Source organism: Pseudonocardia sp. NPDC049635 (assembly GCF_040659795.1).
In the GTDB taxonomy this organism is placed as follows: Bacteria; Actinomycetota; Actinomycetes; order Mycobacteriales; family Pseudonocardiaceae; genus Pseudonocardia.
In genome coordinates, this window is record NZ_JBFAON010000008.1 from 169,556 (window position 1) to 226,161 (window position 56,606).

The following is a 56,606-nucleotide window of genomic DNA, read 5'->3' on the forward strand; positions in this document are numbered from 1 at the left end:
TCCCGGCGATCTTGCCGTCGCGCACCATGGTCGCGATCGACTCGATGAGGTTGTCCGGGTTCACCACGTAGGGCAGCTCGGTGACCACCAGCGTGGTCCGGCCCTTGGTGTCCTCCTCGACCTCGACGACGGCGCGCATCCGGATGGAACCGCGACCGGTCCGGTAGGCCGACTCGATGCCGTCCCGCCCGACGATCAGGCCGTGGGTCGGGAAGTCCGGGCCCTTGATGCGCTCCATGAGCGCGTCGAGCAGCTCGTCGTCGGTGGCGTCCGGGTTCTCCAGGCACCAGACGATGCCGTCCCCGACCTCACGCAGGTTGTGCGGCGGGATGTTGGTCGCCATCCCGACCGCGATGCCGGAGCTGCCGTTGATCAGCAGGTTCGGCACCCGGGACGGCAGGACGACCGGTTCCTGGGTCTTGCCGTCGTAGTTGTCGAGGAAGTCGACCGTGTCTTCCTCGATGTCGCGCAGCATCGCCATCGCCAGCGGCGACAGCCGGCACTCCGTGTAACGCATCGCGGCCGCGGGGTCGTTGCCCCGGGAACCGAAGTTGCCCTGCCCGTCGATCAGCGGGTAACGCATCGACCAGGGCTGGGCGAGCCGCACGAGGGCGTCGTAGATCGCCGAGTCGCCGTGCGGGTGGTAGTTGCCCATCACGTCGCCGACGACACGGGCGCACTTGACGTACGACCGTTCGGGCCGGAAGCCGTTCTCCCCCATCGAGTAGAGGACGCGCCGGTGGACCGGCTTCAGACCGTCCTCCACCAGCGGCAGCGCCCGCCCGACGATCACGCTCATCGCGTAGTCGATGTAGGAGCGCTGCATCTCCTGCTGGATGTCGACCGGTTCGACCCGGCCACCACCCTCGCCGCCGCCCGAAGCCGGGGCCGCCGGGTCGATCGTGTCCGTCACGAAGTCTCCTGTGAATTCATACGTGCGTCTTGATCAGACGTGTGGAGCGGAAGTCACTCGTCGGCCCTCGACCGCCGGGCCTCAGCACCGAGCTTCGGCCCTCGACCGCCGGGCCTCAGCACCGAGCCTCGGCCCTCGACCGCCGGGCCTCAGACGTCCAGGAAGCGCACGTCCTTGGCGTTACGGGTGATGAAGGACCGGCGGGACTCGACGTCCTCCCCCATCAGCACCGAGAAGAGCTCGTCAGCGGTGGCGGCGTCGTCCAGGCTGACCTGGTAGAGCAGCCGGTTCGCCGGGTCCATCGTGGTCTCCCACAGCTCCTTGGCGTTCATCTCGCCGAGACCCTTGTACCGCTGGACGCCCTCGTCCTTCGGCAGCTTCTTGCCGGCCGCGCGGCCCGCCTCGATCAGACCGTCCCGCTCGCGGTCGGAGTAGGCGTACTCCGGCTCGCTGCCCCGGCCACCCCACTTGATCTTGTAGAGCGGCGGCGCGGCCAGGAAGACGTGCCCGTTCTCGATCAGCGGACGCATGAACCGGAACAGCAGCGTGAGCAGCAGCGTCCGGATGTGCTGGCCGTCGACGTCGGCGTCGGCCATCAGCACGAGCTTGTGGTACCGCAGCTTCGAGAGGTCGAAGTCGTCGTGGATCCCGGTGCCCATCGCGGTGATGATCGACTGGACCTCGGTGTTCTTGAGGACCCGGTCGATCCGCGCCTTCTCGACGTTGATGATCTTGCCGCGGATCGGCAGGATCGCCTGGTGCATCGAGTCGCGGCCGGCCTTCGCCGAGCCGCCGGCGGAGTCACCCTCCACGATGTAGAGCTCGCAGCTCTCCGGGTCGCGGGAGCGGCAGTCGGACAGCTTGCCGGGCAGGCCGCCGATGTCACCGGCGCTCTTGCGGCGGACCAGCTCCCGGGCCCGGCGCGCGGCGAGCCGGGCCTGGGCCGAGGAGACCGCCTTGTTGACGATCGTCTTCGCCTCGGTGGGGTTGCGCTCGAACCAGTCGGCGAGCCACTCGTTGGACACCCGCTGGACGAACGACTTGACCTCGGTGTTGCCCAGCTTGGTCTTCGTCTGGCCCTCGAACTGCGGCTCGGAGATCTTGACCGAGACGATCGCCGCCAGGCCCTCGCGGATGTCGTCGCCGGACAGCGCCGGGTCCTTCTCCTTGATCAGTTTCTTGTCGCGGGCGTAACGGTTGACGGTGGCCGTCAGCGCGTGCCGGAAGCCCTCCTCGTGCGTCCCGCCCTCGTGCGTGTTGATCGTGTTCGCGAAGGTGTAGACGGACTCGGAGTAACCCGAGTTCCACTGCATCGCGACCTCGACCTGGTGGCCGGGGCCCTCGCCGGTGTAGGCGACGATCTTGCGGTGGATCGGGTCCTTGGACTTGTTCAGGTGCGCGACGAAGTCCTCCAGCCCGTTCGGGTAGTGGAAGACGTACTCCTTGGGCTTGGCGACGTAGCCCTCGGCGTCCGGCTCGGTGTCCACGTCGACCTGGGCGACCGGCTCGGCCGGGTCGCCGTCCTCGTCGAGGGCCTCGCTCGAGGGCAGCAGCTCCGCCGGCTTCTCCGGCCTGCGCTCGTCGCGCAGGACCATGGTCAGGCCCTTGTTCAGGAACGTCTGCTCCTGCAGCCGGCGCCGGATCGTCTCCAGCGTGAAGCTGGTCGTCTCGAAGATCGTCGGGTCCGGCCAGAAGACGATCGTGGTCCCGGTGTCGGACTTCTTCGTGGTGCCGGCCTCGATCAGCTCACCGGGCTTGGCGTGGTCGTAGTGCTGCTTCCAGATCTTGCCGTCCTTGCGGACCTCGACGTCGAGCGCGGTGGACAGCGCGTTCACGACCGACACGCCCACGCCGTGCAGACCGCCGGAGACCGCGTACGACTTGTCGTCGAACTTGCCACCGGCGTGCAGGCTGGTGAGGACGACCTCGAGGGTCGGCTTCTTCTCCACCGGGTGCATCTCGACCGGGATGCCGCGGCCGTCGTCCTCGACCCGGACGCCGCCGTCGGCCTGCAGTGTCACGACGACCTTCGTGGCGTGACCGGCCATGGCCTCGTCGACGGAGTTGTCCACCACCTCCCAGATCAGGTGGTGCAGGCCCCGCTCACCGGTGGAGCCGATGTACATGCCGGGCCGCTTGCGGACCGCCTCCAGCCCCTTGAGGACCGTGATGGACGACGCGCCGTAGGCGTTGTTCGCTGCCTTGTCCTGAGCCACGAGTAGCTGGTTCTCCTCGCCACGTGAACCGACGACGGCCTGCGGACGCCACGGGGCGCGACGACCGTCGAACCGGTTCCACCGACCGGGCACTCTGTCATGTCAGGGGAGCCACCCGGGAACACCCCACGAGTCTACCCGCCGGGCACGACAGAAAGGTGGCCAGGACCCGCCTAGAACCGTCACAGACGGGCGAACGACTCCCGCCGCGTGGTCGTTCGTGCGTACCCGGGGCTCAGCCGTGCGGCGAGCGTGTCATCTCGCGCTGACCGGCGACGTGAGCTCCGCGCCTCACCGAACATAGCCCCGCACCCGATCCGGGCCCTCACGACCGGCACGGCGCCGTCACGCGCTCGGGGCCTGTCCGCGGCCGCCTCGCACCGGCCGATCGGTGGATGCCGCCGCCCCCGGTCAGCCGTAGGTATCGCGGGGGCCCCGCCCACGCACGTGCCGGGGCCCGTGCCGCCAGCTCGGGCCGCTCGGACCGACCACCCGGATCCGCCGGACGACGTCCGGCCCGACGGCCGCCGACAGCCTGGTGAGCAGCTGGCGCTGCAGCGTCCGGAGCTGCGTGGCCCAGGCGGTCGACTCGGCCTGCAGGGTCAGCTCGCCGTCGCGCAGCGACACCGGGACGCAGTGGTCGGCGACGTCCGGGCCGACCAGCTGCGGCCAGCGCCCGAGGACGGTGGCGTCGGTGAGCCGCGACGACCAGCCGCGGTCCATCGACACCCGGGACACCACCCGGCCGAACGGCTGCGGGTCCCGGTCGTCCGGACCCGAACCGGACCAGCGCCTGCGCCGGCCCCTCCCGGACACCACCCGCAGCTTCGGGCGAGCCTCCTCGGCCCGCTCGTCCGCCTTGCGCGCGGTCGCCTCCCGCGCCGCACGCAGGGCGTCCCTGGCCAGATCCGCGCCGCGCAGACCGGCTCGCTCGCCGGCGAGGAGATCACCCTGCTCGCCCGGGACCCCACCGCCCGTGACCGGGCCGTGATCGGCGTCCGGCGCGTCACCGGTCCGTCTATCCCCAGGACGGGGACCGTTCGCTCCGCCGTCACGACGCCGTGTCCGGGGGTTCCCGGTGCCTCGGCGGTGCCCGCGCCCCGCCCCTCCGGAGTTATCCACAGAATCCACAGGCTTGTCCCCAGGTCGCCGTGATGCGGTCGAGATATCCGTGACGGGAAGTCGCTGCAACGGTCACGCCGCTCCCCCGTCCTGTGCCGCGTCGCTCACCGGCCCGCTCGGCCCGGCACCCTCCCGGACGACCCGGCGGTCGCCGACCCGGAACCGGGTGCCGTCCAGCTCACGCGGGACGTCCTCGGCGACGGCGGCCGTCACCAGTACCTGCTCGGCCCCCGAGACCAGCTCGGCCAGTGCACGCCTGCGCGCGGAGTCGAGCTCGGCGAACACGTCGTCGAGCACCAGGACCGGTTCGACGTCGTCGGCGTGCAACAGGCGATAGGACGCCAGCCGCAACGCCAGTGCGAACGCCCACGACTCGCCGTGGCTGGCGTATCCCTTCGCCGGCCCCTCGCCGAGCGCGAGCTCCAGTTCGTCGCGGTGCGGCCCCACGAGGCACACGCCGCGCTCGATCTCCTGACGCCGGACCTCGGCGAGGCGGGCGAGCAACAGGGCCTCCAGCTCCTCGGTCGACGACGGCAGGTCGACCACCCCGTCGGTGCCGAGACTGGACCGGTAGTCCAGCCCGATCGGGTCCGACGACGGCGCGATCCGGGCGAAGGCCTCCCGCGCGTACGGGGCGAGTGCGACGACCAGTTCCCGGCGACCGGCCAGCAGCGCGGCCCCGGTGCGGGCGAGATGACCGTCCCAGACCTCGAGCGTGGTCAGGTCGTCGGGCAGGTCCTCGGCCGGAGGTGCCTCGGGCCGCGGACGCGTTCTCCCGCGGGGCCCGGCGCGCAGTGCGGGCTTCGCCGACTTGAGCAGTGCGGAGCGCTGGCGGAGCACCTTGTCGTAGTCCGAGCGGACGCCTGCGTAGCGCGGGAACCGGGCGACCAGCAGCTCGTCGAGGAACCGGCGTCGTTCCGCGGGGTCGCCGCGGACCAGTGCGAGGTCCTCCGGCGCGAAGAGCACACTGCGCAGGATCCCGAGGACGTCACGCGGACGGGAGACCGGGGACCGGTTCACCCTGGCCCGGTTCTGCCTCCCGGAGTTGATCTCCAGCTCGACGCCGAGCTTGCGGCCGTGATGGTGTACCTCACCGCGGACGACGGCCTGCTCGGTGCCACGCCGGATCAGCGGTACGTCGGAGCTGACCCGGTGCGACCCGAGCGAGGCCAGGTATCCGACGCCCTCGACGAGGTTCGTCTTGCCCGCACCGTTCGACCCGACCAGCACGGTGACGCCGGGGTCGAGCTCCAGCTCGGCCTCCGGCCATGACCGGAAGTCGGTGACCGAGAACCGCCTGAGGTACACCGAGCGGTCAGCCTCCCGTCCCGGACGCCGGCCCCGCCTTGTCGCCCGGCGCCCCGGCCGGGCCGGACCTCTTCACGGCGTGCCCGCCGAACTGCTGACGCAGCGCGGCCACCGCCTTCATCGCCGGGGACTCGTCCTGCCGGGAGGAGAACCGGGCGAACAGGGCCGCCGAGATCACCGGCAGGGGGACGGCGTGGTCGATGGCCTCCTCGATCGTCCACCGGCCCTCACCGGAGTCGTCGACCCATGCCTCGAGCCCGTCCAGGTCGGGGTCGTCCTTCAGCGCGGCGACCAGCAGGTCCAGCAGCCAGGACCGGACCACGGTCCCGCGCGACCACGCCTGGACCACCCCGGGCACGTCGGTGATCAGCTCGCTGGCCTGCATGAGCTCGAAGCCCTCGGCGTAGGCCTGCATCAGCCCGTACTCGATGCCGTTGTGCACCATCTTGGCGAAATGGCCGGCGCCCACCGGGCCGGCGTGCGCGAAGCCCTCTTCCCGCGCACCCTCCGGCCGGAGCGCGTCGAAGACCGGCATCGCGCGGGTGATGTGCTCCTCCTCGCCACCGGCCATCAGGCCGTAACCGTTGTCCTTGCCCCAGATCCCGCCGGACACCCCGCAGTCCACGTATCCGATGCCGTGCTCGGCGAGCAGCGCGGCGTTCGGCTTGTCGTCGGTGTAACGAGAATTGCCGCCCTCGATGACCATGTCGCCGGACTCCAGCACGGTGGCCAGGGTGGCGATCGTGTTCCGGGTGGGCTCGCCCGAGGGCACCATGACCCACACCGTCCGCGGCGCCTCGAGCGCGGCCGCGAGATCGGGCAGCGAGCCGACGTCGCTCACCTCGGGCCGGGGGTCGAAACCGACGACCTCGTGGCCTGCGGCGCGCAGCCGCTCCCGCATGTTACCGCCCATGCGTCCGAGTCCGATCAGGCCGATCTGCACAGCGAATGCCCCCTCAGTCGGTGCCGCCGGCCGCGTTGCGGACCGGCGGCGTCGATCACGCCGGTGCCGAGTGTTCCCTCCCCGCCTCGACGCCGGCACGGCGGGGAGTCGGTGCCGCCGCCGGCGGTACTGCAGGTTCCGGCGGTACTGCTGCTCAGCCGGGCAGCCGGACCGGCATCAGCAGGTGCAGGTAGCCGGCCTTCTCCGGCGACGGTGCCTCCTCGGCGTCGTCGGTGGCGGGCTTGGGAACCGGCCGGACGAGAGCGGGCCGGTTCGGGGTGGTGAAGGTCAGCTGTGCGCGGTCGGTGTGCAACGCGCCGAGCGCGTCGAGCAGGTACCCCGGGTTGAACGCGATGGTCAGCGGGTTGCCGTCCAGTGCGCAGGGCAGCTCCTCCTCGGCGGAGCCGACATCGTCCCCTCCGGCGGCCAGGCGCAAACCGTCCTCGCCGAACTCGAGCCGGATCTGGGCGACCCGGTCGGCGACCAGCGACACCCGCTTGATCGCCTCGACCAGCAGTGCGACGTCCAGCTCGACGGCGGTGGTGTGCTCGGCCGGGATCAACTGACGGAAGCGGGGGAACTCGGCGTCGAGCAGTCGGCTGGTGGAGCGACGGCCGCCGCCGGTCAGGCCGAGCATGCCGTCACCGGCGGACAGCGAGATCTCGACGGTGCCGGAGCCCGCGAGCGTCTTGGCGACCTCGGCCAGGGTCTTCGCCGGGATGAGCACCGCCGTCGAGATCGACGCGTCCTCAGGCACCCACTCGAGCTCGCGGACGGCGAGCCGGAACCGGTCGGTGGCGGCCAGCGTGAGCTGGGGGCCCTCGATCTCGAGCCGGACGCCGGTCAGCATCGGCAGCGTGTCGTCCCGGCCGGACGCGACCGCCACCTGCGCGACCGCAGCGGCGAGCGCATCGGCGGCGACGGAGCCCGCCTTCTGCGGCATCTCCGGCAGCTGCGGGTAGTCCTCCACGGGCATGGTCGGCAGGCTGAACCGGCTGTTGCCGCAGTTGATCGTGGCGCGCGCACCGTCGACCACCAGGTCCACCGGTTTGGACGGCAACGCCCGGGTGATGTCGGCGAGCAACCGCCCGGACACCAGCACGCGCCCGGGCTCGCCGACGGTCGCGTCGAGCTCGACCCGGGCGGAGGTCTCGTAGTCGAATCCGGAGACCGTGAGCCGCTCGGCCGCCTCGCCGTCGGACTGGATGAGGACCCCGCCGAGGACCGGTACGGGCGGACGTGCCGGAAGGCTGCGCGCCACCCAGGCAGCTGCGTCCGCAAGGACGTCGCGTTCGACCCGGAACTTCATCAAGGACCTTCCCCGGTAGCGCCTCGGCTCGCTGCCCGTACGGGGCCTCGGGCCGCCGGCGGGACGGCGGTGCTGCGACGAGCCGGTGCCCTCCCCGCAGCGGCTGTGCGATGCCACCGGTAGGCGGCTGCTGCGAGATCGGGACCCGGGTTCGCCGGGACGCTCACGGTAGAGCCTTCCCCCGACAGTTTCCACGCCACCCCGCCGGTCACCGAGCCCGCGGCGGCGACGGGTCGTGCCGGTGGAGTGACCACGTCCGGGTCGGTCCACACGCCTCTTCTTGGGTAGTAGAGAAGAAGAAGAGAAGACCCGTCGTAGTAGTAAGTCCTGTGCACAGTGTGGATGGACGGCATCCGTGCTGGTCAGCAGGCCGCGTCGACTGGGGACGTGAGGGTGGGGGCACCCGTTGACAGGTCGCCGCGGCGGTGGACGGGTGGCCCGCTCCCCCAGCAGTCCCCGATCCATCCCGGGTTCCGGGGTGAGTTGTCCACGGATCGCGGCCCGTCCGTCCACGGGCCCGGCGCGGTCCATCCACAGAGTTGTCCCCAGATGTGGGTGGAAACGTGGTGGATCGTGGACCGAGGGTGATGGAGACCGCACGTCGAGCGGCACCGTTGCATTGCGTCGTGAACCCACATTCGCCTCACCTGTCACATTCCGGTCGACAGAGGGTGACGAGCCGGTCGGCGTGGATGATCACCTGCTCGGGTGGCGGTGCGCCGAGTGCCCTTTACCGGCCGACGAACGGAACCTGCGGGAGCGACACGCCGGGCCCGGCACGCCGAACCCGATCGGGATCGCCGTGCCGCCGGAGGCGGCCCCGGAGCGGACCGTCGCCGGGGTACCCGATCACGCCGGGGCGGCCGGGCCCGCGCCGTACGGCGTCGCTGGGGGCCGGTGACCGTGTGGGTGCGACGGAATCGGTCCCGGCGCGGCCGGTGACCGGCGCCACCGGGCCTGCGGGCCGGCCGCCGCGCTGTGGATCGACGGCCCGGACGGTGGACAACTCTTCTTCCGGCGCGGGTGGGGCGGGACGAGAGAACACAGTGCGGGTGGGGCGGGACGAGAGAGCACGGTGCGGGTGGGGCGGGACGAGAGAGCACGACGCCGGCGAGGTGAGTCGGGAGCGTCGGCGCGGCGCGGCCGCGTCCGACGGCCCGGCCTCGTGGGCGGGCGCTCCCGTCCGGCCGGCGCGGACGGGAGCGGCGCGGGGTCAGTGCCGGGCGCGCAGCTTGATCCGCGCGGTCAGCTCCTGCACCTGCTCGAAGGTCTTCCGCCGGAGCGAGATCTCGTTCCGGATCTTCTTGTCGGCGTGCATGACGGTCGTGTGGTCCCGGCCGCCGAAGGTCTGCCCGATCCGGGGCAGCGACAGGTCGGTCAGCTCACGGCAGAGGTACATGGCGATCTGCCGGGCCTGGGCGAGCGCCTTCGTCTTGCCGGGGCCGGAGAGGTCGTCGAGCGTCACGCTGAAGAACTCGGCGGTCACCGCCATGATCGTCGGTGCGGTGATCTCGGAGGCCGCCGAGTCCGGTATGAGGTCGCGCAGCACGATCTCGGCGAGCTGGGTGTCGACCGCCTGCCGGTTCAGCGAGGCGAAAGCGGTCACCCGGATCAGCGCCCCCTCGAGCTCGCGGATGTTGCGCTCGATCCGCTCGGCGATGAACTCCAGCACCTCGCCGGGGACGGCGAGCCGGTCCTGGGCGGCCTTCTTGCGCAGGATCGCGATCCGGGTCTCCAGCTCGGGCGGCTGGATGTCGGTGATCAGCCCCCACTCGAAGCGGGTGCGCATCCGGTCCTCGAGGGTCTCCAGGCGCTTCGGCGGCCGGTCGGAGGAGACGACGATCTGCTTGTTCGCGTTGTGGAGGGTGTTGAAGGTGTGGAAGAACTCCTCCTGCGTCCCCTCCTTGCCCTCCAGGAACTGGATGTCGTCGACCAGCAGCACATCGACGTCGCGGTAGCGGCGCTGGAACGCGACCTTGCGGTCGTCCCGCAGGGAGTTGATGAAGTCGTTGGTGAACTCCTCGGTACTGACGTACCGGACCCGCATCCCGGGGAACAACCGCTGGGCGTAGTGCCCGACGGCGTGCAACAGGTGGGTCTTGCCCAGCCCGGACTCGCCCCAGATGAACAGCGGGTTGTAGGCGCGCGCCGGCGCCTCCGAGACGGCCACCGCGGCCGCGTGGCTGAACCGGTTCGACGCGCCGATGACGAACGTGTCGAAGGTGTATCGCTCGTTGAGCCGGGTCTGCGAGCGCGGCGCGACCGGGTCGCCGGCCTGCGGCGCGGTGTAGGCGGGCCAGGCGGTGCCGCCGCCGGAGTCACGGGCCGGCGGGTCCGGCTGGGTGGCCTGCGGGGCCCAGCCACCGGGCGAGACCGGCGCCGGCTCGGCGGGGTACGAGCGGTCGGGCTCGGCGGCCTCGCCGGGGACCGGCTCGTCGATCTGCACGGAGCGGTCGTGCGCGGGCTGGGGCCGGGGGTCGTCCGACCGACCGGGGTGGGACTGACCGGCGTGCGAGGGGGCGGCATCGGCGTACGGGGGCCGGGGCTCGCCGAGCCGGGGGCCGTCGCCGTCGCCGGTGTCCCGGGCGCTGTCCCCGGCCGATCCGCTGCGTGCGAGGCCGAACCCCGGCGGGTCGGGCACCTCGGTGCCACCGGAGGCCGCGGAGGCGTCGACGACGACGGCGAGATTGACCGAGACCCCCAGATGCCTGCCCAGTGCGTCGCTGATCGGCCGGCGCAGGATGCGCTCGATCGCGTCCTTGGCGAACTCGGAGGGCGCGGCGAGCAGCGCCGTGCCGTCGAGCAACCCGAGTGGCCGGGTCAGCCGCAGGAAAGCGCGCTGCTGGGGGGACAGGGCGGGGGCGCCGGATTCCGCCGAGGAACCCGAGAGATCGGCGATGACCCGGTTCCAGACCCGGCCGAGATCGCCCGGCTGGTCGGTCATCCGCGGTTCCCCTTCCCGCTCGGCCGCCGTCGGCGGCTGCTCCCCCCGGACCAACCTGCCCTCTCCACCCTCGGACACTCCGCCCTCGGACACGTCCTCCGCGTCGGTACGCAGATGTATCCCCAGAGTTGTCCACACTTGTGTGTAAAGGTACGCAGCACGTCCCGCCCGGCTCGCGGCGGGGCCGCCGGACGGGTCGCGTGTGGGGCTCGCTCCTGGCACGGACGATCGTTACCCCCGCCGCGGAGCAGCGGGAAAGGGGACGCTACCAGCAGCGGCGCGCCCACCGTCCCCGGGGCGGACGCCCGAGGGGGTGGTTTGACCCCCTCGAAACGCGCTGCGTACCCTTGACTCTCGGACACTGGTCAGGACGTGCATGCCGCCCGTCCACCGACGCGCCTCGTTCGCACGCGAGGAGCGTGGCGACCGGTGGCCCACGAACCAGTGCCAGTGACCGTAGAGATCATCGGCGTCGCAGGGCGCCTGCGAGCCGCCGACCAGGAGAGCCGACCGTGAGCAAGCGTACTTTCCAGCCGAACAACCGCCGCCGGGCCAAGACGCACGGTTTCCGGCTGCGCATGCGCACCCGTGCCGGCCGCGCGATCCTCGCCGCGCGCCGCCGCAAGGGGCGCACCAACGTCTCGGCCTGACGGCCGGCGCCCCGACCGGCCAGCGCCGTGTTGCCGGCACACGCCCGGCTCACCCGCCGGCCAGACTTCGCCTCGACGATCCGGAACGGCCGACGTGCCGGACGCTCGAGGCTCGTGGTGCATCTCGACCCGACCCGCCCCGGCGACGTGCCCGAGCACGTCTCGCCGCGGGCGGGTTTCGTCGTGAGCAAGGCGGTCGGCAACGCGGTCGTCCGGCACCGGGTGACCCGGCGCCTGCGGCACCTGGTGGCCGACCGGCTGAGCGCGCTCCCGCCCGGTTCGGCACTCGTCGTACGGGCCCTGCCGCCGGCCGCCACCGCCACCTCCGCCGAGCTCGGTGCGGACCTGGACTCGGCACTGCGGGCGGCGAGCCGCCCGCGACGGCCGAGGTCCGCACCGGACGGCGCCCGGACCGCGCCCACGGCGCATCCGTAGCCGAGGAGGACGTGGTGAGCGAGGAACGCGACGCCGCCCCCCGGGCCGGCCCCGGCGCCCGGGCGGCGATGGCGGCGGTCCGCTGGTACCAGGTCTGGATCTCACCGAACCTGTTGCCGAGCTGCCGCTTCCACCCCAGCTGCAGCGCCTACGCCGTCGACGCGCTCGGGACCCACGGCCTCGTCCGCGGCCTCGGGCTCACCGTGTGGCGGCTGCTGCGCTGTGGCCCGTGGCACCCTGGCGGGTGGGACCCGGTGCCACCCCGCCGGCCGCGCGGAGCGCCGCGGGCCGGCGACCCCGGCCGGGCGTCCACCGATCCGTCCTGAACCGAAGGCCTCCAGACGGCGCGGCCCGCCGCACAGCGTGCCCGACCCGAGACCCCGAGGAGCAACACACCCGTGCTGGACTTCATCTACTACCCCGTCAGCTTCATCATGTGGGTCTGGCACAAGGTGTTCGGCTTCGTGCTGGGCGACGACAGCGGCACCGCGTGGGCGCTGTCGGTGGTCTTCCTCGTCTTCACCCTGCGGCTGATCCTCTACAAGCCGTTCGTCAGCCAGGTCCGCTCCATGCGCAAGATGCAGGAGATGGCGCCGGAGATGCAGAAGCTCCGGAAGAAGTACGCCAACGACCGGCAGAAGCTCGCCACGGAGATGCAGAAGCTCCAGCAGCAGAACGGCGCCAACCCGATCATGGGCTGCCTGCCGATCCTGGTGCAGATCCCGGTGTTCATCGGCCTGTTCCACGTGCTGCGCGAGTTCAAGCCGGGCAAGACCGAGAACTACGTGTTCAACGCCGAGGAGAACGCGTCGTTCGTCGACTCGGACTTCTTCGGCTCCAAGCTCGGCGCCGCGATCTGGCCGCTGCAGAACACCTCCTCGGTCGCCGAGCTCGGCGGCAACCTGGTCTCCCAGTGGGTCGTGATGATCCCGCTGATGATCATGGCTGGTGTCTTCACGCACATCACGGCGCGGCACTCGGTCGCGCGCCAGCAGGCACAGATCGCCGCCGGCACGGTCGCGGCGAACCCGCAGGCCGAGATCATGCAGAAGCTGATGCTCTACGTGTTCCCGATCGGTGTCGTCGTCGGTGCGCCCTTCCTGCCGCTCGCGGTCCTCTTCTACTGGGTCGCGAACAACCTCTGGACGCTCGGTCAGCAGTGGGTCGTGTACAAGCGGATCGACGCCGAGGAAGCGGAGAAGGAGCAGAAGGCCACCGAGTCGGCGAAGGCCCTCGCGCCGCGTCCCGGTCAGAAGCCGGTCCGCAAGGGCGAGAAGGGCACCGCGAAGGACGTTCGTGCGATCGCCGATGAGCCGCTGGACTCCGACGCGGCCAAGGGCACGGACGGTGCTTCCGCCCAGGGCGGGACGTCGAACACCCCAAACGGGTCGGCAGGGCACGGTTCGGCCGCCAACGGATCGGGCAACCGCACGAACGGCGCCGCGAAGAACGGTGCCGGGGCAGGCGGCAAGAAGCCCGGGGCGAAACCCGTGCAGCGGCGCCAGGGAACGAAGTCCAAGCGCGGCAAGCGCCGCTGACCCCCCAGCCGCGGCGCCCGACGGCCCCGGCGGACCCCACCGCCGCGCGGGCCCGACGCCGCGAACCTGCTTACCCCAGCGAGAGGAGATCCCGTGTCCACCACTGCTCAGGACGGCGGCGTCCAGGACAAGCCGTCCGGTGACGACCTGCTGATCCAGGAGGGCGACGTCGCAGGTGACTACCTGGAGCGTCTGCTCGACATCCTGGACTACGACGGTGACATCGATCTCGACGTGGACGGTGGCCGGGCCATCGTCAGCATCGAGGGCAGCGAGGGCGACACCGACCTGGAGAAGTTGGTCGGCGACAAGGGTGCGGTGCTGGAGAGCCTCCAGGAGCTCGCCCGGCTCGCGGTGCAGCAACAGCTCGGCAGCCGCAGCCGGTTGATGCTCGACGTGGCCGGCTGGCGCAAGCGCCGCCGCGACGAGCTCACCGATCTGGGACTGGAGACCGCCCGGGAGGTCAAGCAGTCGGGGCAGTCGGTCCGGCTCCGCCCCATGACCCCGTTCGAGCGCAAGGTCGTCCACGACGCGGTCGCGACGGTGAAGGGCGTCATCAGCGAGAGCGAGGGCGAGGAGCCGCGCCGGCAGGTCGTCGTCCACGCGAAGTGAGCGTCGACGGGGTGGCGACCCCGGACGTCGCCGCGGCGGTGTTCGGTGGGCGGCTGCCGTCAGCGGTCCGCTACGTCGATCACCTGGCGACGTCCGGGATCGAGCGCGGTCTGATCGGACCGCGCGAGCGGGACCGGCTGTGGGACCGGCACGTGCTCAACTGCGCGGTGCTCGCAGAGGTGGTACCGCCGGACGCGAAGGTCGTCGACGTCGGCTCCGGTGCGGGCCTGCCCGGGATACCGTTGGCGCTGGCCCGCCCGGACCTGCGGATCGTGCTCGTGGAGCCGCTGGCCCGCCGGGTCGACTGGCTGGACGAGGTGATCTCGGACCTCGGGCTCGACGTCGCCGTCGAGCGCGGGCGTGCCGAGGAGCCCTCCGTTCTGCGACGATGGGAGGGCGCCGACGTGGTCACCGCCCGGGCGGTCGGGCCGCTGGCCAGGCTCGCGGGGCTGTGCCTTCCGCTGCTGCGGACCGGTGGTGCGATGCTGGTGCTGAAGGGTGCCTCCGCCCCGGAGGAGATCGCGCGCGACGTGGACGCGGTCCGGGCACTGGGGGGCGGCGACGCCCGGATCCACGAGTGCGGTGCCGGTGTCGTCGATCCGCTGACCACGGTGGTCGAGATTCCGCGTATCGGCGCGCCCCGCCGCAACCGGAGGAAACAACGGCGATGATGAGCAGGACACCGTTCTCGGCTGTTCCACGTGAAACATCACCAGGGGAATCGACGGAGAGAGGGCTGCGCGTGAGTCTCGGTTGGACCCCCATCGCGGACGAGGCCGAACGTGCCGCCCGCGTGCTGCATCCCGATCGGCACAGCATGCCCCGGCCGGCCGAGAGACGTGTCCTGACCGTCGCCAACCAGAAGGGTGGCGTCGGCAAGACGACCAGCACCGTGAACCTGGCCGCCGCGCTGGCGATGCACGGGATCCGGGTCCTGGTGATCGACCTCGACCCGCAGGGCAACGCGAGTACGGCGCTCGGCGTCGAGCACCGCACCGGGACCCCCTCGGTGTACGAGCTGATGCTCGGCGAGATCTCCCTCGAGGAGGCCGCGGTGACCAGCACCGCGTCGCCGAACCTGCTCTGTGTCCCGGCGACCATCGACCTGGCCGGCGCCGAGATCGAGCTGGTCAGCATGGTGGCCCGGGAGTCGCGACTGTCCCAGGCGCTGGCCGACGAGCACCTCGACGCACTCGACGTCGACTACGTGCTGATCGACTGCCCGCCCTCGCTCGGCCTGCTGACGGTGAACGCGCTCGTCGCGGCGTCCGAGGTGCTCATCCCGATCCAGTGCGAGTACTACGCGCTGGAAGGGCTGGGGCAGCTGCTCAGCAACATCGACCTGGTCCGGTCGCACCTCAACACGGCGTTGCACGTCTCGACCATCCTCCTGACCATGTACGACGGCCGGACGAAGCTGGCCGACCAGGTCACCTCCGAGGTGCGCCAACACTTCGGCCCGACGGCGCTGCGGACCGTCATCCCGCGCAGTGTGAAGGTGTCCGAGGCGCCCGGCTACAGCCAGACCGTGCTGGAGTACGACCCCGGTTCGCGGGGCGCGATGAGCTATGTCGACGCCGCCCGCGAGATCGCCGAACACGGTGCATCCGGCGCCTACCGTTCGGGCGGGCGCTGAGATGGCCGAACGCAAGGGTGGCCTCGGGCGTGGCCTGGCGGCGCTGATCCCCACCGCACCGGTCGAGGACGGCCCCGGGCCGGGACGCGGATCGGTGGCCCCGATGCACCGGCCGGACCGGCCGGTACGCCGGGACGGTCACGAACCGGAGACAGCGGTCGTCGACGGTGGAGCGGAGTACCGGGAGATCCCGCTGAAGCGGATCGTCCCGAACCCGAAGCAGCCCCGGACCCAGTTCGACGAGGAGCAGCTCGCCGAACTGGAGCACTCGATCCGCGAGTTCGGCCTGTTGCAACCGATCGTCGTCCGCCGGTCCGGCCCCGACTTCGAACTGATCATGGGCGAGCGGCGCTGGCGCGCCGCGCAGCGGGCGGGCCTGGAGACGCTGCCCGCGATCGTCCGGCACACCGGCGACGACGTGATGCTGCGCGACGCGCTGCTGGAGAACATCCACCGCGTGCAGCTCAACCCGCTCGAGGAGGCGGCCGCCTACGAGCAGCTCCTCGCCGAGTTCGGGGTCACCCACGGCGAGCTCGCCGACCGGCTCGGCCGCAGCCGCCCGGTGGTCACCAACATGATCCGTCTGCTGAAGCTCCCGGTGTCTGTGCAGCGGCGGGTGGCGGCCGGTGTGCTGTCGGCCGGGCATGCCCGCGCCCTGCTCGGCCTGGAGGACGCCGGCCGGCAGGAGGAGCTCGCGAGCCGGATCGTCGCGGAGGGCATGTCGGTCCGCGCGACCGAGGAGGCCGTCGTGCTGGCCCGGCAGGAGGGGCCGGCACGTGAACCGCGCCCCCGCAGGCAGGGTGTGCAGCGGCCCGAGTTCACCGACATGGCCGATCGGCTCTCCGACACCTTCGACACCCGGGTGAAGGTCGAGATGGGTCAGCGGAAGGGCCGGATCGTCGTCGAGTTCGGTTCGGTGGAGGACCTGGAACGGATCACCGGAATGATGGGTCTGCGGGACAAGGGTTGAGTCGCCTCCCCCGCGCCCGGCAGCGGGGATCTGAGGGCGCCCCAGATCGGCCGCTGGGCGCCCGGCACCGGGGAGGCCGCAGGAATCCCCCGGCAGGGCGCCGGGGGCGGACAGGGGCGGACTGAGCCGTTGTTCCGGGCGGTGGGGCGCTGATCCCATCGGCGCCACGGTCGGGGTCGGCGGATGCCGGCCGTCTGGCGGGCAACCGGGCGGTCAGGTCGGTGCGCGGGGGCACGGTCGGCCCGAACACCGACGGACTACGGGGTGCGTGGCCGAGGCGTGTCCGGGTACAGCGCTCGGTGGTCGTGCGCGGATGGCAGAGGCGGGGCGCCGGCAGAGGTCGCTCGCGCCTTTCATGATCCCTGTCTTGGGAGTGCCGGCGCGCCTTCAGAGGTCCGGCACTCCCAAGACAGGGATCATGGTGTGCGCTCCGGGCGGGCGCCACGGCGTTGCTGTTCCCGAGGCACCTGGCGTCCCCCTCCCCCGGGTCGTGCGTGCTCATCCCGGACGGGTGCGCGCGATCCTGGGCCTGGGTGCGTAGGCCGGAGGTCGCCGGCGGAGCGGGCCGGACCTCGTCCGCTCAGTGGCTCGGGTCGCGCACCTGTCGGGCGGCGAGACGTCGGTCGCCTCGGCTGCGCGGGGTGGGTGTCCTGACGGCCCCTCGGGGTGCTGGGTCTCCGCTCCGGCAGTCCGGGCTCGGCCTCCGTGGGGCGGGCTTCGCCTCGGCTTCGGGGGTCCGTCCTGGCGTCCCCCGATCCCGCCCCGGCGCGCCGATTCCGGTGCCGCACCCGGGCTACCCGTGCGCGGCCCTCGCCTCCCGCGGCTCCGGGGTCAGCCCGGTGGGCCCGTCGACCGGTGGTCACAGCGCGAACCTCGGCTGCCTGCGCACGTGCCGTGTCTGCGCCGGCCCGACGCGCCTGCGGACCGCACCGACACGGACCGGTGATCGGTCCGGTCCGCCGAGAACTCACCGGTAAGGGACGGGGGGCGCGGCGCCGCCCGACTCCGGCCTACCCGAGTACCGGCAGGGGTCGCGCTCCCCTGCCTCCCCTGGTCCCGGCGTCGACGGATGCACGATCGACGTCCGGACCGCCCGCTGCTCCCCGGCCCTGGCCCGACAGATCGCAGCTCGGTCCGGAATCCGACCATCCTGCACGAGTTCCGGCGGCGCGCGGGGTTTCACGTGAAACCGGCGCGCCCACATCCACCGGTTTCACGTGGAACATCTCAGCCCGGGCGGGACGCGGCGCGCTCGACGAGTGCGCGGTAGACCGTCGCGAGGTCCGAGTCAGCCGCCGTGACCGCGGTCGGGAGCAACGACGTGTCGGTCAGGCCGGGTGACACGTTCATCTCCAGCACGTGCACGCGCCCCTCGTCGTCGACGATCGCGTCGGTGCGCGAGAGGTCCCGCATGCCGAGCAGGCGATGCGCGGTCAACGCGGTGTCGGCGAGGGTCGCCAGGACCTCGTCGGGCAACCGCGCCGGACAGTGGAAGGTCGCCGCCCCTGGCGTGTAGCGGCACGTGTAGTCGTAGAAGCCGGACGGGACCTCGACCTCGACGGCAGGCAGTGCCCGTGGCTCGGCTCCGTCGTGCACGACCGAGATCGCGACCTCGGTCCCACTCACGTAGCGCTCGGCGAGCACGGTGTCGGCGTAGGCGAACGAGCTCACCATCGCGGCCGGCAGTTCGGCAGCCTCCCGCACCACCTGAACGCCGAGCGCGGAGCCGCCCTGGTCCGGCTTGAGGACGAGTGGGAGCCCGAGCCGTTCGACGATCGCGGCCAGCACGCCCTGGGCGCCGAGCTCCCGGAACGTGGAATGTGGAAGCGCGACCCAGTCCGGCGTCGTCAGCCCGGCACGCACCAGCTCGGCCTTCACGCTCGGCTTGTCCCACGCCCGTCGACACGCACCGGACGGCGTACCCACGAACGGGATGTGCAGCAGCTCCAGGATCTGCTGGACGGCTCCGTTCTCCCCTTCACCGCCGTGCAGTGCCACGACGACGACATCGGGACGTTCCTCGGTCAGGCGACCCAGCAGGGCGCCGTCGACGTCCCACTCGCGCACGTCCATGCCGTTCGCCCGCAGCGCGCCGGCGAGCCTGCGGCCGGATCGCAGGGACACCTCGCGCTCGTGGGACAGGCCTCCGGCCAGCACGGCCACCGTTCGATCGCTCACCCGGGCATTCTGCTGCATGGCCCGGAGACGGGAACGCCCCGGACCACCGGCCCGGGGCGTTTCACGTGAAACCGCGATCAGGTCGTGTCGGGGGCAGGGTTGTCCGAGCCGCGCTTGAGCTCCGGACGGTCCGGAGTGCCGAAGGTCCGCACCACGTCGAGCTCCGCCTCCAGCACCGCCGCCAGGCGGCGGACGCCCTCGGTGATCCGCTCCGGCGTGGGGTAGCAGAAGGACAGTCGCAGCTGACGGCTGCCGAAACCGTCCGCGTAGAAACCGGTCCCGGACGCGTAGGCGACCCGCGCCGTCACCGCGCGCGGCAGCATCGCCTTCGTGTCGACGCCCGCCGGGACGGTGAGCCAGACGAAGAAGCCGCCGTCCGGCACGGTCCAGCTGCAGCCTTCCGGAAGGTAGGTCTCGAGCGCAGCGATCATCGCGTCCCGCCGCTCCCGGTAGTTCTCGCTGAACGTCTTGATCTGGCTGCGCCAGTCGTGGTGCGACAGGTACCGGGACACGAGCATCTGGGTGAAGCTCGGCGGGCACAGGGTCGCCGACTCCGCGGCGAGGACGAGCCGGTCCCGGACCAGCGGTGGCACGAGCGCCCAGCCGACCCGTAGGCCGGAGGCGAACGTCTTCGAGAACGATCCGAGGTAGATCACGTCCGGGTCGAACGATCGCAGCGCAGGATGCACCTGCCCGGTGAAGCCGAGCATCCCGTACGGGTTGTCCTCGATCACCATCACGCCGTAGCGGCGGCACAGGTCCAGGATCTGCGGCCGCCGCTCGTGGGCGAGGGTCACGCCGGCCGGGTTGTGGAAGTTCGGGATCGTGTACAGGAACTTCGGTGTGGTCCCCTCTCGCGACAACGACTCCAGCGCCTCGTGCAACCGTGCCGGGACGAGCCCGTGCTCGTCCATCGCGACGTGCACGACCCGCGCCTGGTAGGCGGCGAAGCTGCCCAGGGCGCCGACGTAGGAGGGCCCTTCAGCCAGGACGACGTCGCCCGGATCGATGAAGATCCGGGTCAGCAGGTCGAGAGCCATCTGCGAGCCGACGGTCACCACGACGTCGTTCGGATCGCCCTCGATCCCCTCCTCCCGCATGACCTCGCAGATCTGCTCGCGCAGCTGCGGCACGCCCTGCGCCGAGCCGTACTGCAGCGCGGTCATCCCGTCGACGTCGACCAGCTCGGCGACCTCGGAGGCGAGGGACTGCAGGGGCAGCGCAGCCAGATTCGGCATGCCGCCGGCCAGCGACACGACCTCGGGCCGGCTCGCGACCGCGAACAGCGCACGGATCTCCGAGGCCGTCATCCCGGCGGTGCGTTGCGCGAAACGCTCGGTGGGTGGGAGCAACACCGGGCTCTCCCCTGCCGCTGCGGCCGCCGCCGCTGCCGCGGTGCGGCGGGCGTCGGGCTGCTGCGGGTGATCGGGCGAGGGCATCGAGGTGCTCCCCTTCGACGAGACGAAATGGTCGTCCGAGTGTAACCGCGACGGGTGACGGCCCTGCCCTTCGTCGTCACGAAGGGACCGGTGGGCCTTTCCGGGGTGACGGTGGCACTGAAATCCGCTTACCCTCGGGGTAGGCGGATCGCCGGATCCATTGCGGGGGCCGGGTACAGCGACGGGGGCTGTTGCGCCGGTTCGGGGGGATGATCTCCGGGGCCGATCGTTCCGCGGATGTGCGCGAGTCCCGCGCGACGACGACAGGCGGAGGTTCGATCCGTGTCCTGGCATGTGGCCGCGCTCAACCTGGACAACCTGGTTGATCTTCCTAAACGCTGCCGAAATTGTGTCTACTGGGAACTCTCCCCCAAACTCGCCGAGCAGGCCGACGGTTACGGCACCACCGATCTGGAGAAGGAGGCCTGGCTGTCCGAGATCCTCCTGGAGTGGGGGTCGTGCGGCCGGGTCGTTTATGTCGGGGGTGTCCCCGCCGGTTACGTGTTGTTCGCGCCGCCTGCCTCGGTGCCCCGCGCCGCCGAGATGCCCACCGGTCCGGTCAGCGCGGATGCGGTGCTGCTCACCACGATGCAGGTCCTACCGGAGTTCTCCGGTGAGGGACTGGGCCGGGCACTCGCCCAGGCCGTCGTCAAGGAGCTGGTCCGCCGCGGCGTCCGCGCCGTCGAGGCGTTCGGTGACGCCCGCCCCGGCACCGAGGCGGACTGCGTCGTGCCGGCCGACTTCCTCCGCTCGGTCGGGTTCAAGACGGTCCGTCCGCACCACCGCTGGCCGCGCCTGCGGATGGAGCTCCGATCCGGGATCGAATGGAAGTCCGATGTCGAGGCCGCCCTTGAACAGCTGTTCAACACGGTGACGATCCCGATGCAGACTCCGGCACCGATCGCGACCAAGACGCCTGTTCGCGCCGGGCAGTGTCGGGTACCGGATCAGTCATGACAGACGTCAGCGGCGATCTCAGGGCTTCCTGAGATCGCCGCTGATCGACTTTCGGTTCCCTCCCGGTGTCACGGGCCCGCGAACCCGGGAATGCGTCTAAACGGCCCTGATCTGGTCTCTGCCGTACTCGCGAGCCAGCACATCGTTGAAGGTGAAGGTGCCGGTGGGCTGATCGTCCTGCCCGAGCAGATAGAGCCGCTTCACGGCGACCAGGATGCCCTCGGCCACGACATCCCGGAATCCGGGATCGAGCAGCTTGCGACGGTCCCCCGGATGCGTCAGGTAACCCGTCTCGACCCGGACGGCGGGCATCCGGGTCCGGCGGACCAGCTCCCAGGTGCAGGTCTGGCTCCGGCAGTCGAGCATCGAGGTCCGGGTGAGCAGCTCACGCTGGATCAACCCGGCGAGCGCCTCCCCCACGTTCGACGTGGTGCCGGAGCCGTTGCCGAAGTAGTAGGTAGCCAGTCCCTGGGCCTTCGGGCTGAAGCTCGCGTCGGTGTGCAGCGAGACGACGAGATCGGCACCGACCTCGTTGGCGAACTCCGCGCGCTCGGCGTCCGGCGGGTTGCCGTTCTCCGGGCGGGAGAGCAGCGCCTCCATACCGGTCGCGGACATCCGCCCCACGAGTCGGTGGGCGAGATCCCACATGAGGTCGGCCTCGGTCACGCCTGCGACCTCGACGCCGCGGTCGTCCCCCCCGTGCCCAGGATCGATCACGATGCGCTTGCCACGCATGCGGGGCCCGGCGCGGCGCAGCAGCTCCTGCTCGCGAAGCAGGTGCGGCCGGCCCCCGGTGACCTTGCGGCCCAGCTGGCGCAGCGCCCGCAGCGTCTCCGGGCCGCACACACCGTCCGGGACCATCCCGTAGTCGCGCTGGAAGCGCATCAGCGCCTGCTCGGTCTGCTGGTCGAACAGACCACTCGGGCGGCCCGGGTTGTATCCGAGCTCCAGCAGACGTTCCTGCAGCGTCGCGACGTCGTCACCGGTGGTCGGCGTGGAGAGGGTGAAGGAGAGCATCCGGTCGCCCAGCGTCCAACCGGCCTCGCGCAGGGCGCGAGCGGTGTCCGGGCCGACGATGCCGTCGGTGATCAAGCCGCGCCCCTGCTGGAACACCCGCACGGCGTGGTCCACGGCATCGTCGAACTGATGCCGGGACGCGTGGTCCGCCGGTGGATCGGGCAGCAGACCGAGCTGCTGCAGCGTTACCCGGACCTCGTGAACAGCAGGACCGGAGTCCCCGCGCCGGAGCAGCTGCATGCACCCCTCGCTCGCAGTCGATGGCGCCGTGCGGCGCCCGTTGTTCGGTTGGTCGCACCCGGTGACCCGGGCGACGGCCGACGACCATTGTGCCCTGCCCGGGCCGCGGGGTAGTGCAGCGGGGCGTACACGGGCGTGTCCCGGTTGTGATCAACCGGGACACGCAGCGTGATATCGATGTGCTAGAAGCACATGGGCGATCGTCAGAGGTGGTCGGAGAGATCCGCGAGCAGTGCCGCCTTAGGCTTCGCACCCACGATCTGCTTCACCGGCTTGCCGCCGCTGAACAGGATCATCGTCGGGACCGACATGACCTGGTAGTCGCGGGCGACCTCCGGGTTGGCGTCGATGTCGAGCTTGGCGACGGTCAGCTTCTCGGAGTGCTCGCCGGCGATCTCGTCGAGCACCGGGGCCACCATCTTGCACGGACCGCACCAGGTCGCCCAGAAGTCGACCAGGACGGCCTTGTCGCTCTTGAGGACGTCCTGGTCGAACGAACTGGTGGTGACGTCGATCGTGTTGGCCATGGTTTCTCCTTCGGTCGGAACAGGTCGGGGTGGTCGGTGGGGTCGATCGTGCCGGGCGTCAGTGCGCTGCCCGGGCGACCTCCTCGGCAGGCGCATCGCCGTAACCGCCGCCGGCCAGCTCCGGCGAGACGGGGCGCCCGGCCAGCCAGCGCTCGGCGTCGATGGCGGCGGAGCAGCCGGACCCGGCCGCAGTGACGGCCTGCCGGTACGTGTGGTCCACCAGGTCACCACAGGCGAAGACGCCGGGCACGTCGGTGTAGGTGGAGCGGGCGAGGACCTTCACATAGCCCTCGTCGTCGAGCGGGACCTGCCCGCGGACCAGGTCGCTGCGCGGGTCGTGCCCGATCGCGACGAACATGCCGGTCACGTCGAGCGCGTCGCTCTCACCGGTCACCGTGTCGCGCAGCTTCAGCTGCTTCACCGAGCCGTCCCCGACCACCTCGGTGACCTCGGCGTTGGTGCGCCAGCGCATCTTCGGGTCGTTCCGGGCACGCTCGAGCATGATCTTCGACGCCCGGAACTCGTCGCGCCGGTGGACGACGGTGACGGTCTCGGCGAACCGGCTGAGGAAGGTGGCCTCCTCCATGGCGGAGTCGCCGCCGCCGATCACCGCGATGTTCTGGTCCCGGAAGAAGAACCCGTCACAGGTGGCGCAGGAGCTGACGCCGCGGCCGAGCAACTCCTGCTCACCGGGGACGTGCAGGTAACGCGGTGCGGCGCCCATCGCCAGGATGACGGCTCGGGCGCGGAAGGTCTCCCTCCCGACCCGGACCTCCTTGATCTCACCCGCGAGCGAGACCTCGTCGACGTCCTGGGCGCGCAGGTCGGCGCCGAAGCGCTGTGCCTGGCCACGCATCTGCTCCATGAGCTCGGGGCCCATGATCCCGTCGGTGAAGCCGGGGTAGTTCTCGACCTCGGTGGTCGTCATCAGCGCGCCGCCGAACTGGCTGCCCTCGAAGACGAGCGGCGCCAGCTGGGCCCGTGCGGCATACACCGCGGCGGTGTAACCGGCCGGGCCGGAGCCGATGATGATCAGATTGTGCACGGTGTCGTGGGTGGTCACCGGTACCGATCCCTCCTGGCGCTCCCCGTCCGGGGCGCGCGATGACGGGGCTCGCGGGGTCCGCCCCGCGTCGTAGCTCTCTGTTCTCTCGAACCAGATCCTAGACAGGAGCATTCCCGGTGCTCCGAGAGCGAACCGGGGCACGGATGCCCGGTCGGGTCAGGGCGCGCTGCCCTCCAGGAGTACCCGGCCGGTTCCCGGCCCGCAGTCCGGCGGGACGACGAGCAACCGCAGCCGGCCGAGCTCGGCCGTGCCCAGCACGAGCAGGACGCCCGGCTGCCCGGCGACCGGGTACGGCCGGGTGGCGAGCAGCGGGGCATCGGGATCCGCGGCGCCGGCGGCGATCAGGCAGGCCTGTACCCGGGCCGGATCGGCGAAGGGACCGTCCGGCAGCCCTGCCCCCGGCGCGGCGTTGCGGAGCGCCTCCGGGGTGTCGGCGGCGACCGGCCGGGGGCCCTCGGCCGGCCGGTCGCCACCCGGCCGGAACACGCCCGGCACGATCGCGAGAGCGGCGATCGCGGCGGCTGCACCGGCTGCGGCGAGCAGACGGACGGGGCGGCGCGATGCCGCGGACGCCCACGGGCCGGTCCGTGATCCGGTCGGCGTCGTCGGCCCGGCCCCTGCCCGAGGCCGTGTCCTCCACCCGGTCCCGCGCCCGGTCGCCTGCCGGGTCCTCGGGCCGGCCCCTCGCCCGGGTCTCGGCTCGGCAGGTGCCCGTGTGTGCGACCGGAGGGCCCCGGACGGTGGTCCGGAGAGTTCGGAGAGTTCGGAACGCAGGCGTGCACGGATCCGGTCGGCGACCTCGTCGGGCATCGGCACCGGCCGGAGGGCGTCCTCGAGCCGGCCCCGGGCGGCCGCATCCCGTTTATCGTCAGAGTCACGAGTGTAAGCGGCCCAGCTGGCTGTTTCCCCAGTTGAACCTGGGTTCTCGTCAGATCGACGATCAGACGGAAAGGTGTTCTCGTCAGAATGCCGAGAAAAATTCCGGGGTGCGTTCATCGGTCCCCCTCGTGCAGGCTCCCGAGCTGCGCGGCCAGTCGCGCCCGGCCGCGTGCGCACCGGCTCTTCACCGTCCCACCGGCGACACCGGTGATCTCCGCAACCTCGGCGACCGGGTAGCCGAGCCCGTCCACCAGCACCACCGCCACCCGCTGCTCGGTGGGCAGCATCGCGAGCGCCTCGTCGAGCGTCAGCCTGGTCACGAGCGGGCCGGCCGGATCCCGGACCACCGGTGGCCCGGCGTCGCCCCCGCCCCGGCCGTGATCGTGGGGCCGGGTTCGGTCGCGGCGACGGGCACCCAGCCGGATGCGGTCGATGCAGCCGTTCACCAGAATCCGGTGCAGCCAGGTCCCGGGCGCGGCCTCGCCCCGGAATCGCGGCGAGCGCAGAGCCGAGAGGAACGCCTCCTGCACCGCGTCCTCCGCCTCGGCCGGGTCGCCCAGGATGCGCAGTGCCACCGACCAGAGCCGGTCGGCATGTGCCCGGAACACCTCGTCGAGATCGGGCCCGGCGGGCCGCGGGGACCGGTCGACGGTGGTCACCGGGGCACGGTAGGTCCGGTCGGGGGGCGACCACCGGTGTCCGGGCGGAACGGTTCGCAGCAGCGAACGCCGGGCCGACGGGGCCTACTGAACGGCTCGCTCGAAGGAGATCTCGCCGATCTCGCTCTGGTTGCCCGGGCCGAGCGAGGTGATCCACAGCAGGACGTGACCGGTCGGTTCGGCGTCGTCCAGCGACACGACCGTCTCCCCCTCCTGCAAGGTGACCGTGTCGACGAGGTCGGTCTGCCCGAGCGTCGCGTCCGCGGACGGCGCCGTGCGGACCTCGACCACGGTTCCCGGGCTCGCCGACTCGATCGTCAACCGGCTCACCGGCTCCGGCGAGCCGAACGAGGCCATGATCCCGATGCCGGGCTTGAGCGCGGGGAACTGCTGGAAGTACCGGCTGGTGCTCCACGACGTCGCCGGGTCGCCGTCGACCACCCGGCCCACGGAGCCGGCGTTGTCCCCGTCCCCGACCGGGTCGAAGACCTGGACCGTGACGTCGCCCACCGGCGCGGAGAGGGCGGCCGGCTGCGGCTGCACCGGCGCGGACGCCGCCGGCGGTATGACGACCGGCGGCGTACCCGAGCCGCCGAACAGTGCACCCACCTGGATCCCCAGGTAACCGAGCACGACCAGCACGCCGACCGCCAGCACGGCCAGGCCGACCCGTAGGTTCCGGCGGCGCTGCGGATCGTCGCGGGTGTCGGCGAGCCGGTCGGAGTCCTGCCAGACATCGTCCGGATCGGACGGCGCTCCGTCGTGCACCGGCGGGAAGAACGCCTGGTCGGCGTGCTCGGCGACGACATCGGCCAGCATCCGGTGCATCGCGGCCGCGGTGTGCACCCGGCCGAGCCCGCCTTCACCGGCCTGACCGAGCGCCCCCATGCAGAGCGTGTCGAGTTCCACCGGGACGCCCGGACGCAGCTGTGCGGGCGAGCGCAGCCGGCCCGTCGGCGTCCGCTCCGCGGCGACCAGCCCGGCCCGGGCCGCGTCGGCGACCGACAGCGGCCACCGGCGGGTGAGCAGCGTGTACAGCAGCCCGCCGAGACCGCGCACGTCGTCGGCGGCCGACACGGACGGGCGGGGAAGCAGGAAAGCGAGGATCGCGCGGCCGTCCGGAGTGATCCGGATCCGCTGCGGATGGTCGCAGCCGAGCACCAGGCCCTGCTGGTGGGCCTGGGTCGCGGCGGCCGCGAGCGTCTCGACGGCCTTGGCGGCGCGCGGGGCCCGCAGCGGCCCCTCGGCGACGGTCTCCGCCAGCGACCTGCCCGGCACCCACTCGGCCACGGCGGCGCCCAGCACGTCGGCGGGGAGGCCGTGTGTCCCCGGGGCCAGCACGTCGAGCAGCCGGGCGCTCCCCGGGTGCTCGAAGCAGCCCGACCGCAGTGCGCGGACGATCATCTCACCGGCCCGCGCCGAGCCCTCCGGGTCGTCCGAACGGTCGTCGGCGGGCAACCTGCGGAGCAGGGTGACGGCAACCGGACGGCGCAGCACGGTGTCCTCGGCGCGCCAGAACTCGGCACCGGCGGACGGGTCCGATCCGGTGCGCTGGCGCAGCACGTAGCGGTCGGTGAGGGGCGATCCCGCGGCGGTGCCGACCGCGTCGCGGGCCGGGTGGACCCGCTCGGCCGGCCGGGTCTGCGCGGGAACCCGGGCGGTGGCCTGCGTGTCGGCCCCGCTGGGCAGATCGGGTTCACCGGGGGTGACGGCGGTGGCCGGCTCGGCGGCATCCACCGGATCGAGCGAGGGATGCCGGTCCGCGGCCGGGGTCGCCGTCCGGGCAGCGCGCTCGTCGATCTGCCCGTTCAACGGCTTCGCCTCCCCCTGGCGCGCTGGTGTCTCGTCCGCCCTCAGCCTACGGCACCCCGTCCCGTGCGGACGAGCTGAGGACGGTTTTCGCGACCCGCTCGACCAGTCATCGAACGGGGTTTGGGAAAGGTTTGCTGCACCGACGTTGTTTCTCGCCAAAAGGTCGCTTCGATGCGACGAACGGTAGATGTGGGGCCGTGGGCGAGTGGGGCGAACCGTGCGGAGTCGTGGTCAGCGCGGTGGCGCCGAGTCCGGGGCGGGCCTGTGGCCGGACGGGCCGGGCGCGGTGGGACCGCCCGGGGACGGGTCGGTCGCGCCGTCCGCCGCACCGCCGGCACGTGCTCCCGGCGCGCCGCCGCCGGTCCGGATCCGCCTGACGATCCGGCGGACCACGAGCACCACCAGCAAGGCGCCGGCGATGCCGGTCAGCCAGACCGTGACGGTGCCGTAGACGGTCGACCGGACCCGCAGCCGGGTGTCCGGGCCGAGCTCGGCCCCGTCGGGGGTGCGCAGGCCCGCGTTCACCCCGAACTGGCCCGAACGCGTCACCTGCGCGCTCACCCTGACCTGCACCCGGCCCAGCGGCGGGACGGTCTGGACCGGGATCGGGGCCACCCGCAGGCCGGTGGTGCTGGACAGCACGACCCTGACGTTCATCGTGACGGGCAACCCGTTGGCGACGGTGATGAGCAGCGGCGCGTCACTGGTCCCGAGCGAGTACGGGCTGGGCGGCTGGACGACCCGTACCGACGCCCGGATCTGCTCGATCCGCCCGGCCACGATCGCCGCCTCCCGCTCGGCCCGTGCCGGGTCGGTCCGCCACCAGGACGACGCCGCCCGCAGCGTCCCGCGGACCAGCGGGTCGAACACCTCGGCCGGGCTCGCTCCGACCCCGGTCCGGGCTTCGGCGGCACCGCGCAGGCCCTCGATCGAACGAACCTGGGCGGCCACCGTGTCGATCACCGCACCCGGGATCTCCGCCCCGCCGGCCTGTACCGGGTAGAACAACCGGGCGGGCTCCGCGGCGGGATCGTCCCGGGCTGCGACGCCGGACACCCCGGCCGGTGTGAGCCTGCCGTCCTGGATCAGTGCGGCCAGCGCGGAGAGCACCCCGGCGGCGGCCTGTCCGCCGCCCGGCCAGCTGTGCGGGGGTGCGACGAGCAGGGACTCCGGCGGATCGGTCGGACCCGCCGCGGCCCGGAAGGTCAGGGCCCCGGCCAGCTCCTGGCCGGCCAGGCCGCCCGCACCGCCCTCCTGCAGTTCGACGACGGCCGGGCCGGTCGCCGCCCGGGCGAGCAGCGGGTCGGCCAGCACAGCGCGGTCACCACCACCCGGCCCCTCCAACCGGACCACCCCCGAGGTCCGGCCGGAGGAGACGCCGTCGGCGGAGAGGACGAACCGCGTGTCACCGCCGAGCGCCTCCAGGGTCGGTTCGTCCAGCACGCCGTCGGCCGGCCACACGACGTCGTCGAGAACGGCCGTGTCCAGCTGCTCGGCGAGCGCGGCGCGGCCCTGACCGAGGGTGGTGCGGGCCAGCTCGGCCTGGCCGGCGCGGACCAGCGCGACCAGATCGGCGTCCGACGGGGGCAGCGACAGCACACAGGCGCCCGCCGCCGCGTCCCGGAGCGACTCGAGCCACTCGCCTGCCGTCGCGGCCCCGCGACCGGGGGCGGTCTCACCGTCCGGTCCGACGGTGACCTCGTAACCACCGCTCATCGCGACCGCCGTGGCGACCAGCTCGGGATCGATCGCGAGACAGAGCGCGGCACGCACCGGTGAGCCGGGCGGCGCACCGGTGGCGAGCCCGTCGACCAGGTCGTGCAGGCGCCCGCCGGGCGCCATCGAGACGGCGAGATCGTCGTCGGTGAGCACCGGGACCTGCCCGGGCACCGGCGGGATCCGACGGGGCGCGTCGGTGATCGGGTAGAGCATCGAGACCGGTGTCGGCGCCCCGGGCGGTGTCGTTCCCGGCGTGTTTCCCGGAGGGATCGATCCGGGCGCCGGCCCGGGGAGCGACGGGGCGGGGAGCGAGGAGACCGGGAGCACCGTGCGGATCCCGGCGATCCGGGACGGCGTGCCGTCGACCGTGCCGTTGAGATTCACCAGCAGGGGGTAGGTGCCCGGCCCGGGCAGCGCGAGCGAGACCGTCCGGTCACCGGTCAGCGGGACCGAGTAGCGGAACGGGACCGAGGCGCCGGGGCCCACCGGTCCGAGCGCGGCGAACGCCGGTGTCGCGTCGTCCACCGGGGCCTCGCCGGCGAACGCGCTGCGCAGCGCGGGCTCGCCGTCGACCGCCGGGCCGCGCTGCACCCGCAGCGACAGGTCCTCGACCGGGTCCGACCCGGTGTTGACCACCGAACCGGTGACGACGAGCTCGGGTGGTCCGGCCGAGGTGACCACCCGCGGCGCCATCGCGTCGACCTCGAGCCGGACCGGAGCCACGTCCGGCGGTGGCTGGGCGCGTGCCGGGGCGGGGACCGCCACCGACCCGGTCAGCAGGGCGACGAGCAGGATCGCGACCAGGGCCGCGACCCGGCTCACGCGGTCTCTTCCAGAAGGTTGGACGCGTGCCGGATCAACCGGCGTTCGTCGGCGTAGGCGAGTCGGCCCTCCAGCTCGCCGAGCGGCACCCAGGCCACCTCGGAGACCTCGACGTCGGCATCGGAGAGCTCACCGCCCAGCGCGCGCATCAGGTAGTGGTGCACGGTCTTGTGCACGCGTCGGTCTTCGGCTACGAACCAGAAGTCGATGGTGCCCAGGGGTGCCAGCACCTCACCGATGATGCCGGTCTCCTCCCGGACCTCGCGCACGGCCGCCTGTTCCGCGGTCTCACCGGCCTCGATGTGCCCCTTGGGCAGCGACCACAGCAACCGGCCGCGCCGGTCCAGACGCCCGATCAGTGCCGCCGCACCGGACCGCTGGTCGACCACGAGCCCACCCGCGGACGTCTCGTCCACCGTGCGGAGGCGGCGGCGCCGGTCGGACGAGCGTCCCGCGCGACGCCCCCCGGAGCGGCCGCGGGAGGTGGACATGTGGCGATGGTAACGAGACGGTGGCATCTCGGTGGGCCGGCGAGCCGTCGCGTCCCGTCCCGTCCACGGTCGGGTGCCGTTGATCAGCGGGCCCGCCCGGCCGGACCCGTACCCGCGGGCCCGGCCCGGGCGCGTTGCCTACACTGGCCGGTCGTGTCCACGCCGTCCGTCACCTCGCGCCCCGTGAGCCCCGCCCAGCCCCCGCGTACGAGCGCGCGGGACGGTCGGGGGTCCGGCCCCGGGCCGGACCCGGACGAGCTGCAGCGCTCGCAGGAGAACGCCGTCATGCAGATGCTCGACGTGCCGGCCGTCGCCGACGAGCTGGCCGCCCGGTTCACCGAGCGTGGGCACCGGATCTACCTGGTCGGGGGGAGCGTCCGGGACGCGCTGCTGCGCGGCACGGGTGCCTCGGACCGGGACTCCGGGGACCTCGACTTCACCACCGACGCCCGGCCGGAGCAGATCCTGGAGGCGGTCCGCGGCTGGGCCGATGCGGTCTGGGACACCGGGATCGCGTTCGGCACGGTCGGCCTGCGCCGCCGTGACCAGGTGATCGAGGTGACCACGTTCCGCGCCGACACCTACGACGGCCGGTCCCGCAATCCCGAGGTCCGTTTCGGTGACGACATCGAGGGTGACCTGGTCCGGCGCGACTTCACGGTCAACGCGATGGCCGTCGAGCTCGGCGAGCGCCGGTTCGTCGACCCGCACGGCGGGTTCGCCGCACTCGCCCAGGGCGTCCTCGACACCCCGGACCTGCCGGAGCGATCGTTCACCGACGACCCGCTGCGGATGCTGCGGGCCGCCCGGTTCGTGTCCCAGCTCGGCTTCACGCCGGCCGAGCGGGTCACCGCGGCGATGACGTCGATGGCCGACGAACTGTCCCGGATCACCGCCGAGCGGGTGCAGGCGGAGTTCACCAAGCTGATCCTCGGCGCGCACCCGCGGCGCGGGATCGAGCTGCTCTGCGACACCGGGCTGGCCCGCCACGTCGTGCCCGAGGTACCGGCGATGCAGCTGGAGACCGACGAGCACATGCAGCACAAGGACGTCTACACCCACTCGCTGGTCGTGATGGAGCAGGCGATCGAGCGGGAGACCGACGGCCCGGACCTCACGTTGCGCCTGGCCGCGCTGTTCCACGACATCGGCAAGCCGGCCACTCGGCGCAAGGAGCCGGACGGGCGGGTCAGCTTCCACCACCACGAGGTGGTGGGCGCGAAGATGACCCGCAGGCGGATGCGTGCGCTGAAGTACCCGAAGGCGCTGATCGACGACGTCTCCCAGCTCGTCTACCTGCACCTGCGGTTCCACGGATACGGCAAGGGCGAGTGGAGCGACTCCGCGGTGCGCCGCTACGTCACCGATGCCGGCCCGCTGCTCGACCGGTTGCACCAGCTGGTCCGGTCGGACTGCACCACCCGCAACCGGCGGCGGGCGGCGGCGCTGCAGCGCAACTACGACGGCCTGGAGCGGCGGATCGCGGAGCTGCGCAAGCAGGAGGAGCTGGACGCGATCCGGCCCGACCTGGACGGCAACCAGATCATGCGGTTGCTCGACATACCGCCCGGCCCGGCCGTGGGACGCGCCTACCAGCATCTGCTGGCGCTCCGGATGGAGCAGGGTCCGCTCGGGCCGGAGGAGGCCGAGGCAGCTCTGCGGGCCTGGGCGGCGGAGAACCTCTGAGCTGTACGTACGTCATAGACGTACGTACAGGACGTACGTGTGACGGTGGACGCCCGTCCGGGTGACGGGCGATCAGACGTCCGTACGTGTCGGTCGTCCGAGCGGCCCGCTACGAGCCTCGTCGCCGCACCGGGCCGGTCCGGTCCGGCGTCGGTCGATCGGGTGACGTCGCCCCGCACGGGTGCCGCGACCGGCCCGCGGGGCGGGTGCGAAAATGACGCCGTGCGGGAACACCGCGCCACCCGAGGCGCCGCCCTTCCCCCGGTCACGCCGGGCAGCCTGCTCGTAGCCGCACCCGGTCTGGGTGACCCGAACTTCGCGCGGACCGTCATCTACATGATCGAACACCGCGCGCACGGCAGCCTCGGCGTGGTGCTGAACCGGCCCGGCCGCTCCGCCGTCCGCGACGTGCTGCCCCGGTGGGCCGGGTTGACCAGTGACCCCGGCTCGATGTTCGTCGGCGGCCCGGTCGAGGCGCAGACCGCCCTCTGCCTGGCGGCGCTGCGCACCGGTCAGTCGGCGCGCGGACTGACCGGTCTGATGCCCGTCCGGCCCCCGGTCCAGCTGGTCGACCTCGACTCCGACCCGGCCCCGCTGGCGCCCCGGCTCCGCGGTCTGCGGATCTTCGCCGGCTACTCGGGCTGGGACAGCGGCCAGCTGCACGGCGAGATCGCCCGCGGGGACTGGTTCGTCGTGCCCGGGCTGCCGGACGACCTGCTGACCACCTCCTACGACCGGTTGTGGGAGCGGGTGCTGCGCCGGCAGGGGATCCCGCTCGCGCTGCTGGCCACCTTCCCGCCGGACCCGGCCCTGAACTGAGCGGTGCCTCCGCGGGTGTCACCGGCCCCTGCGGGCCGCCCGTGCAGGTGGGGCACCGGCCGGTCGCGGTGACTACGCTGCAGCCGGTGGCCACCGTCTCGCACTACGTGCCGCTCGGCGCCGGGCACGTCAACCCGACGGTCGGGATCGTCGCCGAGCTGGTGCGCCGCGGCCACCAGGTCAGCTGCTTCGTCCCGGAGCGGTTCGCCGAGCAGCTCGCGGTGACCGGCGCCCGGATCGTGCCGGTTCCCTCGACCTGGGAGGCCGTCGGGCTCGCCGATCCGCCACAGATGCACGGCAGGCACCTGGTCCGCGCGATGGGCTACCTGCTCGACGAGACGCAGGCGCTGGTCCCGCTGCTCGCCCGGCATCCGGCCCCCGACCTGGTGCTGCACGACGGCCCGCTGGCGGTCTGGGGCCGGGTGCTCGCCCATCGCTGGAAGGTGCCGTCGGTCGAGGTCTGGCCGAACCTGGTGAGCAACCGGCACTGGTCGATGAACCGCTACACGAAGCTGAACCCGCTCGACCCACGCTTTCTCGTCATGATGATGAAGTATGGCGCCTACCTGCGTCGAGAGGGGATCGGAAACGTCCGGGAGTTCTTCGAGGGCGGAGCGGCCGCGCAGCGGGTGGTGACCGTCCCCCGCGCGTTCCAGTACGCCGGCGAGACCTTCGAGGGATTCCGGTTCGTCGGCCCGGTGCTCGGGGACCGGGCCACCGAGACCGGATGGACCCCGCCCGAGGGCGGCCGGCCGGTGCTGCTGGTGTCGCTGGGCAGCGCCTACAACCGGCGTCCCGCCCTCTACCGGACGATCCTCTCGGGCGTCGCCGGGCGGGGCTGGCACGTGGTGCTGTCGATCGGCGACGTCGATCCGGCGGAGCTGGGTCCGCTGCCCGCGGGCGTCGAGGTGCACCGCCGGGTACCGCAGCTGGGAGTGCTCCGGCACGCCACGGTCTTCGTGACGCACGCCGGGATGGGCGGCACCATGGAGGGCCTCGCGGCCGGAGTCCCGCTGGTGGCGCTGCCGCAGATGGCCGAACAGCGGGCGAACGCCGACCGGATCGCCGAGCTCGGGCTCGGGCGGACCCTCGACCCGGTCTCGGTGACGCCGGACCGGCTGTGGGCGGCGGTGCAGGAGACCGCCGCCGATCCCGCCGTGCGCGAACGGCTCACCTGGATGGCCGGGGAGATCGCGGCCGCCGGTGGCGCGGCCGCGGCGGCCGACGAGATCGAGCGGGCGCTCGCCCGGCGGGACCGGCCCCGGGCGTGATCTCTCAGCGGCCGGAGCCGGAGCTGCGCTCCCCGGCCGGCCGGTCGGCGTCCGCCGTGCCTCCGCAGCCCGCCACCAGGTCGCACCCGGCGCAGGCGCCGGCGCAGGAGGGCGGCGGGGCCTGCCGGGCGATCGCGAGCTCCGCGGCCCGGGCCCCGAACGACCCGCCCAGGCCGGCCATGACCAGCATCCCGGCCGCCGCGATCACGGCGAGCACCCACGGCGCTGCGCCGCCGCGCTCGGTCAGCAGCAACGCGGGGCCGCCGACCAGGCCGATCAGTCCGGCGGCTCCCACCGGCCGGGCGGCCACCCGGTTCGCGAAGGCGAACGCGTCCGCGGTGCGCAGGCTGCTCGGCGTCCGGACACCGACGAACCTGTTGCGCGGCAACCGCCCGGTCGCACCGAGCACGGCGAGCACGACGAGCGCAGCTCCGGCCAGCAGGAGCAGGGCGGCGAGGACCAGGCGCAGCGTGGGGGGCACGTGACCAGGGTAGAACCCGGCTGAACCGGCATGCCCGCCCCCGCTACCCTGGTCACATGTGCGCGGCCCGACGCCGGCTGCCCCACCGGCGGCACCGACTTCCCGGCGCCGCGCCGGGCTGAGGTCGGCAGCGAGACCGCCGTCACGACACGGCCGGCGCGGCGACGACCCCTCCTGCCCGGGCGCGGAGGGGTCGCAGCGTGTTCCGGGCCCCGGTACGGGCCGTCACGACATGTTTCCCGAGGTGAAACGGACATGACCACCGAGACCAGCGCGGCACCGTCGACCGGTGACCGCGCCGACCGGCCGGCGTTCCGGTACGACGCCGAGATGGCGGGCCGGATCGAGCGCAAGTGGCAGGACTTCTGGGAGGCCGAGCAGACCTTCCACGCCCCGGGCCCCGGCGAACCGGGCTCGGAGAAGCCGAAGTTCTACCTGATGGACATGTTCCCCTACCCGTCGGGCGCCGGGCTGCACGTCGGGCATCCGCTGGGATTCATCGGCACCGACGTGCTGGGCCGCTACCTGCGGATGAACGGCTACAACGTGCTGCACCCGATGGGGTTCGACGCGTTCGGCCTGCCCGCCGAGCAGTACGCCGTGCAGACCGGGACGCACCCGCGGACCACGACCGAGGCCAACATCGCCCGGTACCGGCGCCAGCTGCGCCAGCTGGGCCTGGGCCACGACCCGCGCCGGTCGGTGTCGACCACCGACATCTCGTTCTACCGCTGGACGCAGTGGATCTTCCGGGAGATCTTCGAGGCGTGGTACGACACCGAGGCCGGCCGGGCCCGTCCGATCGCCGAGCTGCGCGCGGCGTACCAGAGCGGTGAGCGGGCCACCCCGGACGGCCGCGCCTGGGCCGAGCTGTCCGAGGGCGAACGCCGGCGGCTGATCGACTCGCACCGGCTGGCCTACATCTCGGAGGCCCCGGTCAACTGGTGCCCGGGCCTGGGCACGGTGCTGGCGAACGAGGAGGTCACCGCCGACGGACGGTCCGAGCGCGGCAACTTCCCGGTCTTCCGGCGCAACCTGAAGCAGTGGATGATGCGGATCACCGCCTACTCCGACCGGCTGATCGCCGATCTGGACCGGGTCGACTGGCCGGAGTCGGTCAAGGCGATGCAGCGCAACTGGATCGGTCGATCCGAGGGTGCGCGTGTGAGTTTCGGGGTGTGCGACGCGGACGCCGCCATCGAGGTGTTCACCACCCGTCCGGACACCCTGTTCGGCGCCACCTACATGGTGCTGGCTCCGGAACACCCGCTGGTCGACGGGATCACCCCGGCGGCCTGGCCCGCCGGCACCGACGAGCGGTGGACCGCCGGCGCCGCGACCCCGGCGGAGGCGGTGGCGGCCTACCGGGCCGAGGCGTCGCGCAAGTCCGAGCTGGACCGGCAGGAGAACCGGGACAAGACCGGCGTCTTCACCGGCGCGTACGCGATCAACCCGGTGAACGGGGCCGAGATCCCGGTCTTCGTCGCCGACTACGTGCTGATGGGCTACGGCACCGGAGCGATCATGGCCGTCCCCGCCCAGGACCAGCGGGACTGGGACTTCGCCACCGCGTTCGGCCTGCCGATCGTGCGCACCGTCGATCCCGGGCCCGACTGGGACGGCGAGGCCTTCACCGGCGACGGGCCGGCCGTCAACTCGGCGAACGACGAGATCAGCCTGAACGGCCTGGGTGTCGCCGAGGCGAAGCGGACGATCATCGACTGGTTGTCGGCCAAGGGTCACGGCGAGGGCGTCGTGCAGTACAAGCTGCGCGACTGGCTGTTCTCCCGGCAGCGCTACTGGGGCGAGCCGTTCCCCGTCGTGTGGGACGAGCACGGACCGATCGCGTTGCCCGCCGACCAGCTGCCGGTGGAGCTGCCCGACGTCGACGACTACGCACCCAAGACCTACGCACCCGACGACGCGGACAGCGAGCCGGAGCCGCCGTTGTCCCGGGCCGCCGAGTGGGTGGACGTCGAGCTGGACCTGGGCCCCGCCGGTGGAGATCAAGGCCCGAAGCGCTACCGGCGTGAGACGAACACGATGCCGCAGTGGGCCGGTTCCTGCTGGTACTACCTGCGCTACCTGGACCCGGAGAACACCGAGCGGTTCGTCTCGCCGGAGGCGGAGCGCTACTGGATCGGCAAGGACCCGGCGCAGGCGCGGCCCGGCACGGAGGACCCGGGCGGTGTCGACCTGTACGTCGGCGGCGTCGAGCACGCGGTGCTGCACCTGTTGTACTCCCGGTTCTGGCACAAGGTGCTGTTCGACCTGGGTCACGTGTCGAGCGAGGAGCCGTTCCGCAGGCTGTTCAACCAGGGCTACATCCAGGCGTGGGCCTACACCGACGCCCGGGGCAGCTACGTTCCCGCCGAGGAGGTCGTCGAGGAGACGGCGCAGGACGGCACGTCACGTTTCACGTGGAACGGTGAGCCCGTCACCCGGGAGTACGGGAAGATGGGCAAGTCGCTGAAGAACGTCGTGACGCCGGACGAGATGTGCGACCGCTACGGTGCGGACACCTTCCGGCTCTACGAGATGTACACCGGCCCGATGGACGCGTCCCGCCCGTGGTCGACGCGCGACGTCGTCGGGCCGCAGCGGTTCCTGCAGCGGGTGTGGCGCAACCTGGTCGACGAACGGACCGGGGAGGTGACCGTCGTCGACGCGGAGCCGGACGAGGACGTGCTGCGCGCGTTGCACAAGGCGATCGCCGGGGTGCGCGAGGACGTGCCCGCGTTGCACTACAACACCGCGGCGGCCAAGCTGATCGAGCTGAACAACGTGCTGACCAAGCGGGGCGCTCCGGTCGAACGGTCGGTCGCCGAACCGCTGGTGCTGATGCTGGCGCCGCTGGCCCCGCACATCGCCGAGGAGCTGTGGCAGAAGCTGGGCCACGACGGTTCGCTGGCCTACGCACCGTTCCCGCAGGCCGACGAGCGGTACCTGGTCGCCGACACCGTCGAGTACCCGATCCAGGTGAACGGCAAGGTCCGGTCCCGGATCACGGTGCCGGCCGACGCCGGCCAGGACGAGATCCGCGCAGCGGCGCTGGCCGACGACAAGATCGTGGCCGCGCTGGAGGGCGCCCAGCCGCGGAAGGTGATCGTCGTGCCCGGGCGGTTGGTCAACGTCGTGCGGTGACCGGCCGCCAGGAACGCGGCGGGCCGGTCGCGCGTTGACCGGAGCAGGAGGTCCGATATGACCGGAGCATTGGTCACACTGATCGTCGCGCTGGCAGTGGTCGCCGCCGTGGTCTGGCTGGTCCGCAGGCATCAGGCGGATCAGGCCGCGCAGTTGGAGGACGCGAAGTCCGAGGCCCGTCGCTGGGTGGAGCGGCTCGGCGGCCAGGTGCTGTCGCTGACCGGGACCGACGAGCCGTCCCGGCAGGCGCTCGCCGACGCCGCGGAGCGCTACACCGCGGCCGGGTCACAGATGGAGCAGGCGCGGACCGTCGCGCAGTGCAGGCAGGTCACGGAGACCGCGTACGAGGGCCTGTACTACGTACGTGCCGCCCGCACCGCGATGGGACTCGACCCGGGCCCGGAGCTGCCTCCGTTGCCGGGGCAGGCGCGGGCCGGTGAGGTCACCGAGGAGCGCGAGGTCGAGGTCGAGGGCCGCACGCTGGCCGCGTCACCGCGACCGACCGACCGCAACAGCCACTACTACCCCGGTGGGACCGTTGCCGGGCGTCCGGTGCCGCGTGGCTGGTACTCCGAGCCGTGGTGGAAGCCGGCGCTGATCGGCGGCGCCTGGGGCCTTGGATCGGCGCTGCTGTTCACCTCGCTGTTCAGCGGGATGGCCGGTGCCGACCAGGCCGCCTACGCCGGAGCGGACGGTGCCGACGGAGCTGACGGAGCGGACGGCGGCATGGACGACGGCGGCATGGACGGCGGGTTCGACGACGCCGGTGGGTTCGACGGCGGGGACTTCGGCGGCGACTTCTTCTGAGCCGGTTCTTCCGGGTCCGGTCCCCCATGCAGGCCGGGTGCCCCGGCGCTTGGTCAGGACCCGGCGGCCCGGGCCGGACGGGCCCGGCGGGCCGGCTTCGCCGGACGCCGGGTGGAGCCGCTGCTCGGGTCGGGCGGGCTGCTCAGCCCGGGCTCCGCGAGCCACGCCGCGACGGCGTCGATCACGAAGGCGGCGTCGGCGAGCGCGGACTCCGACTCCGCCGCCGGTGCCGGCACGTCGGAGTGGTCGGCCAGCCCCCGCCGGTTGTACAGCGAGCGGAGCAGCCGACCGGCCCGCGGATCCAGTGAGCGCTCCCGCACCACCCGCCGGACGAACGCGCTGACCACGTCGGAGTGCTCGGCCCTGGTCTCCCCGAGCACGAGCAGCGCCGTCTCAGCCGCCCGGAACGCGGCGTGGAACGACCGGGAGACGGCGGCATCGGCGTAACCGTGCTCGGCGAGCAGCCGGGCGGCGGCGAGTTCGGTACGCGCCCGCACGATCCCGGGTCGACGCCTGGCGGTGCTCATCGCACGCGCACCGCCTCGGCGCGGGCCCGGATCACCGTCGGATCGTCCGGCCGGGCGAGCTCGCGCTGCCCGACCGGCAGCACGCTGATGGTCAGCCCGCTGCGTTGGGTGTGCCGCCACAGCACGTCGTCCATCTCGCGGAGCTCGTGCCAGGGGTCGATCGGGCCCTGTTCGTCGTCGAGCACCACGAGCAGGTCGATCGCGGACTCCACCGAACCCTCACCACTGGCCCACGAGCCGAACAACAGGACCTGGCGCACCCGCGGCCCGTAGTGCGCGACGAGATCGTCGGCGACGGCCGCGGGAACATCCTCGTTGGACGGGTCGGGATCGGGATGGCGAGCCCGGACCCGTTCGGCGTCGGCCTCGGAGATCAGCCCGGCGGCCGCCAGCCAGTCGACCGCGCGGCGCCGGGAGCGCGCGTCCCGGAAGCGGTACCACTGGTCGCGCACCTCGGGGAACTCGAACAGGGTGTTCTTGAACCGGCGGAAGGCACCCCGGCCGTCGATCGCCCGGTCCAGCAGGGCGCCGGCCCGCCGATGCTGCACCCCGGCCGTGAAGTCGGACATGTCCCGGTACGACTCGCGGCTGGTCACCGGCTCGATCAACACCCATCCGGCCGGGGGTTCGCCGTCGTGGGCGGGCAGCGACGCGACCGCTCCGGTACCGGGGTCGAGGTACCACCGGATCTCCGGCGACCGGTCGTCGAGCGCGTCGGCCAGCGCGGCCAGGTCGACGCGGCCGGGATCGAGCATGTCGGGAACTCTATCCCGCACCACCGCCGTCGGACCCTCCGATGAACAGCGGTCCGCCGGGAGCACCGGGGTGCTGGCGGTGTGTCGCATCGTCATCGGCACCGGCGGCGGGACGGACCCTCCGGCGCCGGTGTCACGCGGTCGGACACGGTGCTCCGCCTCCATCGGACCCGCCCGACCGGGTCAGCGGTTCAGTCGTCGTCGTCCCAGAACAGCTGCGCGACCAGCACCGCACCCCAGATCCCGATCGGGAACATCGGCCAGAAGAAGTTCAGCTGGCCGGAGGCGATCGAGGTGATCGCCCAGATCGCGGTGAGCAGCACCGCGACACCGGCCCAGGACCGCCACTCCTTGGCGTACTCGCGGATCTGCTCGGACCGCTCCGCCGCGGCCTGCTCCGCGCGCACCGCCGGCAGGTCCTTGCGCTTGACCCGTGGCAGGTCCGCCTCGAGCGCGACGAGATCGGCGCGCACCCTCGCGGCGTAGGCGGCGCGCAGGCGCTCGTCGTACTCGACCAGCGACAGCCTGCCCTCGTCGTGCGCCAGTTTCAGCCGCTCGGCCGTCTCCTGCCGCTCGGCGTCGGACACCCGGATGACGGCCTTGCCGTCGTCCCCCTGCTCGTCCCCCATGGCTGTGAGGGTAGACCGAACTCAGGCGGCCGGGATCGGTCGTCCGACGGACCCGGTGGGGGCCTGGCGGGTGCGCCGGGTCGCGACGGCGACGCCGAGGAGGCACAGCGCGCCACCGGCGAGCGCGAGCAGGGCCGGGAACTCGCCGAGCAGCGCCCAGGACAGCAGGACCACGATCGGCGGGACGGCGTAGGTGCTCGCCGCCAACCGGCCGGCACTCGTCCGGGAGAGGGCGTATCCCCAGGTCAGGAACGCGATCGCGGTGGGGAAGACGCCGAGATAGACGGTCCCGGTGACGGCCGCGGTGGTCGCGGTACCGAGCTCGGAGAGCAGAGCCGGGAGGAACGGCAGCAGGGCCGCGGTCCCGGCGAGCGCGCCGAGCCAGGTGACCCGCAGCGCGTCGATCCGGGTGAGCAGCCGCTTCTGCGCGACGGCGGCGCCGGCGTAGACCAGGGCCGCGACCAGTCCGAGCAGCACCCCCGAGACGTCGGCCCCGCCGGCCGAGGTGGTCGCCGCGATCAGCACGACGCCGCCGAACGCGATCCCCATCCCGACCAGCAGCCGGACCGGGAAGCCCTCGCCGAGCAGCAGCCCGGCCAGCACCGCCACGACCACCGGGGCGACGTTCACCAGCAGCGCGGTGGTGCCGGCGTCGAGGTGCTGCTCGGCGGCGTTGAGTGCCAGGTTGTAGAGCCCGAACCAGGCGGCACCCCACAGCGCGACCGCGCCGAGCAACCCCGGCGACGGCCGGTGGACGGGGCGGCCCCGCCGGGCCCGGACGGCGAGCACGATCACCGTCAGCGTCACCGACCCGACCAGCATCCGGCCCAGCGCGAGCGCACCGGGCGACAGCTCGTGCCCGACCGCCCGGATCCCGACGAAGGCCGACGCCCAGAGCAGGACGGTGACCGCTGCGGCGACGAGCGGGAGGGTCCGGAGGAGGACGGGAGGCGGGCTCATGCAACCGAGCTTGCCTCGCGCAACCGTTAAGCACCAGCGATTATCGCTGCCGCTGAATTCAGTAGGGCTGTATGGTTCGCGCATGCTCGATGCGCACCGCCTGCGGGTGTTCCGGTCCGTCGTCGCGAGCGGCTCGGTGCAGGGCGCCGCTGCGAACCTGGGCTACACGCCGTCCGCCGTCAGTCAGCACCTCACGGCGTTGCAGCGGGAGACCGGGCTCGTGCTCTTCGAGCGGGCAGGGCGCGGTCTGCGGGTGACGGCGGCCGGCACGGTGCTGGCCGAACAGGCCGATGCGGTCCTCGCCCGGCTCGGCGAGGCCGAGGTCGTCGTCGCGGACCTGCGGGCAGGCCGGACCGGGTCGTTCTCACTGGCGTACTTCGCCTCCGTCGGTGCCGCCTGGATGCCCGGTGTGGTGCGGCGGCTGAGCACCGACTTCCCCGGCGTCCGGCTGGACCTCGCGCTGCGCGAGCACCTGCCCGACGACCCGGCGCAGCGCTGCGACGTGCAGGTCACCGTCGAACGGTCGGACTTCGCCGGGTGGCCGGGGTTCGGCGTGGTGCACCTGCTCGACGATCCGTACGTCGTCGTGCTCCCGGACGCGCACCCGCTGGCGGAGCGGGCCGAGATCGAGCTGGCGGAGCTCGCGGGCGAGCGCTGGGTGGACAACGACGTCGCCCGCGGATGGTGCCGGCGCACCCTGGTCGAGGCCTGCACGGCGGCCGGGTTCCGGCCGCCGTTCCACGTGGAGGCGCACGACTACCCCACCGCGATGGCGTTCGTCGGGGCCGGGATCGGCGTCACCGTGCTCCCCGAACTCGGCGCGGTGCGGCTCCCACCGGGGACCCGTGCGGTGCCGGTCGTCCGCCCGCAGCCGGTGCGCTCGATCCTGGCGGTCGTGCGCGACGCCGTCGCGCACACCCCACCGGTGCTCGCGGCGCTGGCCGAGCTCCGCGCGGCCGCGGCCCTCAGCCCTGCGGCCGCACCACCAGCTCGGTGAGGTGCGCGTCCCGGCTCGCGGTCAGCGCCGCGAGGACGACGGCGGCCACCGACTCCGGGCGCAGGAACCGCGAACCGTCGTACTCGCCGCCCTCGTGCGCCACCACGGCCCGCTGCATCGCGGTGTCCACCCGGCCGGGGTGCACCGAGGTGACCCGGATGCCGTTCGCGGCCTCCTCGGCGCGCAGCGCGTCGCCGAACGCCCGCAGCGCGAACTTGCTGGCCGCGTAGGAGCCCCAACCGGGTTTGGCGGTGATGCCCGCACCCGAGTTGATGAGCACGATGTCGGCCCCGCCGGCGGAGCCCGCCGCGCGCAGCGCGGGCAACAACAGCCGGGTGGCCTCGGCGACCGCGACGACGTTGACGTCGAACTGCCGGCGCCACACCGCGGCGGGCGTCTCCTCGACGGTCCCGAGCTCGCCGGTTCCCGCGGAGTGCACCAGCGCGTCCAGCCGGTCGAGCCCGGCCAGCGCACCGGCCAGCGCGTCGTCGTCGGTGAGCTCGACGGCCAGGGTGCGCACCCCGGCCGGCCCTGCCGTGGTCAGTTCGTCGGCGACCGCGGACAGCCGTTCCTCGTCCCGCCCGCCGAGGATCAGGTCGTAGCGCGGTGCGAGCACCCGGGCGACGGCGGCGCCGATGCCCTGGGAGGCGCCGGTGATCAGGGCCAGCGGGCGGGGGGATGCGGTCATGGTCGGAACCTACGACGCCTGGAAGGGTCCGCGCACGACGGGCCTCGCGGAGTTTAGGTCATTCGACTTGGTCGAACGACCTAAATCGGCGTACGGTGGTGGCACCGGCCCGTCCGAACCCGAGGAGCCACCGTGATCGTCGTCACCCCGGCCGCACCCGTCCACGCCGAGGAGGCCGTCGCCGTGCTGACCGGTGCCTTCCGCGACGATCCGGTCATGTCGGCGTTCGTCGGCGGGAGCCCCGACGAGCGGGAGGACCGCCTGCGCCACCTGCTCGGCGTCCTGGTGCGGTCCGCGCTGCGACACGGCGCGGTCGACCTGGCTCGTGCCGAGGGCGACCCGGCCCTGCTCGGGGTCGCGGTGTGGTCGGCGCCCGGCCACGGTGGCGGCGGCCTGCTGCACCGCCTCCGCGACGCCGGGTCCTACCTGCGGGCCTTCGGTCCCGGCGGGCTGTGCTGCGCGGGGGCCCTGCGGCGCACGATGGAGGCCGCGCGGCCGGGTGAGGCACACTGGTACCTCGCGGCGATCGGTGCGCATCCCGCGGGCCGGGGCCGCGGCGTCGGTTCCGCACTGCTGGAATCCCGCCTGGGGGCGATCGAGACGCCCGCGTACCTGGAGGCGTCGACCGAGCGCAGTGCCGCGCTGTACGAGCGGTTCGGCTTCGACCGGCTCGGCACGGTCGCCGGCTTTCCGGAGCCGGTACGGCCGGTCGCGATGTGGCGGCCCGGCGCGCCGGTGCGCCGGCGTTGACCGGGAAGGTGCCCCCGGTGACACCCGGGACGCGCCGGACGCGCGAGCACCGGCCTGCGGCCGAGCGCCGCGAACAGCTGCTGGACGCCGCCGTCGAGGTCATGCGGGCGGGCGGCATCGCCGCGGCCACCACCCGGGCCGTCGCCGAGCGCGCCGGCCTGCCCCAGGGGGCGTTCCACTACTGTTTCCGGTCCAAGGACGAGCTGTTCAGCGCGCTGCTGGACCGCGAGCTGGACGCATCCCTCGGACGTGTCTGGGACGCGGTGGCGGACACCGGGGATCTGGAGGCGAGCATCGCCGCGGCGCTGCGGGCGATCCTCGACCGGGTCCGGTCCGACCCGGAGTACCACCTGCTCACCGCGGAGCTGGTGGACGTGGCGGCACGCACCCCCGGTCTCGAGCACGTGGCGCGCCGGGAGCAGGCCGCCTCCGTCGAGCGGGCCGGCCTGATGCTCCGCCGGTGGCAGGAGACCGGTGGCGGTGAGCTGGCCGTCGGGACCCGGGTGCTGGCCGAGGCCCTCGTCGCCGCCTCGACCGGCATCACGTCGTCCTGGCTGAGCGCACGCGACGACGAGGCAGCGCACGCCTGCGTGGCGCTGTTCGCCGCGGCGCTGGCGCGGGTCGCCACCCGCTGACCGGGTGGCGGGCACTCAGATCCGGCGCGCGGAGTTGAACGGCATCCGGTCGATGTCGTCGACCTTCACCGGCTTGCCGCTGGTGGAGGCGTGCACGATCTGGCCGTCGCCGATGTAGATGCCGACGTGGCTGACCGGGCTGTAGAAGAAGACCAGGTCACCCGGCTGCAGGTCGGAACGGCTGACCGCGGTGCCCGCGGTCGCCTGTGCGCTGCTGGTGCGCGGCACGTCCTTGCCCGCGGCGGCGAACGCGTAGGACACCAGGCCGGAGCAGTCGAAGGCGCTCGGGCCGGTCGCGCCCCAGCGGTAGGGCTTGCCGAGCTGCGCCATCGCGGTGGACACCGCGGTCTGACGTGCGGCGACGGCCTGACCCGCACGGGCGGCGGCGTCGGTGGCGGCGGTGACGTTCTGTGCGGCCGGGCTGCCCGCGGTGGCGAACGTGGCCGGAAGGACGTTCGCGGCGGGCGCGACGTCACGGTTCACCGGGGCGGTGGTGGGGGCGGTGTCCGGGGCCGGTGCCGCGGTGGCGGCGGGAAGCGCGGCCGGAAGCACGGACAGGGCTGCGGCCGCGGCGGCGGTGGTGGCCACGACGGCGACGCGGAGCGCCGGAGCGGTGGGTCGCTGGGGCACGGTGTTTCCTCGGGGGTAGCACCGCCGGCGAACCGTGGGGGTGGGGTACGCGGCCCGAGGGGAGTTCGTGGTGCGGCGCTGGGAACGCCGCGTCCGGTGGCCGTGCATCCCGCCCGCGTCGTCGTCCGGCGGAGACCCTGCGCCCCGCACCCCGGGTGGGTGCAGGTCGCGCAAGGCCGACGAGGACATTACGAACAGATATCGCTCAGATAAATGACCCAGCACACAATAAAGGGATGACTGCGCTCACGAACAATTCCGAGAAGATTTCAGATCGGAGACTTCCTGATCCGGAAACGGCATCGGCCCGGTGGTGACCTGCACGGTCACCACCGGGCCGACGCCGGTGAGAGAACGATCAGTTGTCGATCTCGCCCCGGATGAATGCCTCCACCTTGTCCCGCGCCTCGGAGTCGCGGTACTGCTCCGGCGGGGACTTCATGAAGTAGCTCGACGCCGACAGCAGCGGCCCGCCGATCCCGCGGTCCTTGGCGATCTTGGCCGCGCGGACGGCGTCGATGATGATCCCGGCCGAGTTCGGCGAGTCCCAGACCTCGAGCTTGTACTCCAGGTTGAGCGGCACGTCGCCGAACGCCCGGCCCTCCAGGCGGACGTAGGCCCACTTGCGGTCGTCCAGCCAGGCCACGTAGTCGGACGGGCCGATGTGCACGTTGCCCTTGCCCATGTCCCGGTCCACCTGGGAGGTCACCGCCTGGGTCTTGGAGACCTTCTTGGACTCCAGCCGGTCCAGCTCCTTCATGTTCAGGAAGTCCATGTTGCCGCCCACGTTGAGCTGCATGGTCCGGTCCAGCTGGACCCCGCGGTCCTCGAACAGCTTCGCCAGCACCCGGTGGGTGATGGTCGCCCCGACCTGGGACTTGATGTCGTCACCGACGATCGGCACGCCGGCGGCACGGAACTTCTCCGCCCACTCCGGGTCCGACGCGATGAACACCGGCAGCGCGTTGACGAACGCCACCCCGGCGTCGAGCGCGGCCTGGGCGTAGTGCCGGTCCGCATCCTCGCTGCCCACCGGAAGGTAGGAGACCAGGACGTCGGCGCCCGCGTCGCGCAGCGCCTGCGCGACGTCGACCGGCTCGTCGTCGGACTCGGTGATCGTCTCCCGGTAGAACCGGCCGAGGCCGTCCAGGGTCGGACCGCGTTGCACGGTCACCCCGAGCGGCGGCACGTCCGCGATCGTGATCGTGTTGTTCTCGCTGGCCGAGATGGCGTCGGCGAGGTCGTGGCCGACCTTCTTGGCGTCGACGTCGAACGCGGCCACGAACGTCACGTCGCGCACGTGGTAGCCACCGAAGTCGACGTGCATCAGGCCGGGGACCTGGGTCGACGGGTCGGCGTCCGCGTAGTAGTGGACACCCTGGACCAGCGACGCCGCGCAGTTACCCACGCCGACGACCGCGACCCGAACCTGGCTCATGTCAGGCTCCTCCTGTTGTCTCGTCCTGTCGTTCCCCGCCGGACCCGGGTCCGGCGTCCGTTCCGGCGCCGTCGCCGGGGATGGTCTCGTGCAGCTGCTCGGCGTTCTCGGCCGCGATCAGCTCGTTCAGCCACCGCACCTCCCGCTCGGAGCTCTCCAGCCCGAGGCGGTGCAGCTCGCGGGTGTAGCGGTCGATCTGTTCCCCGGTCCGTCCCAGCGCGGCGCGCAGCCCGTCCCGCCGCTCCTCCACCGCGCGCCGCCGCCCCTCCAGGATCCGCAGGCGGGTCTGCGCCGGCGTCCGTGAGAAGAAGGCCAGGTGGACGCCGAAGCTGCCGTCCTCCCAGGCCTGGGGTCCCGCGTCGTCGAGCAGTTCGCCGAAGCGCTCCTTGCCCTCGGCGGTGATCCGGTAGACACGGCGGCCGCGCCGAGACCAGCCGGTGACCGGCGCACGCTCGGAGTCGAGCTGGTCCGGCCCGGTCTCGGCGATGAGACCGGCACGCAGCAGCCTGCGCAGTGCCGGGTAGAGCGAGCCGTAGGAGAATGCCCGCAGGCCGCCCAGCCGCCGGCCGAGCTGCTTGCGCAGCTCGTAGCCGTGCAGTGGTCCTTCCTGGAGCAGACCGAGAACGGCGAACTCCAGCACCGCACGCCCTCCTTGCCGCCGCGCGGCCCGGGGTGGACCGCCGACCGACCATATCGGTCCGATACATCGGTTCGCTCGTCGAATGATCGTCGTCACAACCACCTGTCATCGGGTGAGTGCCTCGACCAGGCACGGAACGGGCCACCGGCCCGGGACGGGCGGTCGGTGCGGAGCACGGCCGCGCGTACCCTGGTCGAGTGCTCAGCCCGCGACAGGTGGTGGACTACGCCCTGCAGCGCCGCGCGCTGCTGGCCGACGTCCGTGCCGGTCGGGTCGACCGCGAGGAGGTGTGCGACGCCGGTGCCTACCTGCAGCGCGCCGCCCGGTTCCACGGGCGGGCCGTCGACGAGACCTGCCCGGTCTGCCGCCGGGACCAGCTCGCCCACGTCTCCTGGGTGTTCGGTGAGGCGCTGCGGCACGTCTCCGGTTCGGCCCGCTCCACCGACGACCTGGAGCAGCTCGCGGCGCACCACCGCGAGTTCACGGTGCACGTGGTCGAGGTGTGCCGGACCTGTCGGTGGAACCACCTGGTCCGTTCCTTCGTCCTCGGTACCGGCCGCCCACGCGGCGGGCGCCGGACGGCGGGCGGTTGATCTCGTGCCGAACCCCGTGGCCGACCGCCGTACCGATCGGTCGGCCGATCCGTCGGCCGGTCCCGGCCGGTGCCCCGGAGCCCGCCGGGCCCGCCGCGGTCGCGGACCGGCCCCACACCGCCGCCCCGGGCACCCCCGGCCCGGTCCCCGGCGGACCAGCGAGACCGCACCCCACGGAGCCGCCCGGTGAACGACGAGCGTGACCCCCGACGCACCCCACCGCCCGGGCCGCCCCCTCCCCCCGGCCGACCGCTCCCCCCGCCGGCTCCCCGACCCGGCGCCGGGCCCCGACGACCCGGGCCCCCTCCCCCCGGCCGACCGCCCGGTGGCCCGGGCCCGAACCCGCGACCGGGCCCGCCCGGCCCGCCCCCGCGGGTCGTCCCGCCTCCGCCGCCGGTCGCCCAGCCCCGACCGCTCCCCCCGCCGCCGCCCCCGCTGCTCACCCACGAGGACTCCGGTATCGGCAGCGTCGGCGCGGCCGGGTACGGCGCCCGGCAGGCTCCGCCGCCCGCGCCGCAGCGCCCCGGCCCGCCCCGCGACGGCCGTCGGGCCCCGACTGCCGCACCGGGCCGGGACGGTGGCCCGCCCGGGCCACCCGGTCGCGCCGACGGTGGCCGGCCCGGTGCGGACGGCGACGGCCGTCCGCCGCGCCGCAGGCGCCGGATCCGGAACTGGCTGATCGCCGCCGCCGGGGTCTCGCTGCTCGGCCCGCTGGTCGCGTTCGCGATCGGGTGGCTGATCTTCCCGGTCCCGGCCGCCGACGACATCGCGGTCACCCAGGTCGCGACCTTCACCTACGCCGACGGCGACCCGCTGGCCACGGTGCGTCCGGACAACGTCAACCGCACCAGCGTCACGCTGGACCGGGTCCCGGTGCCCGTGCAGCAGGCCGTGCTGTCCGCGGAGGACCGGACCTTCTTCTCCAATCCCGGCTTCGACATCACCGGTATCGCCCGGGCCGTGCTCAACCAGCTCACCGGGGGCATCGGCGGCGGCTCGACGATCACCCAGCAGTACATCAAGGTCACCACCGGCAACGACCAGATCTCGCTGTTCCGCAAGTTCCGCGAGGTGGTGCTCGCGGCGAAGATGTCCAAGGAGATGACGAAGGAACAGATCCTGGAGAACTACCTGAACGCCATCTACCTGGGCCGCGGGGCCTACGGCGTGCAGGCGGCCAGCCAGGCGTACTTCGGCAAGGACGTCTCCGAGCTGAACGTCTCCGAGGGGGCGATGCTCGCCGGCCTCATCCAGTCGCCGTCGCGCTGGGACCCGGCGAAGAACCCGGAGATGTCCGAGCAGCGCTGGAACTTCGTGCTCGACGGCATGGTGAGCCAGAACTGGCTCAGCCAGGCCGAACGCGACCAGCAGCAGTTCCCCCGCTGGAACGAGGCGTCCGCAGGCGAGGGCGGCGGGATCCCCGGTGACGACCGCGGCCACATCTACAACGCCGCCCGGGCCGAGCTCGAGGTGCTCGGGATCTCCGAGACCGAGCTGAACACCCAGGGCCTCACCGTCACCACGACGATCGACCCGGCCGCCCAGGAGCAGGCGGCCGAGGCCGTGACGCAGAGCCTGGAGGGTCAGCCCGAGAACCTGCGCTCGTCGCTGGTGTCGATCGACCCGAAGACGGGCGCGGTCATCGCCTACTACGGCGGCGAGAACGGCGTCGGGCTGGACTACGCGTCCGTCCTGAAGCAGCCCGGTTCGTCGTTCAAGCCGTTCGTCGTCGCCGCCGCCCTGCAGGCGCCCGACCCGATCGGCCTGGGCGCCACCTACGACGGGTCGTCGCCGCAGACGCTGGCCGGGACCACGGTCACCAACTCCGAGGGCGTGAGCTGCGCGAACTGTTCGGTCAAGGAGGCGATGACCAAGTCGATCAACACCGTGTTCTACCGGATGGGCCTCGACGTCGGCCCGGCGAAGGTCGCCGAGGCGGCGCACCAGGCGGGCATCCCCGCCGACCTGCTGCCGAACCCGACCGGCGGCATCGCGCTCGGTGACCGCGAGGTGCACCCGAAGGACATGGCCGCCGCCTACGCGACGTTCGCCGCGGACGGTGTGCGGCGGGCGCCGTTCCTGGTCAGCAAGGTGACCGCCAACGACGGCCGGGTCATCTACGACCGCGGCGGCACCGACACCGGCGAGCAGGTCATGGACCCGGAGGTGGCGCGCAACGTCACCGAGTCGATGACCGACGTCGCGAGCTCGTCCCGGATCGGGCTCAACGGTGGCCGCCCGGTCGCGGTGAAGACCGGCACCGTGCAGAGCGCCGTCGAGGGGGAGAACAACGACGCGTGGACCGTCGGCTTCACGCCGTCGGTGTCCACCGCTGTCTGGGTCGGCACCGACGACAACTCGCCGATCCGGAACTCCTCCGGCAATGCGATCTTCGGTCGCATGCTGCCCGGGCAGATCTGGCAGTCGTACATGAACGACGTGCTGCGCGGCACCCCGGTCGAGCAGTTCGCCGGGTTCCGGCCGATCGGCGAGGCGCCGCCGGCCCGCAACGCCTCCGCCGACAGCGGATCCGGTCAGGACTCCTCCCCGGGTGAGCAGACCACCGAACCGAGCCGGGGGCCGGACGGGAACCGGGACCGCAACGGCGGTGACGGCTCCGGACGGGACGACTCCGACGGCGGTGACTCCTCCTCCGACGACGGCTCGGACGGTGACCGCAACGGCGACCGGAACGGTGACCGGAACGGCGATCGGGGCGGTGACCGGGGTGGTGACCGGGGTGGCGACGGCGATCCGTTCTCCGGCGGTGATTCCGGCCCGGACTCCGGCGGCCAGGACGGCTCCGAGGATCCCAACGGCGGTGGGGGCTGAGTGACGCCGGCCGTCCCGGCGCAGGCCCCTCCGGGGGGTCGCGCACCGGTGACGGCCCGACCGTCCGTGAGATCCCGAGCTGGACCGAACCGCTCGCCCGCTCGGCCAGCCACCTGATCGGTGGCCCGCTCGGCAGGCACGCCCTCGTCGGCCGCGCCCGGTACTGGACACCGCTGCGGGTGGTACTGCTGTTCGCGGTCGTGGTGCTGGCACTGAGCTGGCTCGGCAAGGCGGCCTGCCTGCAGGAGTACCGCACCGCCGACGGCGTGCCCGCGCTCGACTGGCGCAACGACCGCCAGTACGTGGCGATGTGCTACTCCGACACGGTCCCGCTCTACGGCCTGGAGGGACTCGCCGACGACGGCGTCCCCTACCGCGACGCCTGGTTCGAGACCCGCTCCGACGGGACCCGGGTCGAGCGGTGGATGGAGTACCCGGTGATCACCGGGTTCTTCCAGTACCTCAACGCGCAGCTCACCGACGGATGGCAGTGGCTGGCGGAGCGGCTGCCGCTGCCGACCGCCCTCGACGTCGTCGTCTACTTCAACATGACGGCGTTCTGGCTGGCGGCGGCCTGGCTCACGGTGGTCTGGGCGGTCGTGCGGCTACGGCCGGAGCGCCCCTGGGACGCCGCGCTCGTCGCGCTGTCCCCGCTGGCGCTGGTGCACGTGTTCACCAACTTTGACGCGCTCACCGTCGCGCTGGCCACCGGTGCGCTGCTGGCACTGCGCCGGGACCGGCCGGGTTGGGCCGGCGTGCTGATCGGGCTCGGCGCCGCGGCGAAGCTCTACCCGCTGCTCTTCCTGGTGCCGATCGTGCTCGTCGGGTGGCGGCGGCGGTCGGCCGGTGGGCTGGCCCGCGCGGCCTGGGCGACCGGCGCCGCAGCCGCAGCCTGGGTGGCGGTGAACCTGCCGGTCGCGCTCGCCTGGCCGCGCGGCTGGGCCGAGTTCTTCCTGCTGAACCGCACGCGTCCGGCTGATCCGGACTCGATCTGGTACTCGCTGAGCTGGTTCACCGGCTGGCCCGGGTTCGACGGGCCGCTCGCCGACGGCGCCTCGCCGACCGTCCTGAACGCGGTCACCGCGGTGCTGATGGTGCTGGCCGTCGGCGCGATCGCGGTGCTGGCGCTGCGCGCCCCGCAGCCACCTGCGGTCGCCGAGCTCGCGTTCCTCTGTGTGGCGGCGTTCCTGCTGCTCAACAAGGTGTGGAGCCCCCAGTACTCGCTCTGGCTGGTACCGCTCGCGGTGCTGGCGCTCCCGCGCTGGCGGCTGCTGCTGATCTGGATGACCGTCGACGCCCTGGTCTGGGTACCGCGGATGTACCAGTACCTCGGCGTCGCCGACAAGGGCCTGCCGATGGAACCGTTCCTGGTGACCGTCCTGGTCCGGGACGCGATCGTGGTGGCGCTGTGCGTGCTGGTGGTACGGCAGATCCTGCGCCGGGCGCCGGGCACCGCGCACGACCCGGTCTGGCCGCCCGCGCCCCGGTCGGCCGCTGCGGCCTGACCTGCCCTGTCGCGCCCTGCTCCGCCCTGTCGCGCGTCCCACCCCGGGCGCGCGCGCCCGCCCCGGCACGCGTCCCACCCCGGTGCGCGCCCCGCCCGGCGCGCCCTGCCCGGCGCGCCCTGCCCGGCGCGCCCTGCCCGGCGCGCCTCGCCCGGTGCGCGCCCCGCCCGGCGCGCGTCGAGATGCAGCTCAGCGGGAGTCCGGGGGTGCGGTGCGCCCGCTGAGCTGCATCTCGGTGAGGGGTGACGGTGGTCTCGGGTGGCCTCCCGCCGGGCGAGGGGTGCGGAAGTATCGGGGCATGGGCGACGACGCGGTGGTCCCGGACCAGGTGCAGCAGCGGCTGCGGGCACGGATCGAGGAGGCCCTGCCGGTGCTGCGCCGCCGTGCCGCGACCGCCGCCGAGAGGTCCGGGAAGCGGTCGGCGTCGGTCACGATGACGCTGCTCCCGGTGCCGGGCGCGACCGGTGACGGGCCGCTGGCCGACGAGGTCGCGTTCGTGCTCACCCGCCGGGCGCGCTCACTGCGTGCGCACTCCGGTCAGTGGGCGCTGCCCGGTGGCCGGCTCGACGCCGGGGAGACGGCGGAGCAGGCGGCGCGCCGCGAGGTCTCCGAGGAGGTCGGGCTGGAGCTCGGCCCGGACCGGGTGCTCGGGCTGCTCGACGACTACCCGACCCGCTCCGGGTACGTCATCACGCCGGTGGTGCTGTGGGCGGGCGGTGCCGGGGAGCCCGTCCCGAACCCGGACGAGGTCGCCGAGCTGCACCGGCTCCCGCTCGCCGAGATCGACCGGGAGCCCCGGTTCCTGACCATCCCCGAGTCCGACGCCCCGGTGATCCAGGTGCCGCTGTTCGACCGCTACGTGCACGCCCCCACCGGAGCGGTGCTGCACCAGTTCCGGGAGGTCGTGCTGCACGGCAGACCGACCAGGGTGGCGCACCTGGAACAGCCGGTGTTCGCCTGGCGGTGAGTCAGGCCCGTGCGTGCTCGCGGAGGAACGCGATGTCGGCCGCCTGACCCTCGGCCGGGGTCTCCACGACGACGGGTGCGCCCGCCTCGGCGACGACGGCGGCCAGCTCGTCGGGCGGGATCGTGCCCGCACCGATGTTGGCGTGCCGGTCACGGGCGGAGTCGAACGCGTCGCGCGAGTCGTTCAGGTGGATCAGGTCGATCCGGCCGGTGATCGCCTTCGCCCGCGCCACGATCCCGGCCAGCTCCTCCCCGCCGGCGTAGGCGTGGCAGGTGTCCAGGCAGAACCCGACGCCGAACTCGCCGACCGCATCCCACAGCCTGCCCAGCGCGTCGAAGCGGCGGGCCATCGCGTTGTCCCCGCCGGCGGTGTTCTCGATCAGGACCGGTACGTCGAACCCGTGCTCACCGGCGTGGCGCTCGACGAACTTGCGCCAGTTGTCGATCCCGGCGGCCGGGTCCTCGCCCGCGGTGACGTGGCCACCGTGCACGACCAGGCCGAAGGCGCCGACCTCCGCCGCGCCGGCCAGGTGCTGCTGCACGATCTTGCGGGACGGGATCCGGATGCGGTTGTTCGTCGAGGCGACGTTCGCGGTGTAGGGGGCGTGCACCACCACCGCGACCTCCGAGGCGGCGAGCTCCGCGGCCCGCGGGTGCGGCGGCGGCTTCTTCCAGCCCTGCGGGTCGGAGAGGAAGAGCTGGATCACCTCCGCCCCCACCTCCTCGGCCGCGGCCAGCGGATCCTCGGCGTCGCGGACGTGCGCTCCGATCTGCATGGACGCCACGGTAGCGAGCACCCCCGACAGAACCGTCCGGGCCACCGGGCCGGAGTACCCGCAGGTCGGGCCCGGGGCGGCCGTTGGTAGCCTTGACCGGTCGCCCCGCAGGTCCCGTTCGGCTCCGGCCGCGCGGTGAGACTGTCGGGGGGCACTGAGAACCTCCTGTCACGGCCGTCCGGGCCGTGACCGTTTTCGAGTCCATAGGAGGTGAGTGGTTCTCATGCGTCATTACGAGGTCATGGTCATCCTCGACGGCAGCCTGGACGAGCGCACCGTGCAGCCGTCCCTGGAGCAGTTCCTCACCGTCGTGAAGAACGACGGGGGATCGGTCGAGAAGATCGAGGTCTGGGGCAAGCGCCGGCTGGCCTACGAGATCAGGAAGCAGAGCGAGGCCATCTACGCGGTCGTCGAGATCGCCGCGGAGCCCGCCACCGTCGCCGAGCTGGACCGCCAGCTGGGTCTGAACGAGTCCGTGCTGCGCACCAAGGTGCTGCGCAAGGACGTCACCCGCACGCCGGCGCCCGCCGCCGGCTGAGAGGGGCTGTCATGGCCGGCGAGACCGTGATCACCGTCGTGGGCAACCTGACGGCCGATCCCGAGCTGCGGTTCACCCCCTCCGGCGCCGCGGTCGCCAACTTCACCGTCGCGTCCACGCCGCGGACCTTCGACCGCCAGTCCGGCGAATGGAAGGACGGCGAGGCGCTGTTCCTGCGCTGCAACGTCTGGCGCCAGGCGGCGGAGAACGTCGCCGAGTCCCTCACCAGGGGCGCCCGTGTCGTCGTGCAGGGGCGGCTCCGGCAGCGGTCCTTCGAGACCCGTGAGGGCGAGAAGCGCACCGTCGTGGAGATGGAGGTCGACGAGGTCGGCCCCTCGCTGCGCTACGCGACCGCCAAGGTCAACAAGGTCAGCCGGGGCGGAGGCTCCGGCGGCTTCGGTGGCGGTGGCGGATTCGACGGTGGCGGCAGCAGCGGTGGCGGCGGTTACGGCGGCCAGCAGGGCGGCGGTTCCGGCGGGGGCAACTCCGGCGGCGGTTATGACGACCCCTGGGGTTCGGCCCCGCCCGCGGGCAGCGGCGCGGCGTCCGACGACGAGCCCCCTTTCTGATCCACGTATCCCATCGCCCGTGACGGGCGACGGACGACACCAGGAGCACCACCATGGCCAAGGCCATCGTGCGCAAGCCGAAGAAGAAGGTCTGCGCGTTCTGCAAGGACAAGGCCCAGCTGATCGACTACAAGGACACCGGTCTGCTGCGCAAGTTCATCTCCGACCGCGGCAAGATCCGTGCTCGTCGGGTGACCGGCAACTGCCGGCAGCACCAGCGGGACGTCGCGGTCGCGGTGAAGAACTCGCGTGAGGTCGCACTGCTGCCGTACACCTCGACGGCGCGCTGAGGAAGGGGAGACAGATGAAGCTCATCCTCAACGCCGACGTCCCGAACCTGGGCGCCCCCGGTGACATCGTCGAGGTCAAGGACGGCTACGGCCGCAACTACCTGCTGCCGCGCAAGCTCGCGGTGGTCGCCACCCGTGGCGCCGAGAAGCAGGTCGAGCAGATCCGCCGGGCGCAGAAGGCCCGCGAGATCCGCGATCTGGGCCACGCCCAGCAGGTCGACTCGCAGCTGCGGAACCTGAACGTGACGGTCCCGGCCAAGGCCGGCGACAACGGCAGGCTGTTCGGTTCGGTCACCCCGGCCGCGGTCGTCGAGGCCGTCAAGGCGTCCGGCGGCCCGACGCTGGACAAGCGGATCGTCGACGTCCCGGGTCACATCAAGACCCTGGGCAAGCACCAGGTGCAGGTCCGCCTGCACCCGGAGGTCACCACCGAGCTGCCCATCGCGGTCGTCGCGAGCTGAGCGGTGCGGTGGTCGGTCGACCACTGAGAGTAGTCAGAGCGGTGTCCGGAGCGTAGAGCTCCGGGCACCGCTCTGTCGTGTGTGCGGACCCGTCCGAGGCGGCCCGCGACCGCGCTCCGGAGTCGTGAGTGGACGGATCCACCCGGTCGGGTGAGGACCGGGCGGATCCCGTGTCACGCAGCCGACACGCCGCGAGGTGACGGTCCGCGCGTCGGGCGGGGCTGTGGACGCGCCGGGCGGCGAACGGCGCGTAGCGCGCTCCGACACGCCGGGAGCAGCCCTGCGCCGACACGCCACAGCGATGTTGTCCACAGCTGTGCCCATACCTCTGACCTGCGGTTTCGACCGAAATCGCCGCACTGTCCCCAGGTTGTCCACAGCACGGTCCCGGGATGGGCGGTGGTGGTGCACAGTCCGTCCCCAGGTTGATCACCAGGCCGACTGGTGCCGGCGATGCGAATCGACCTAGCCTCGGGTACGACCGGTCCGGTTGCAGGTCCCGCACCGCCGCCGCACGACGCGCGGCTCGGTGGCCGCCCGGGCCGGACGAGTACGGGAGATCCACGCGGGAACGTCGCCGCGGGCTCGCGTTTCGAACGTATGTTCGGTATGCTGTCCACCGGGGGTGACGCTGCGTATGGCTCTGACGGACGATCGTCCCACCGGCCGGCCTCGGGCCGTTCGCGACGGGGACCAGGCGGGCGGCTCCGGTACCGGCGGGAGCGGCACCTTCGATCGGCAGCCGCCGCAGGATCTCACCGCCGAGCAGTCGGTGCTGGGCGGGATGCTCCTGAGCAAGGATGCGATCGCCGACGTC

The 56,606-nt window shown here is 72.7% G+C and carries 52 protein-coding genes and 1 pseudogene (1 of these 53 cut by a window edge); 26 read left to right on the forward strand and 27 right to left on the reverse strand.

Annotation, left to right across the window (positions count from 1 at the left end):
• The 7 genes from gyrA to dnaA all read right to left on the reverse strand — a co-directional run.
• Positions 1-913, reverse strand: partial view of a DNA gyrase subunit A gene (gene gyrA, locus AB0J24_RS12935; RefSeq protein WP_358679872.1) — the 5' end (the start) only. Its footprint begins 1,598 nt before the window's first position; 913 of the gene's 2,511 nt are visible here — the first part of the coding sequence; it begins with the start codon at positions 911-913; its stop codon lies beyond the left edge, outside the window.
• Positions 914-1,062: 149 nt separating this feature from the next.
• The gene (gene gyrB, locus AB0J24_RS12940; protein WP_358679875.1) at positions 1,063-3,129 is read right to left on the reverse strand and encodes a DNA topoisomerase (ATP-hydrolyzing) subunit B; all 2,067 of its coding nucleotides are present in this window, start codon (positions 3,127-3,129) and stop codon (positions 1,063-1,065) included.
• 411 nt (positions 3,130-3,540) lie between these two features.
• A complete protein-coding gene (locus tag AB0J24_RS12945) occupies positions 3,541-3,945 on the reverse strand; it encodes a DciA family protein (RefSeq protein WP_358679878.1) in 405 nt (134 codons plus the stop codon).
• A gap of 378 nt (positions 3,946-4,323) precedes the next feature.
• Complete coding sequence (recF, locus tag AB0J24_RS12950; RefSeq protein ID WP_358679881.1) at positions 4,324-5,559, reverse strand: DNA replication/repair protein RecF; 1,236 nt, start codon at positions 5,557-5,559, stop codon at positions 4,324-4,326.
• Between the two features lie 7 nt (positions 5,560-5,566).
• Complete coding sequence (gene gnd / locus AB0J24_RS12955; RefSeq protein WP_358679884.1) at positions 5,567-6,601, reverse strand: phosphogluconate dehydrogenase (NAD(+)-dependent, decarboxylating); 1,035 nt, start codon at positions 6,599-6,601, stop codon at positions 5,567-5,569.
• A gap of 55 nt (positions 6,602-6,656) precedes the next feature.
• The gene (dnaN, locus tag AB0J24_RS12960) at positions 6,657-7,811 is read right to left on the reverse strand and encodes a DNA polymerase III subunit beta (RefSeq protein WP_358679887.1); all 1,155 of its coding nucleotides are present in this window, start codon (positions 7,809-7,811) and stop codon (positions 6,657-6,659) included.
• Positions 7,812-9,024: 1,213 nt separating this feature from the next.
• Positions 9,025-10,755: a chromosomal replication initiator protein DnaA gene (gene dnaA, locus AB0J24_RS12965; RefSeq protein ID WP_358679890.1), complete on the reverse strand. Its 1,731-nt coding sequence runs from the start codon at positions 10,753-10,755 to the stop codon at positions 9,025-9,027.
• Between the two features lie 512 nt (positions 10,756-11,267).
• Here dnaA and rpmH point away from each other — a divergent pair.
• The 8 genes from rpmH (at position 11,268) to AB0J24_RS13005 (ending at position 16,596) form a co-directional block, all read left to right on the forward strand.
• Positions 11,268-11,405: a 50S ribosomal protein L34 gene (gene rpmH / locus AB0J24_RS12970; protein WP_085915072.1), complete on the forward strand. Its 138-nt coding sequence runs from the start codon at positions 11,268-11,270 to the stop codon at positions 11,403-11,405.
• Between the two features lie 27 nt (positions 11,406-11,432).
• Positions 11,433-11,840, forward strand: coding sequence for a ribonuclease P protein component (gene rnpA / locus AB0J24_RS12975; RefSeq protein ID WP_358679893.1), 408 nt, complete (start codon positions 11,433-11,435; stop codon positions 11,838-11,840).
• 68 nt (positions 11,841-11,908) lie between these two features.
• On the forward strand, positions 11,909-12,166 hold the full coding sequence (yidD, locus tag AB0J24_RS12980; protein WP_358680020.1) for a membrane protein insertion efficiency factor YidD: 258 nt from the start codon (positions 11,909-11,911) through the stop codon (positions 12,164-12,166).
• A gap of 72 nt (positions 12,167-12,238) precedes the next feature.
• The gene (gene yidC / locus AB0J24_RS12985) at positions 12,239-13,378 is read left to right on the forward strand and encodes a membrane protein insertase YidC (protein WP_358679896.1); all 1,140 of its coding nucleotides are present in this window, start codon (positions 12,239-12,241) and stop codon (positions 13,376-13,378) included.
• Positions 13,379-13,471: 93 nt separating this feature from the next.
• A complete protein-coding gene (locus AB0J24_RS12990) occupies positions 13,472-13,990 on the forward strand; it encodes a R3H domain-containing nucleic acid-binding protein (RefSeq protein WP_358679898.1) in 519 nt (172 codons plus the stop codon).
• An 11-nt stretch (positions 13,991-14,001) separates the two neighbouring features.
• Positions 14,002-14,661, forward strand: a complete 660-nt coding sequence (gene rsmG, locus AB0J24_RS12995) for a 16S rRNA (guanine(527)-N(7))-methyltransferase RsmG (protein ID WP_358679901.1) — start codon at positions 14,002-14,004, stop codon at positions 14,659-14,661.
• 71 nt (positions 14,662-14,732) lie between these two features.
• Positions 14,733-15,626, forward strand: coding sequence for a ParA family protein (locus tag AB0J24_RS13000; protein ID WP_358679904.1), 894 nt, complete (start codon positions 14,733-14,735; stop codon positions 15,624-15,626).
• A 1-nt stretch (position 15,627) separates the two neighbouring features.
• Positions 15,628-16,596, forward strand: a complete 969-nt coding sequence (locus AB0J24_RS13005; RefSeq protein WP_358679907.1) for a ParB/RepB/Spo0J family partition protein — start codon at positions 15,628-15,630, stop codon at positions 16,594-16,596.
• 1,227 nt (positions 16,597-17,823) lie between these two features.
• Here AB0J24_RS13005 and AB0J24_RS13010 read toward each other — a convergent pair.
• Both AB0J24_RS13010 and AB0J24_RS13015 read right to left on the reverse strand, forming a co-directional pair.
• Positions 17,824-18,774, reverse strand: a complete 951-nt coding sequence (locus AB0J24_RS13010; RefSeq protein ID WP_358679910.1) for a D-alanine--D-alanine ligase — start codon at positions 18,772-18,774, stop codon at positions 17,824-17,826.
• A 77-nt stretch (positions 18,775-18,851) separates the two neighbouring features.
• Entirely contained in the window at positions 18,852-20,213 is a 1,362-nt protein-coding gene (locus AB0J24_RS13015) for a PLP-dependent aminotransferase family protein (protein ID WP_358679912.1), read from the reverse strand.
• A gap of 282 nt (positions 20,214-20,495) precedes the next feature.
• On the opposite strand from AB0J24_RS13015, the gene AB0J24_RS13020 reads away from it, so the two are divergent.
• The gene (locus tag AB0J24_RS13020) at positions 20,496-21,170 is read left to right on the forward strand and encodes a GNAT family N-acetyltransferase (RefSeq protein ID WP_358679915.1); all 675 of its coding nucleotides are present in this window, start codon (positions 20,496-20,498) and stop codon (positions 21,168-21,170) included.
• A gap of 96 nt (positions 21,171-21,266) precedes the next feature.
• Here the strand turns inward: AB0J24_RS13020 and AB0J24_RS13025 are convergent, their stop codons facing one another.
• The 8 genes from AB0J24_RS13025 to AB0J24_RS13060 form a co-directional block, all read right to left on the reverse strand.
• Entirely contained in the window at positions 21,267-22,427 is a 1,161-nt protein-coding gene (locus AB0J24_RS13025) for an N-acetylmuramoyl-L-alanine amidase (protein WP_358679917.1), read from the reverse strand.
• A 203-nt stretch (positions 22,428-22,630) separates the two neighbouring features.
• Entirely contained in the window at positions 22,631-22,954 is a 324-nt protein-coding gene (gene trxA / locus AB0J24_RS13030) for a thioredoxin (protein WP_358679920.1), read from the reverse strand.
• 58 nt (positions 22,955-23,012) lie between these two features.
• Positions 23,013-24,017: a thioredoxin-disulfide reductase gene (gene trxB, locus AB0J24_RS13035; protein ID WP_358679923.1), complete on the reverse strand. Its 1,005-nt coding sequence runs from the start codon at positions 24,015-24,017 to the stop codon at positions 23,013-23,015.
• Between the two features lie 159 nt (positions 24,018-24,176).
• Positions 24,177-24,506, reverse strand: a complete 330-nt coding sequence (locus tag AB0J24_RS13040) for a hypothetical protein (RefSeq protein ID WP_358679926.1) — start codon at positions 24,504-24,506, stop codon at positions 24,177-24,179.
• Between the two features lie 506 nt (positions 24,507-25,012).
• The gene (locus tag AB0J24_RS13045) at positions 25,013-25,558 is read right to left on the reverse strand and encodes a sigma-70 family RNA polymerase sigma factor (protein WP_358679929.1); all 546 of its coding nucleotides are present in this window, start codon (positions 25,556-25,558) and stop codon (positions 25,013-25,015) included.
• 84 nt (positions 25,559-25,642) lie between these two features.
• On the reverse strand, positions 25,643-27,370 hold the full coding sequence (locus AB0J24_RS13050; protein ID WP_358679932.1) for a protein kinase family protein: 1,728 nt from the start codon (positions 27,368-27,370) through the stop codon (positions 25,643-25,645).
• Positions 27,371-27,601: 231 nt separating this feature from the next.
• Positions 27,602-29,911, reverse strand: coding sequence for a DUF6049 family protein (locus AB0J24_RS13055; RefSeq protein WP_358679935.1), 2,310 nt, complete (start codon positions 29,909-29,911; stop codon positions 27,602-27,604).
• Entirely contained in the window at positions 29,908-30,402 is a 495-nt protein-coding gene (locus tag AB0J24_RS13060) for an NUDIX hydrolase (RefSeq protein WP_358679938.1), read from the reverse strand. Before AB0J24_RS13060 ends, AB0J24_RS13055 begins: the two co-directional genes overlap by 4 nt.
• A 285-nt stretch (positions 30,403-30,687) precedes the next feature.
• On the opposite strand from AB0J24_RS13060, the gene AB0J24_RS13065 reads away from it, so the two are divergent.
• From AB0J24_RS13065 to AB0J24_RS13075, 3 genes are all read left to right on the forward strand, one after another.
• Positions 30,688-32,088: a CCA tRNA nucleotidyltransferase gene (locus AB0J24_RS13065; protein ID WP_358680023.1), complete on the forward strand. Its 1,401-nt coding sequence runs from the start codon at positions 30,688-30,690 to the stop codon at positions 32,086-32,088.
• Positions 32,089-32,310: 222 nt separating this feature from the next.
• Positions 32,311-32,907 (forward strand): YqgE/AlgH family protein, encoded by a 597-nt coding sequence (locus AB0J24_RS13070; protein WP_358679940.1) that lies wholly within the window; start codon positions 32,311-32,313, stop codon positions 32,905-32,907.
• Positions 32,908-32,993: 86 nt separating this feature from the next.
• Positions 32,994-34,178 (forward strand): macrolide family glycosyltransferase, encoded by a 1,185-nt coding sequence (locus tag AB0J24_RS13075; RefSeq protein ID WP_358679942.1) that lies wholly within the window; start codon positions 32,994-32,996, stop codon positions 34,176-34,178.
• A 4-nt stretch (positions 34,179-34,182) separates the two neighbouring features.
• Here AB0J24_RS13075 and AB0J24_RS13080 read toward each other — a convergent pair whose 3' ends face one another.
• Positions 34,183-34,659 (reverse strand): SdpI family protein, encoded by a 477-nt coding sequence (locus AB0J24_RS13080; RefSeq protein ID WP_358679945.1) that lies wholly within the window; start codon positions 34,657-34,659, stop codon positions 34,183-34,185.
• Positions 34,660-34,914: 255 nt separating this feature from the next.
• Here AB0J24_RS13080 and leuS point away from each other — a divergent pair, with 255 nt between their 5' ends.
• Both leuS and AB0J24_RS13090 read left to right on the forward strand, forming a co-directional pair.
• Complete coding sequence (gene leuS, locus AB0J24_RS13085) at positions 34,915-37,803, forward strand: leucine--tRNA ligase (protein ID WP_358679948.1); 2,889 nt, start codon at positions 34,915-34,917, stop codon at positions 37,801-37,803.
• A gap of 57 nt (positions 37,804-37,860) precedes the next feature.
• Entirely contained in the window at positions 37,861-38,610 is a 750-nt protein-coding gene (locus AB0J24_RS13090; RefSeq protein ID WP_358679951.1) for a hypothetical protein, read from the forward strand.
• Between the two features lie 53 nt (positions 38,611-38,663).
• Here the strand turns inward: AB0J24_RS13090 and AB0J24_RS13095 are convergent, their stop codons facing one another.
• The 4 genes from AB0J24_RS13095 to AB0J24_RS13110 all read right to left on the reverse strand — a co-directional run bounded on the left by AB0J24_RS13095 (position 38,664) and on the right by AB0J24_RS13110 (position 41,481).
• A complete protein-coding gene (locus AB0J24_RS13095) occupies positions 38,664-39,137 on the reverse strand; it encodes a HEPN domain-containing protein (protein ID WP_358679954.1) in 474 nt (157 codons plus the stop codon).
• The gene (locus tag AB0J24_RS13100; RefSeq protein WP_358679956.1) at positions 39,134-39,892 is read right to left on the reverse strand and encodes a UPF0158 family protein; all 759 of its coding nucleotides are present in this window, start codon (positions 39,890-39,892) and stop codon (positions 39,134-39,136) included. Before AB0J24_RS13100 ends, AB0J24_RS13095 begins: the two co-directional genes overlap by 4 nt.
• A gap of 191 nt (positions 39,893-40,083) precedes the next feature.
• Positions 40,084-40,521 carry a DUF1707 domain-containing protein gene (locus tag AB0J24_RS13105; protein WP_358679959.1) on the reverse strand — a complete coding sequence of 146 codons (438 nt, stop codon included), beginning with the start codon at positions 40,519-40,521 and terminating at the stop codon, positions 40,084-40,086.
• Positions 40,522-40,542: 21 nt separating this feature from the next.
• Complete coding sequence (locus tag AB0J24_RS13110; protein WP_358679962.1) at positions 40,543-41,481, reverse strand: DMT family transporter; 939 nt, start codon at positions 41,479-41,481, stop codon at positions 40,543-40,545.
• 82 nt (positions 41,482-41,563) lie between these two features.
• Between AB0J24_RS13110 and AB0J24_RS13115 the strand changes: the two genes are divergently transcribed.
• Positions 41,564-42,478, forward strand: a complete 915-nt coding sequence (locus AB0J24_RS13115; protein ID WP_358679965.1) for a LysR family transcriptional regulator — start codon at positions 41,564-41,566, stop codon at positions 42,476-42,478.
• Here AB0J24_RS13115 and AB0J24_RS13120 read toward each other — a convergent pair.
• Entirely contained in the window at positions 42,447-43,166 is a 720-nt protein-coding gene (locus AB0J24_RS13120; protein ID WP_358679968.1) for an SDR family oxidoreductase, read from the reverse strand. The two genes, AB0J24_RS13115 and AB0J24_RS13120, sit on opposite strands and share 32 nt — an antisense overlap.
• Positions 43,167-43,298: 132 nt before the next feature.
• Between AB0J24_RS13120 and AB0J24_RS13125 the strand changes: the two genes are divergently transcribed.
• Positions 43,299-43,916: a GNAT family N-acetyltransferase gene (locus AB0J24_RS13125; RefSeq protein ID WP_358679971.1), complete on the forward strand. Its 618-nt coding sequence runs from the start codon at positions 43,299-43,301 to the stop codon at positions 43,914-43,916.
• Between the two features lie 17 nt (positions 43,917-43,933).
• Positions 43,934-44,551, forward strand: coding sequence for a TetR family transcriptional regulator (locus AB0J24_RS13130; RefSeq protein WP_358679974.1), 618 nt, complete (start codon positions 43,934-43,936; stop codon positions 44,549-44,551).
• Positions 44,552-44,566: 15 nt separating this feature from the next.
• Here the strand turns inward: AB0J24_RS13130 and AB0J24_RS13135 are convergent, their stop codons facing one another.
• The 3 genes from AB0J24_RS13135 to AB0J24_RS13145 form a co-directional block, all read right to left on the reverse strand.
• The gene (locus AB0J24_RS13135; protein WP_358679977.1) at positions 44,567-45,181 is read right to left on the reverse strand and encodes a C40 family peptidase; all 615 of its coding nucleotides are present in this window, start codon (positions 45,179-45,181) and stop codon (positions 44,567-44,569) included.
• A 358-nt stretch (positions 45,182-45,539) separates the two neighbouring features.
• A complete protein-coding gene (locus AB0J24_RS13140) occupies positions 45,540-46,619 on the reverse strand; it encodes an inositol-3-phosphate synthase (RefSeq protein ID WP_358679979.1) in 1,080 nt (359 codons plus the stop codon).
• Position 46,620: 1 nt separating this feature from the next.
• A complete protein-coding gene (locus AB0J24_RS13145) occupies positions 46,621-47,259 on the reverse strand; it encodes a PadR family transcriptional regulator (RefSeq protein WP_358679982.1) in 639 nt (212 codons plus the stop codon).
• A gap of 197 nt (positions 47,260-47,456) precedes the next feature.
• Between AB0J24_RS13145 and AB0J24_RS13150 the strand changes: the two genes are divergently transcribed.
• The 4 genes from AB0J24_RS13150 to AB0J24_RS13165 all read left to right on the forward strand — a co-directional run bounded on the left by AB0J24_RS13150 (position 47,457) and on the right by AB0J24_RS13165 (position 53,156).
• Entirely contained in the window at positions 47,457-47,852 is a 396-nt protein-coding gene (locus tag AB0J24_RS13150; RefSeq protein ID WP_358679985.1) for a DUF5318 family protein, read from the forward strand.
• Between the two features lie 186 nt (positions 47,853-48,038).
• A complete protein-coding gene (locus AB0J24_RS13155; RefSeq protein WP_358679988.1) occupies positions 48,039-50,684 on the forward strand; it encodes a transglycosylase domain-containing protein in 2,646 nt (881 codons plus the stop codon).
• A gap of 179 nt (positions 50,685-50,863) precedes the next feature.
• Complete coding sequence (locus AB0J24_RS13160; protein ID WP_358679991.1) at positions 50,864-52,189, forward strand: glycosyltransferase 87 family protein; 1,326 nt, start codon at positions 50,864-50,866, stop codon at positions 52,187-52,189.
• 298 nt (positions 52,190-52,487) lie between these two features.
• Complete coding sequence (locus AB0J24_RS13165; RefSeq protein ID WP_358679994.1) at positions 52,488-53,156, forward strand: CoA pyrophosphatase; 669 nt, start codon at positions 52,488-52,490, stop codon at positions 53,154-53,156.
• A gap of 1 nt (position 53,157) precedes the next feature.
• On the opposite strand, the gene AB0J24_RS13170 is transcribed toward AB0J24_RS13165, so the two are convergent.
• The gene (locus AB0J24_RS13170; protein ID WP_358679997.1) at positions 53,158-53,931 is read right to left on the reverse strand and encodes a deoxyribonuclease IV; all 774 of its coding nucleotides are present in this window, start codon (positions 53,929-53,931) and stop codon (positions 53,158-53,160) included.
• Positions 53,932-54,154: 223 nt separating this feature from the next.
• On the opposite strand from AB0J24_RS13170, the gene rpsF reads away from it, so the two are divergent.
• The 5 genes and pseudogenes from rpsF to AB0J24_RS13195 all read left to right on the forward strand — a co-directional run.
• Positions 54,155-54,469 carry a 30S ribosomal protein S6 gene (rpsF, locus tag AB0J24_RS13175; RefSeq protein WP_358680000.1) on the forward strand — a complete coding sequence of 105 codons (315 nt, stop codon included), beginning with the start codon at positions 54,155-54,157 and terminating at the stop codon, positions 54,467-54,469.
• Positions 54,470-54,480: 11 nt separating this feature from the next.
• A complete protein-coding gene (locus tag AB0J24_RS13180; RefSeq protein WP_358680003.1) occupies positions 54,481-55,038 on the forward strand; it encodes a single-stranded DNA-binding protein in 558 nt (185 codons plus the stop codon).
• Positions 55,039-55,091: 53 nt separating this feature from the next.
• On the forward strand, positions 55,092-55,328 hold the full coding sequence (rpsR, locus tag AB0J24_RS13185; RefSeq protein ID WP_085915038.1) for a 30S ribosomal protein S18: 237 nt from the start codon (positions 55,092-55,094) through the stop codon (positions 55,326-55,328).
• Between the two features lie 14 nt (positions 55,329-55,342).
• A complete protein-coding gene (rplI, locus tag AB0J24_RS13190) occupies positions 55,343-55,789 on the forward strand; it encodes a 50S ribosomal protein L9 (RefSeq protein WP_358680006.1) in 447 nt (148 codons plus the stop codon).
• 637 nt (positions 55,790-56,426) lie between these two features.
• A pseudogene (locus AB0J24_RS13195) lies at positions 56,427-56,606 on the forward strand (replicative DNA helicase); the annotation flags it as partial.

Coding starts and splice junctions, on each gene's coding strand:
- trxA (WP_358679920.1), bottom strand. CDS start 22,954: ATGGCCAACACGATCGACGTCACCACCAGTTCGTTCGACCAGGACGTC.
- AB0J24_RS13105 (WP_358679959.1), bottom strand. CDS start 40,521: ATGGGGGACGAGCAGGGGGACGACGGCAAGGCCGTCATCCGGGTGTCC.
- AB0J24_RS13095 (WP_358679954.1), bottom strand. CDS start 39,137: ATGAGCACCGCCAGGCGTCGACCCGGGATCGTGCGGGCGCGTACCGAA.
- rpsR (WP_085915038.1), top strand. CDS start 55,092: ATGGCCAAGGCCATCGTGCGCAAGCCGAAGAAGAAGGTCTGCGCGTTC.
- yidD (WP_358680020.1), top strand. CDS start 11,909: ATGGCGGCGGTCCGCTGGTACCAGGTCTGGATCTCACCGAACCTGTTG.
- AB0J24_RS13165 (WP_358679994.1), top strand. CDS start 52,488: ATGGGCGACGACGCGGTGGTCCCGGACCAGGTGCAGCAGCGGCTGCGG.
- AB0J24_RS13005 (WP_358679907.1), top strand. CDS start 15,628: ATGGCCGAACGCAAGGGTGGCCTCGGGCGTGGCCTGGCGGCGCTGATC.
- AB0J24_RS13090 (WP_358679951.1), top strand. CDS start 37,861: ATGACCGGAGCATTGGTCACACTGATCGTCGCGCTGGCAGTGGTCGCC.
- AB0J24_RS13170 (WP_358679997.1), bottom strand. CDS start 53,931: ATGCAGATCGGAGCGCACGTCCGCGACGCCGAGGATCCGCTGGCCGCG.
- AB0J24_RS13115 (WP_358679965.1), top strand. CDS start 41,564: ATGCTCGATGCGCACCGCCTGCGGGTGTTCCGGTCCGTCGTCGCGAGC.
- AB0J24_RS13060 (WP_358679938.1), bottom strand. CDS start 30,402: ATGTCCACCTCCCGCGGCCGCTCCGGGGGGCGTCGCGCGGGACGCTCG.
- AB0J24_RS13065 (WP_358680023.1), top strand. CDS start 30,688: ATGCAGATGCTCGACGTGCCGGCCGTCGCCGACGAGCTGGCCGCCCGG.
- rplI (WP_358680006.1), top strand. CDS start 55,343: ATGAAGCTCATCCTCAACGCCGACGTCCCGAACCTGGGCGCCCCCGGT.
- AB0J24_RS13180 (WP_358680003.1), top strand. CDS start 54,481: ATGGCCGGCGAGACCGTGATCACCGTCGTGGGCAACCTGACGGCCGAT.
- dnaA (WP_358679890.1), bottom strand. CDS start 10,755: ATGACCGACCAGCCGGGCGATCTCGGCCGGGTCTGGAACCGGGTCATC.
- AB0J24_RS13015 (WP_358679912.1), bottom strand. CDS start 20,213: ATGCCCTCGCCCGATCACCCGCAGCAGCCCGACGCCCGCCGCACCGCG.
- AB0J24_RS13110 (WP_358679962.1), bottom strand. CDS start 41,481: ATGAGCCCGCCTCCCGTCCTCCTCCGGACCCTCCCGCTCGTCGCCGCA.
- AB0J24_RS13140 (WP_358679979.1), bottom strand. CDS start 46,619: ATGAGCCAGGTTCGGGTCGCGGTCGTCGGCGTGGGTAACTGCGCGGCG.
- AB0J24_RS13025 (WP_358679917.1), bottom strand. CDS start 22,427: ATGCAGCTGCTCCGGCGCGGGGACTCCGGTCCTGCTGTTCACGAGGTC.
- rpsF (WP_358680000.1), top strand. CDS start 54,155: ATGCGTCATTACGAGGTCATGGTCATCCTCGACGGCAGCCTGGACGAG.
- AB0J24_RS13100 (WP_358679956.1), bottom strand. CDS start 39,892: ATGCTCGATCCCGGCCGCGTCGACCTGGCCGCGCTGGCCGACGCGCTC.
- leuS (WP_358679948.1), top strand. CDS start 34,915: ATGACCACCGAGACCAGCGCGGCACCGTCGACCGGTGACCGCGCCGAC.
- AB0J24_RS13120 (WP_358679968.1), bottom strand. CDS start 43,166: ATGACCGCATCCCCCCGCCCGCTGGCCCTGATCACCGGCGCCTCCCAG.
- dnaN (WP_358679887.1), bottom strand. CDS start 7,811: ATGAAGTTCCGGGTCGAACGCGACGTCCTTGCGGACGCAGCTGCCTGG.